The sequence below is a fragment of the Pseudomonas sp. RIT288 genome (genome assembly GCF_000631985.1).
Taxonomy (GTDB): Bacteria; Pseudomonadota; Gammaproteobacteria; order Pseudomonadales; family Pseudomonadaceae; genus Aquipseudomonas.
Genome location: NZ_JFYN01000011.1, coordinates 1 through 57,671 on the forward strand (window position 1 = coordinate 1; position 57,671 = coordinate 57,671).

The following is a 57,671-nucleotide window of genomic DNA, read 5'->3' on the forward strand; positions in this document are numbered from 1 at the left end:
CACCGTACAACCCGGCTTGTTCGGCGGCGGACAATTCGAGCTCAACCCCAACGGATCCACCCACCCCGTCGGACTCGGCACATACCGGTACTGATTCAACCCACCTGCGAGCCTCACCGGATCCGGCGTCAGATACCGTCCCAACCTCGGGTCGTAATACCGATGCCGGTTGTAATGCAGCCCACTTTCCGCGTCGAAATACTGCCCCTGAAAGCGCAGCGGCTGGTCCAGGTAGTCCTCGCCGGCCAGGGTGATCGCCGCGACTTTGCCGTAGGCGTCGTATTGCGCCGACCAGACGATTTCGCCGCTGTAGTCGGTCAGTTCCTGCGGGGTGCCGAGGTGGTCGAGTTGGTAATAAAAGGGGCAGGCCTTTTTCGGGCCTTTGCCGTCGAGCAGCGCCAGCGGGCGGAAGGTGCCGGGTTCGTAGACGTAGCTGCGGTGGTGGGTTTTGCTGCTTTCGGCGACAAGGTGGTCGCCTTGCCAGAAGAATTCGGTGGTCTGGCCGTCGACGGTTTTGCGGATGCGCCGGCCGAAGGCGTCGTATTGGTAGGACGCGGTTTGGCCGTCGGCGCGGGTCAGGCCGATCAGGCGGTGCTGGCAGTCGTAGCGGTATTCGGTGACGAGTTGCTGGTCGCGGCCACGGCGTTCGCGGATCAGGTTGCCGAAGGCGTCGTAGTCGTAGTGTCGGTCGCCCTGCATCAGCAGGCGGTTGCCCTTGATCCGGGTCGGGCCGGTGCGTTCCTGCATCAGCAGGTTGCCGGCCGGGTCGTGAGCGAACGATTCCGGCAGTTCGTCACGCGAGTGGCGCACGCGGATCAAGCGGTCGAGGGCGTCGTAACCGTAGGTGCGCTGGCCGTGGCGGCTGTCGGCGATGTGCTCCAGATTGCCGTTGGCGCTGTAGGCGTAATCGCGGCGATACAGCGATTCGTGCTGATGACCTACAGCGTGGGCGAGTAAACGGCCCTGCTCGTCGTAGGCATAGTCGCTGAGCAGCAGGCCTTGTTGCCGTTGTTGTTCGCGACCCGATTGATAGACGTGGCTGCTCAGCCGCGTGCCATTAAGGTCGATAGCCGTCAGCGCACCGCCCTTGACGTAGTGGAAATCGAGCGTGCTGTTGTCCGGCAGACGCTGGCGCTTGAGCTGGCCGCAGGCGTCATACGCATAACGCAAGGTGCCCCAGCCCTGATGCTCGGTGATCAGCCGATCCTGCAAGTCGTATTCGAAGGCCAGTGGATGTTTCTGACTGTCATCGACCCCGGTCAAACGGCCCAGTCGGTCGTAGGTGTAAGCCACCTCAACCCCGTCGGGCAGGGTCTTGAGCAGCAGACGCCCGGCCGCATCACGCGTGTAAGTGGTGACCAGCGTCGAGCCGTCATCACCGAACTCGGTCTTTTCCAGCAGGTGCCCGTTGCGGTCGTAGGCGTAAGCGGTGCGCCGACCATCGAAGCCGGTTTCCTGTCGGATCAATCCGGTGGACGTGTAGTCCAGTCGGTACTTTTCCCCGGATTCGTTCTCGATTTCCGTCAGCAACAACTGCGCATGGTCGTAGCGATACTGCACCCGCGTGCCGTCGGGGTTGATCTTGCGCGAGACCCGATGCAGGTCGTCGTCATACTCGTAGCGGGTGATGCGCCCGAGCTCGTCGCGCTCGGCAGTGACCTGGCCGTAGGCGCCGTAGCTGTAGGCACGGGTGGCGCCGCCAGGCAACGTCGTCTGCAGCAGCCGGCCAACGGCGTCCCACTGTTGATGGGTGATCGCACCGTGTTCGTCGCAAGTGGTCGTCCGGCGCCCCAGCGCATCGTAGGAAAAGCGCCGCACTCCACCGTCGGGCAGGGTTTCCTCGATCAGTTGGCCGAGGTCGTTCCATGACAACGTGTGCCGGCTGCTGTCCGGGTAGCGGATCGACAGCAACTGCCCGCGTGTGTCGTAGTAGTAATGGGTGACCTGGCCGTCAGGATCGACCGCCTCGGTGACATCCCCCTCGGCGTTACGCCGAAACGTCCAGACCGCTTCACCGCGGGAACGGCTGTGCAGGAAACCGTTGCGGTATTCGTAGGACGTTGGCTCGTCGTCCGGCGGAAGCAGCGCAATCAGCCGTCCGACGTCGTCGTAGCGGTATTCAGTGACCGCGCCCAGCGGGTCCTGCTCGGCGATCAGCCGGCCCTGATCGTCATAAGCCTTGAGATGCTCACCGCCATCGGCCTCGACCTTGCGCACCAGCCGTGCGCTGTCATCGTGGACGTAGGTTTCTTCGCTGCCATCGACGTAGTGCACCGCGACGCTGCCGTCATCGGCCCAGACGTAACGCGTGTCCATCTGCGCGAACGACGCCCAGTGCCGCACGCAACGCGCCGCCTTGCCCGAGCGCTGCCACTCCCAGAAAAAGCTCGAACCACCGGTCAGTTGCCGCTGCAGGATGACGTGCTGGTCGTCGTAGTCGTAACGTTCGCTGTCACCGACGGCGTTGGTCGCGGCCAACAAACGCTGACGGGCGTCGTAGCAATAACTGACCAGCGTTTGCTCGGTGCGCCAGTCGCTGTCGCGCCAAACCTGATAATCAACGCCGATCAGATGCGCCCGGTCGTAGCGCAACAGCAGCGAGCGCCCCGCGCCATTGTCCAGCCGGAAAATCCGCTGCTGATGATCGCGAGAAACGGTCAGACGATTGCCATACGCATCACTGACCGCCACCAACCGCCCGGCGCGAAAGTGATAAAACCGCGCCGCATCCCCCGCTAGCGCAAGGATCAATTCCTCCGGCTCATCGCCGAGAAAAATCGCCGCCCGCGACAGGCTGTTGTGAATCTGCGGCCGCTCAACACTGGGCAACGGAAACCGCGTTCGGCGATTCTCGTGATCGACCCAGATCACCGCATCGCCATCGAACTCCAGCCGATGCGCCAGCGAATGACTCCAGCCAAACCCCAGCCCGACATCGATCTCCACCGCGCTGGTGCGGTACAACCGGGTGAACTCGAACGGAAGGCGCCCATCGAGCGTGCCGTCGGTCAGGGTCAGCAGTTCTTCACCGGTGACCATCGACACCGGGCAACCGTTGGTACAGGTCAGCGGCGCGCAATCGGCGCTGTCGCCGTTGGGGTTTTTCGCCTGGTTCGAAGCGTCGTCGTGAGGTTCGTGACGCTCCATCCGGGTCGTGCCACGGGACTTGTCCCGTGCTATCGGTACCGGATTCGGCACGGACAAAACCACGGCGTCCGTCTGACGAATGTTCAACGGGATCGCCGGCGTCGGCTTCAACGGCACGTCGCGCGCGTGCACCATCAACGGCTTCAACGCACTCGCGTGCTTGCTCAGATCCGCAGTAGAGGGCAGTTCGCTCAGGCGCAGCGCCGACGCTGCCAGCCATTCCCGCGCCCGGGGCGACTTGATCTTGCTCAGCACCTTGCTGCTCAGTCTCACGGGCACGCCAACGCCGCCGGAAACGCGCATCAGCAAAAAGCTGATCAACAGCTCGACCCGAACTTCTGCCACCACTTCCGCCAGGTACTGCGGCGGCAGCATCTTCAACCAACTGCTAAACGCTGTCAGATGGATAAACAGCAACGGCTCGTCACTGAGGATCAGCAAGCCATTGGCGATGGCCTCGCGGGAGGCGTCGAGCAGCGCTTGCAGCTCGACATCGCTCAGGTACTGCAGGAGTTTTTCGCTGTTGGCCTGCAGGTCGGCGAGCAGGCCAAACAGCTGTTTAACGTCATCCCAGATGTCGTGCAGGGCTTTCTCGAAACCGCGCCAATCGGCCTCTTGCAACTGCTGGTAACGATCAGCGAAACCGGCGCCGGAAAACTCCGTCCACAGCGGCTGAAACCCGTGCCACTCCTGACGAAGCCAGACCACCAACCCATCCAGAATCTCTTCATAGGAGGCGTACAGCGCTTGGATATGGTCGGTGGAAACATCAGGAAAGAAGGTGATGCGATAACGCTGGCCCCGGTCGCAGTCGCGCACTTCCAGAATGCCGCTGGGGCCGATGGTATGGCGCAGCGGTTCACCGAAACTCAATACCCCGTCGACTTCGCTGATCACCGGCTCGAGCATCACCGGGGTATTGCCGATCGGTACGAAGCGCGCCGTCTCGAACAGGTGCACCAGGGTCAACGGGCCGCTGGCGGGGCACATGACCACCGAGGTCTGGAGCGGCTGGCGGGATTTGACGGGCGCGCTGAGGTGCACGTCGTCGCCGACCTTGAACACCTGCTCGACCTCCAGCGCCGACCCGGTCCAGAACTGCTCGGCCCAGGCCTCGTAGTTGTTCAGGCTCAGGCGGAACTCGCGGATCAGTGTTTCGAAGTCCGGGTGTTGCGGGTTCAGGGCGGCGACCACCAGCAGGCCGATGCTGTTGTTCAGGGCCAGGAGCCGATCGGTTTGGAACATTTGCAAGCACTCGCGCACGTGAAAGAGGTGCGCGGACTTTGCGGGGGATCAAAACGGAAAGAAGTCGGGAAAGTAGGCGTTATCTGTAGGGTATTTCGCTAATTGTCAGCGAGACATTCCACGGCCCGTAAACATTGCCCGTTGCTCAATGTCCGCTGGCCTCGCTATGCTGCTGAACCCATTAATCAGATCCGCGCAGCGGCGCCGGCTGGGCCGCCCGGGATGTTTTTGATAACGGATCCGATGATGAATGCACCGATGAAGACGTTTGGCCCGATCAAGGCCGTGATTTTCGACATGGACGGTTTGCTGCTGGACACCGAAGGCATTTACACCGAGGTCACCTCGCTCATTGCCGAGCGTTACGGGCGGACCTTCGACTGGAGCGTCAAACAGAACATCATCGGTCGTGGCGCCAATGATCTGGCGAACTACGTGGTGCAGGCGCTGGATCTGCCGATCAGCGCCGAAGAGTTTCTGCTGATCCGCGAACCGCTGATGCGCGAACGCTTTCCCAAGGCCCAGGCGATGCCGGGCGCGGAGGAGCTGATTCGCCACCTCAAGGCGCACAACATTCCGATCGCCGTGGGCACCAGTTCGTCGCGGCAGTCGTTCGGTCAGAAAACCACCTTGCACCGCGACTGGTTTGCGCTGTTCGATTTCATTGTCACCGCCGATGACCCGGAAGTTGGCGCAGCGAAACCGGCGCCGGACATTTTCCTCACCGCCGCCCGGCGTCTGGGCGTCGCGCCTGAGGATTGTCTGGTGTTCGAGGATTCGCCGTTTGGCGTCACCGCCGCGAAAGCGGCGGGGATGACTGCCATTGCGATTCCCGACGCGGCCATGGCTGATGAAAAATACGCTCACGCCGACGGGATTCTGCGCACGCTCAAAGCGTTTACCCCGAGTGCCTGCGGTTTGCCGGCGCTGGAGTGGGCTTGATCTGCCGATAAGCGCCGATAAAAAAAACGCCGCCCTCTGCAAAGAGGCGCGGCGTTTTTTGTTCCCGGGATTCAGCGCAATCAGGCGCCAAAACCACCGTCGATGGTCAGGCTGGCACCGGTGATGTAACCGGCCTCCGGGCCCACCAGATAAGCGACGAAACCGGCAATTTCATCGGCAGTGCCGTAACGGCCCACCGCCATCAGCGGGATCAGGCTCTCGGCGAAATCGCCATGGGCCGGGTTCATGTCAGTGTCGACCGGGCCGGGTTGCACGTTGTTGATGGTGATGCCGCGCGGGCCGAGATCACGGGCCAGACCTTTGGTCAGGCCGACCAGCGCCGATTTGCTCATCGCGTACACCCCGCCACCGCCGAAGGGCATGCGGTCGGCGTTGGTGCTGCCGATGTTGACGATGCGTGAGCCTTCGCCCATGTGCCTGGCGGCTTCCTGAGAGGCGATGAACACGCTGCGTACGTTGATCGCCAGGGTCTGGTCGAAGTCTTCCAGTTTGAAGTCTTCCAGCGGCGCGATGGCCAGGACGCCGGCGTTGTTCACCAGAATATCCAGGCGGCCAAAGGCTTCGACGGTGGCGCTGACGGCATTGCGGATTGCGGCTTCATCGGCGCTGTCGGCCTTGATCGCCAAGGCTTTGCCGCCGCTGGCGGTGATGCTGTTCTGCAACTCTTCGGCCTTGGCGGTGGAGCTGACGTAGGTGAATGCGACAGCGGCGCCTTCGGCGGCCAGACGTTTGACGATGGCGGCACCGATACCACGGGAACCGCCTTGAATCAGAGCGACTTTGCCGCTGAGGTGTTGATTGCTCATGTTCGATCTCCAGAAAATTCAAGGCGGACTGCCTTGTTGTTGGAGCCGAGTATCGGCCTCGCATCGACAACCGTGTAGGCCATGATTGCTATAGTCTGTGTAAACCAGAAGTTTATAGTGGCGATCATGGAAACTTTCAGCAGTATCGAATGCTTCGTGCGCAGCGCCGAAGTCGGCAGCTTTGCCGAAGCCGCCCGGCGCTTGAGCCTGACCCCGGCCGCCGTCGGCAAGAGTGTGGCGAAGCTCGAGGTGCGGCTCGGTGTACGGCTGTTCCAGCGTAGTACACGCAGCCTGACCCTGACCGAGGCCGGTCAGCTGTTTTTGAGTCAGGTCAGTGGCAGTCTGACGACGATTCAGAATGCCGTGGCCAATCTGTCGAGTGTGGAAGGGCTGCCGGCGGGGACGTTGAAAGTCAGCATGGGCACGGTATTCGGGCGTTTGTACATCGTGCCATTGCTGCAAGAATTTTTACGTCGGTTTCCGGCGATCAACCCTGACTGGCATTTTGATAACCGTCAGGTCGATTTGATAGGGCAAGGTTTCGATGCGGCGATTGGCGGGGGCTTTGAATTGCCCCAAGGCGTGGTCGCACGCAAGTTGACACCCGCGCATCGCGTGTTGGTGGCGTCTGCTGACTATCTGCAAAGGCACGAAGCAATCGCCGAACCGGATGACCTGCAACGTCACGATGGCATCCTGATTCGTTCGCCGCAGACCGGTCGAGTGCGCTCCTGGCAGTTGATCAGTGGCCGCAGTCAGCTCTGTCAGCCCTTGACCCTAAAGACGCGAATGACCATGAGCGACTCCGAAGCCGCCTGCGCCACGGCAGCACAGGGGCTGGGGATCGCACTGGTCAGCATGCCGTTTGCCGTGAGTTACCTCGACGCGGGCACTTTGCAACGCGTGCTGCCGGACTGGTACATCGATGACGGCAACATTTCGATCTACTACGCCGAGCATAAATTGTTGCCGGGCAAGACTCGGGCGTTTGTGGATTTTGTGATTGAGCAGTTTGCGGAGCGGGGGTTGGCTCGGCGGTTCAGTGCTGTCTGAGTTTGGCTTTTGACCGAGTTGCGGCCATCGCGAGCAGGCTCACTCCTACAGGAGATTTTTGGACATCATAGATCCAATGTGGGAGTGAGCCTGCTCGCGAAGAACGATAACGCGGTCTACCGGGCAAAACGCTCCGCCCAGCCAATGATCTGCTTCGGCCGTGGCGTCGCATAAGTCCGCACCTTGGACGTCGACAACCCCAGCCGCACCAGCGATTCAGCAATGGTCACCGCCGCCGTCACGCCATCCACCACCGGCACCCCGGTGCGGCGACGAATCTGTTCATCCAGCCCGGCCATGCCGCCGCAACCCAGGCAAATCACTTCGGCCTTGTCCTGAGTCACCGCCAGTTCCGCCTGTTGCACGATGGCTTCCAGCGCGCGCTGTGGTTCGTGCTCCAGTTCCAGCACCGCCAGGCCACTGGCCCGCACTGAGGCGCAGCGATCCCACAGGCCCGAGAGTTTCAGCCGGTCCTCGATCAGCGGCACGGTGCGATCCAGCGTGGTTACCACCGAATAGGCGTGGCCGAGAAACATCGCGGTACTGGCAGCAGCGTCGGTGATGTCCACCACCGGGACGTTGAGCAGTTCCTGCAAACCTTCGCGACCGTGTTCGCCATAACCGGCCTGAATCACCGCGTCGAACGGTTGATCGTAGGACATCACCCGGTCCATCACGGCGATGGCTGCCAGGTAACTTTCGAAATTGCCTTCCACCGAGTCGGCGCCGAAGAACGGCGTCAGGCCGACGATTTCCGTACCGGGGGCGGCGACCGCTTGCGCCGAGCGGGCGATGGCCTGAGTGATGGATTCGGTGGTGTTGACGTTGACCACAAGAATACGCATGAGAAGTCCTTATTGCGGGCAGTTCAGCGGCCCAAACCCGGGCCGCAAGGAAGTTAATGGCTGACGTTGTCGACGGCGATCGATTCGCCGCTGACGTCGGCGTAGTGCGGCTGACGCTTGGCGATGATCAGGTAGAGCATCGCGGCGATGCCGGCGCCCACCAGCCAGGAGAACGGCGAGATGCTGTGGAAGCCCGGCACCAGTGCCAGGACTATGGCGATCAGCGCTGCCGGAATGAACGCCGCCACGGCGCGGAAATTCACTCCACGGCTGTAGTAATAGGCGCCGTCGGGGTCTTCGCTGTACAACTGCGGGACGTTGATCCGGCCTCTGCGGATCAGCCAGTAGTCGACCATGATCACCCCGTAAAGCGGGCCGAGAAGGGCGCCGAGACCTGAGAGGAAATACACGATCACCAGCGGGCTGTTGTAGAGATTCCACGGCAGAATCAGCACGGCGATGGTCGCGCTGATCAGCCCGGCGCGGCGGAAGGTCAGGTACTTCGGCGCCAGGTTACTGAGGACGAAGGCTGGGGCGACGAAGTTGGCCATGATGTTCACCGCCACGGTGACGATCAGGAACGCCAGGCAACCGAGCACCAGAAAGAACGTATTGGGGATCGAAGCGATGACCTCGGTCGGGCTTTCGATGATCCGCCCGTTGATCTGAAATTGCGCACCGCAGAGCAGGACGGTGATGGCGGCGAACACCAGAATGTTCACCGGCAGGCCCCAGAAATTGCCGACCTTGATGGTCTTGCGGCATGGCGAGGAGCGGGCGAAGTCGCAGAAATTCAGGATCAGCGTGCCGTAGATCGCCAGCCAAAGGGCACCGCCGGCAAATATGTTGCGCCACATCTCGCCACCGCTCAGCGGTTCGCGGATCGACCAGGCAATCGTGGCGTTGGCCTGGGTGTACATCCACGCGGCGAGGGCGGCGACGGTCAGCAGAATCACCGGGCCGGCGAACGCTTCGTAGCGGCGAACCATTTCCATGCCGTAGGCGAGGATCGCCAGTTGCACGAACCAGATCGCCACGAAACACACCCAGCCCAGCGTCGACAGGCCGAGGATCGAGTTGTGGTCGTAATCGGCGAAACCGGGATGAATCGCCGTCAGCAGCACTCGAAATACCACTGACGCCAGATACGTCTGAATGCCGAACCAGGCAATGGCGATCACCGCGCGAATCAACGCCGGAATCTGCGCGCCGTGGATGCCGAAACTGATCCGGCTGATCACCGGAAACGGCACCCCGGTTTTCTGTCCCATGTAGCCGGACAGGTTCATGAAAAAGTACACCAGCGCCGCGCCGATCCCCAGCGACAGCAGAATCTGCCAGCCCCCCAGACCCAATGCATACAACCCGATGGCGAACGAGTAGTTGGCGATGTTGTGCACATCGTTGGTCCACAGGGCGAAGATGCTGTATTTGCCCCAGCGCCGACCTTCGGCCCGGGTCGGTGCCAGGTCATTGTTGTGCAGGCGCGGGCTGAGTTGTAACGGTTGAGCCAGCCCCGCGTCGGGCAATGGCTGGTCGAGGGCAGAGGCGGGCAGATTCAGCGCGATGTTGTTGGAGAGACTTGTACGCATTCCGGCAGGCTCCTGATGGGCGGGGCCGCGATGACTGTGCATGAGCTCAGGGCTCGACAAATCTTCGTCGCGGCCAGCAGGCATCACTGGTTACGGGGCATCTGCAGCCTGTACGGGATAGGGCGCTTCAGGCATGCGGATCGAAAGTGTGGATTGATGTTTTGCAGTTTTGTATACAAAACATGTATGCACTAAAGCCAGATCTGTGCCAATCAGCGATCTATGCAGCGCTGCGCTCATTTCGAAAAGTTATCGATGAGCGCTAACTGTTTGAAAAAATGGGGTTATAAATTGACCGATTGAACAGGTATTTATTTTTGCGGGGGATTTTGCGCAGATGGCAAAGCGCAGGGGAGTTCAGCAGGGATGTAACTTTTCAGGGCGCGAAAACAAAAAGTGCACACATAAATGGCACCGATGGTGACGTTCGTGTGTACACATTTTTAAGGTCGCGCAGGTGAAAAATGTGGGAGCGAGCCTGCTCGCGAATGCGTTGGATCAGTCAACGAAGATGTCGACTGAGACTATGCATTCGCGAGCAGGCTCGCTCCCACAGGGGATGTCGCTGGAATTGGAGATCAGGTCTTGCTGATGATATTCCCCGCATGCAGCCCGCACTCTTTCTGCGTCGCTTCTTCCCACCACCAGCGGCCTTCGCGTTCGTGCTGGTTCGGCAGCACCGGGCGGGTGCACGGTTCGCAGCCGATGCTGATGAAGCCGCGTTCATGCAGGCTGTTGTACGGCAGTTCGAGCATGCGGATGTAGCCCCAGATCTCTTCGCTGGTCATCTGCGCCAGCGGGTTGAACTTGTACAGGGTGCGCTCGGGCGTGGAGAACGCGGTGTCGATCTCCAGCACCGCCACGGCGCTGCGGGTGCCCGGGCTCTGGTCGCGGCGCTGGCCGGTGGCCCAGGCTTTGACGCCGGACAGTTTGCGGCGCAGTGGTTCGATCTTGCGGATGCCGCAGCATTCGCCATGGCCGTCCTTGTAGAAACTGAACAAGCCTTTTTCCTTCACGAACGGTTCCAGTTTCGTGTAGTCCGGCGACACCAGTTCGATATCGATCTTGTAGTGCTCGCGCACCTGATCGATGAAGCGATAGGTTTCCGGATGCAAGCGGCCGGTGTCGAGGCTGAACACCTTGACGTTCTTGTTCAGCTTCCAGGCCATGTCCACCAGCACCACATCCTCGGCGCCGCTGAAAGATATCCACAGCTCGTCACCGAACTCGGCGAACGCGAGTTTCAGGATGTCCTGGGCGGATTTGTTGGCATAGGTCGTGGCGAGTTCCACGACATCGAACGTTGGGCTCATCAGGGCGGCTTCCTACAGGTCGGTGGCGCTGGGCGCTCTATATGGCGGCGATGTTAACAAAAAGCGGCGGGATAGGGGGCGTCCGCTGCGTTGCGCGGTCGCGGGGGAGTCGCTAGAGTTCGGGCTCGCTCGACTCAATAATCACTACAAACGGGAGTGTCTTGTGGAAATTGCTTGCCTGGATCTTGAAGGGGTACTGGTGCCGGAAATCTGGATCGCCTTCGCTGAAAAAACCGGAATCGAATCCCTCAAGGCCACCACCCGGGACATTCCCGATTACGACGTGTTGATGCAGCAGCGCCTGCGCATCCTCGACGAGCACGGCCTGAAGCTCTCGGACATTCAGGAAGTGATTGCCACGCTCAAGCCGCTGGATGGGGCGGTGGAGTTCGTCGACTGGTTGCGCGAGCGCTTCCAGGTGGTGATCCTCTCGGACACTTTCTACGAGTTCTCCCAGCCGCTGATGCGTCAGCTGGGCTTTCCGACCTTGCTCTGCCATCGCCTGATCACTGACGACAGCGGGCGGGTGACCAGCTATCAACTGCGCCAGAAAGATCCCAAGCGTCAGTCGGTGCTGGCGTTCAAAAGCCTGTACTACCGGGTGATTGCGGCCGGTGATTCGTATAACGACACGAGCATGCTCGGCGAGGCGGACGCGGGGATTCTGTTCCATGCGCCGGACAACGTGATTCGCGAGTTCCCGCAGTTCCCTGCGGTGCATACGTTTGCCGAGTTGAAGCAGGAATTCCTCAAGGCCTCGAACCGCGACCTGTCCCAGTAAACCCGATTCCTGTAGGAGCTGCCGCAGGCTGCGATCTTTTGATTTTGATTTTTTAAAACAGGATCAAAAGATCGCAACCTGCGGCAGCTCCTACAGGGGTTGTGTCATTCAGAGGCTTTGCAGGGTATCGAGCAGGACTTTGACCTTGGTAATCGACTCCTGATACTCCGCCTGCCAGCCCGAATCAGCAACGATCCCGCCACCACCCCAGCAGCACACCTGCCCATCCTTGACCAACAGACTGCGAATCGCGATGGAGCTGTCCATCTCGCCGCGTACGTCCAGGTACAGCAACGAACCGCAATACAAACCGCGCCGGGTCGGCTCCAGCTCGTCGATGATCTGCATCGCACGGATCTTCGGTGCGCCGGTGATCGAGCCACCGGGGAAGCTGCCGGCGATCAAATCCAGTGCGTCGCGGTCATCCGCCAGTTCACCGGTCACGCTGCTGACCAGGTGATGCACGTTGGGATAGCTTTCCAGGCTGAACAGCTCCGGCACCCGCACCGAGCCGATGCGGCAGGTGCGGCCGAGGTCGTTGCGCAGCAGGTCGACGATCATCAGGTTCTCGGCGCGATCCTTGGGGCTGGCCAGCAGTTCGGCGGCGTTGGCGGCGTCTTCGACAGGCGTCAGGCCGCGCGGGCGGGTGCCTTTGATCGGGCGGGTTTCCACCTGGCGCTGGCTGACTTTGACGAAACGCTCCGGCGACAGGCTCAACACCGCGTCGCCGTCGGGCAGGCTCTGGAAGCCGGAAAACGGCGTCGGGCAGGCCTCGCGCAACGCGCAATAGGCCAGCCACGGATCGCCCTGACACGGTGCGCGGAAACGCTGGGCGAAGTTGACTTGATAGCAGTCGCCGGCCTGGATGTATTGATGAATGCGTTCCAGCGCCCGGCGATAGTCATCGGCCGACAGATCGGCAGTCATCGGCGTGTCCAACTTGAACGGCGTCAGCGTCACTGAAGTCGGTTGGCTGAACAGCGTGATCAGCCGTTGCCGCTCGCTGTCGGCCAATGACGGGTGAAATACCAATTGGCTGGTGGCGGTCTGGTGATCACTGATCAGCGCCCAGTCGTACAGACCGAACCGCGCGTCGGGCAAATGCAGATCGTCCCGGGCCTGGCTCGGCAGGTGTTCCAGATGCCGGCCAAAGTCGTAGCTCAGATAGCCGATCAGGCCGCCGGCGAATGGCAGGTCATATTCGGCAGGCAACTGCGCTTCGCCCAGACGGGTCAGATTATCGCGCAGGCGTTGCAGGAAAACGCTGCCGCTTTCGTCGGGCAACACCGCCAGTTGTTCCAGCGGCCAGGCGCTGAGCAGGTCATAACGGCCACGGTCAGCGCTCGGCCGGCCACTGTCGAGCAGCACGGCGCCGGGCGCATGGCGGATGGCCGCGAAGTAGTCGGCGGGGTTGGCGCGGTAGGGTAGCGGGTGTACAGAACAGGTCAACATGGGCGGGGCAGATCGGCCATCGAGGCGGGGTGGGGATTGTAGTCCTCTGCGGGAGTTGCTCCTAGAGGGGATGTCGGGGATGAGCAGATTGGGGGCAGCGTTGAAACATGCGGTGACCGGAAGTCCGCCTTCGCGAGCAGGCTCGCTCCCACATTGGAACGCATTTTCCTGTAGGAGCGAGCCTGTTCGCGAAGGCCGCGACTCGGTGTGGGATCAGCCCTCGACCGCCGGAATATGCCCAAACATCTCCTGAGTAAACGCCACCCGTTCCTCGACCGACTCGGTCACCCCACGCGCCTTCAGGTCTTCCAGATGCGCCTCGACCGCGTGCGTACGCAGGGTCAGCCCGCAGTCGTTGGCAATCTGGATATTCAGCCCCGGCCGCGCATTCAGCTCGAGAATCAGCGGGCCTTTCTCCTGATCCAGCACCATGTCCACACCGATGTAGCCCAGGCCGCACAGCTCATAGCAACCAGCGGCGAGTTTCATGAAACCGTCCCAGTAGGGCAGTTGCACGCCGTCCACCGCGTTGGTGGTGTCGGGGTGTTTGTTGATGATGTTGTTCAGCCAGGTGCCGCGCAGGGTCAGGCCGGTGGCGAGGTCGACACCGACACCGATGGCACCCTGGTGCAGGTTGGCCTTGCCGCCGGACTGACGGGTCGGCAGGCGCAACATCGCCATCACCGGATAGCCCATCAGCACGATGATGCGGATGTCCGGCACGCCTTCGTAGCTGATGCTTTTGAAGATCTGGTCCGGGGTCACCCGGTACTCGATCAGTGCGCGGTCGCGGTGGCCGCCCAGCGAATACAGACCGGTGAGAATGCTCGAGATGTGGTGCTCGAGTTCTTCGTGGGCGAGGATCTTGCCCGAGACCGTACGGTAGCGGCCCTCGAAGCGGTCGGCGATCACAATGATGCCGTCACCGCCGGCGCCCTGGGCCGGTTTGATCACGAAGTCGTTACGCCCGCCGATGATCGCGTCGAGCTTGTCGATTTCCTTCTCCGTGGAGATCACGCCGTACAGTTCCGGCACGTGAATGCCGGCAGCGATGGCGCGCTCCTTGGTGATGATCTTGTCATCGACGATCGGGTACAGGCTGCGCTTGTTGTACTTGAGCACGTAGTCGGCGTTACGCCGATTGATGCCCATGATGCCCCGCGCCTCCAGAGCTTTCCAGGTCTTCCAGAAACCGAACATCAGGCGTCAGCCTTCTTCAGGAAAGCCTTGAAACGCACCAGCTCGGTCAGGCGGTAGCCGCGATAACGCCCCATCGCCAGCATGAAACCGACCAGAATCAGCAGGATCGCCGGGAAGGTGAACACGAAGTACACCAGTTCCGGCACGGTCATGATCAGGTGTGCCAGCGAGGCGGCGAACAGGGTGCCGATCGCCACTTTCATGGCATGGCTGGCGCCGCGTTCTTCCCAGGTGATCGACAGGCGTTCGATGGTCATGGTCAGAATCACCATCGGGAACAGCGCCACCGACAGACCGCGCTCCAGACCAAGCTTGTGACTGAACAGGCTGATGGCGGCAATCAGCACCACCACGAAGGTCAACACCACCGACAGACGCGGCAGCATCTGCAGCTTCAGGTGTTCCAGGTACGAACGTAACGACAGGCCCAGCGCGGTGATCACGGTAAACAGCAGGATGCCGAAGCCCAGTTGCGTTTCGCGGAAGGCCAGGGCGATCAGTACCGGGGTAAAGGTCCCGAGGGTCTGCAAGCCGATCAGGTTGCGCAGGATCAGGATCACCAGCACCCCGATCGGGATCATTACCATGATCATGAACGTCTGCTGGGTCTGCAGCGGCAGGCCGTAGAGCGAGTATTCGAGGAAGTTGGCGTCGGTGTTTTCGTCGGTCAGCTTGGCCAGACGAATCGCGTTCATCTCGCTGTTGTTCAGGCTGAAGGTCACGTTGGCTTTTTTCGCGCCCTCGATGGTGATCAGGTTCTCATCACCGGTCCACCACAGTAGACGGTCGGTCGGCAGGCCTTGCTCGCCGGTTTCCGGGTTGAAGTACAGCCAGTCGTTGCCATTGAAGCTGCGCAGCCACAGCTCCGGGGTTTGCGGCTGGTCGGCGACGAGGCGGATGGTGTGGACTTTTTCCACCGGCACGTGGGCGATGGACAGCAGCAGTTCGACGATCTTCGCCTTGTGCGGCGTCGACGGGTCGCCTGCCAGCAGCAGTTTGACGTTGTCGTCGTTGGCGTTGTTGACGCGTTTGATCGCTTCGCCGATGAAGGTTTCGACGTCGGCCGAGTGCTGGCGGATCGGCGCGAGCAGGGCTTCGGCGGCGATTTTTTCCGGGCCTTCGATGGCAATGCTGTCGCGGAAGGTCGGGCCTTTGATCTTGGATTTTTCCGCGGTGTAGCGTTTGGTCAGCACCAGGCGGTAATAAAGGGTCTGGTTGCCCTTGGCCCGGCGCGCCGACCAGGTGACCTTGCGGTTGCCGTCGACGCGGTTGACCGCCACACCGTAGTTATTGGAGATAAAGCTTTCGTTGAGGCTGACGTAATCGCGGCTCAGCGGCGGCACGAACATCTGGACTTTCACCGGATCCTTGGTGCTGGCGACGAACTCGACTTTGGCGTCGATGTTCCACAGGTCGTCGGTGGCGTCTTCGGTCACCGGGATGCCGAGCACGAAAATCTGATAGGCCGTAACCGAAACGCCCAGGAGCACCAGAATGGTGATCAGGATTTTCAGGTGGAAGGTTAGAGAACGCATGGAAATTACTCGGCGGTATGAGCGGCGATGGTGCAGGCGGGTTTGCCGGCAGCGTATTTAAGACTGGGGTCGACCAGCGCGTCGAAGCGTTTCAAGGCTTCGGAGCCGATCAAAAGCGGATATTGGAACGCACTTCGGTCGGTCAGGTTCACTTCGATGCTGCGCAGCGCCGTGCCCATGCAGATATCCAGCTCGATCACCGGGCGCGCAGTGTACTTTTTACCTTCTTCCGGGTCGTAGTCGCCGGCGCGGCGCTTGATCTTGCTGACCCGGGCCAGCGGCCTTTCGATCGGGTGCGAATGCGCAGCGTCGATCGCCAGGTAGAAACGCACCCAGGACTCGCCGTTGCGTTTGAAGCGTTTGATGTCGCGGGCACTCAGCGAGGCGGTTTTGGCGCCAGTGTCGAGTTTGGCCGCGACCTGCAGATTGATGCCGTCAAGCGATGCATATTCGTTGAGGCCGTACACGGTTTTTTCCCCCGCCGCGGCGAGGCCGGGCAGGCAAAACAGCGCAAAAAATGTGGGGAAGGGCTTGAGTCTCATAAATCCTGGTGCGCAGCGTTCCGTTTTCGGTTCAGGTTCCTGGCAATACTGCGCAATCCCCTTCGTGTGCCTATCAGCTTTTTATGACAAGCCGTACAAATGGCCAGCAAATGCGGGCGGCATTCTAGCACGGTGGTTTTATGGCGCCAGCGCTGGGGCCGGTCTATAAAAGATCAAAAGATCGCAGCCTGCGGCAGCTCCTACAGGGGGTACGCGAATCCAATGTAGGAGCTGCCGAAGGCTGCGATCTTTTCGGCTTATTAGACGATTGTCGACAATGTCTATTTTTCCTTTGACTGATGCGGGCTAATTGACTACTTTTTGCCGCATTGGATTTAAAGGTGTCGACAATCATGCTGGATCAACTCGATCCCCCGGTCATCAGCGGCGACGATTCCGAGACGCTCTCGGAAAACGTCTTCCGGCGTATCCAGGCAGCCATCGTCAAAGGCGAGATCGCCCCGGGCAGCAAGATCTCCGAGCCCGAGCTGGCGCGCACCTACGGCATCAGCCGCGGGCCGCTGCGCGAAGCCATTCATCGGCTTGAAGGCCAGCGCCTGCTGGTGCGCGTACCGCATGTCGGCGCGCGGGTGGTCTCGCTCAGTCACGCCGAATTGCTCGAACTCTACGAAATTCGCGAATCCCTTGAAGGCATGGCCTGTCGGCTGGCGGCTGAGCGCATGAGCGTCGAAGAAATCGACGAACTGCGCCGGGTGCTGGAAACGCACGAGCGCGACGCGGCGTTTCAGGCCGGGGTCGGCTACTACCAGCAGGAAGGCGATTTCGACTTTCATTACCGGATCATCCAGGGCAGCGGCAATCGCACCCTGACCCAGATGCTCTGCGGCGAGCTGTATCAACTGGTGCGCATGTACCGCATCCAGTTTTCCACCACGCCCAACCGGCCACGCCAGGCCTTCGCCGAACACCACCGGATTCTCGATGCCATCGCCGACCGTGACGGCGAACTCGCGGAATTGTTGATGCGCCGCCACATCGGCGCCTCGAAACGCAACATCGCCCGTCATTACCAGGACGGCGCCGACAATAAGACAGCCACTGAACGAGGTGAGTCATGAGTTCCAAGCAGAACACTCCAGGCCAGCGTTTCCGCGATGCGGTCGCCAGCGAGCATCCTTTGCAGGTGGTCGGCGCGATCAACGCCAACCACGCGCTGCTGGCCAAGCGTGCCGGTTTCAAGGCGATCTACCTGTCCGGTGGCGGGGTGGCCGCAGGCTCGCTCGGCGTGCCGGACTTGGGTATCACCGGCCTGGATGACGTGCTGACCGACGTGCGGCGCATCACTGACGTCTGCGATCTGCCGCTGCTGGTGGACGTTGATACTGGTTTCGGCGCCTCGGCGTTCAACGTGGCGCGCACCGTGAAGTCGATGATCAAATTCGGCGCCGCGGCCATTCACATCGAAGACCAGGTCGGCGCCAAGCGCTGCGGCCACCGTCCGAACAAGGAAATCGTCACCCAGCAGGAAATGGTCGATCGCATCAAGGCCGCGGTCGATGCCCGTACCGACGACAGCTTCGTGATCATGGCGCGTACTGACGCGCTGGCGGTTGAAGGTCTGGAATCGGCTCTGGATCGCGCCGCCGCGTGCATCGAGGCCGGCGCCGACATGATCTTCCCGGAAGCCATCACCGAGCTTGAGATGTACAAGCTGTTCGCCAACCGGGTGAAGGCGCCGATCCTCGCCAACATCACCGAGTTCGGCTCGACGCCGCTGTACACCACCGAGCAACTGGCCGGCGCCGACGTGTCGCTGGTGCTGTACCCGCTGTCGGCGTTCCGCGCGATGAACAAGGCCGCGGAAAACGTCTACACCGCGATCCGTCGCGACGGCACCCAGCAGAATGTCATCGACACCATGCAGACGCGCATGGAGCTTTACGACCGTATCGACTACCACACCTTCGAGCAGAAGCTCGATGCGTTGTTTGCACAAAAGAAAGGCTGAACAAGATCCCCTGTGGGAGCGAGCCTGCTCGCGAAAGCGGTGAGTCAGGCAATAACAAAGTGACTGGCACGACGCTTTCGCGAGCAGGCTCGCTCCCACACGTTTCCCATACAAATTCAAGAAAACTGGAGACAGCAATGGCCGAAGCAAAAATACTCAGTGGCGCCGGGCTCCGGGGCCAGGTTGCCGGGCAAACCGCACTGTCCACCGTGGGCCAGGCCGGTGCCGGGCTGACCTATCGCGGCTACGACGTGCGTGAACTGGCAGCAGACGCGCAGTTCGAAGAAGTCGCGTACCTGTTGCTGTACGGCGAACTGCCGACCCAGGCGCAACTCGACGCTTACCAGCAAAAGCTGAGCAAGCTGCGCGACCTGCCGCAGGCACTGAAAGAAGTGCTGGAACGCATCCCCGCCGACGCCCACCCGATGGACGTGATGCGCACCGGTTGCTCGTTCCTCGGCAACCTCGAACCGGAGAAAGACTTCTCCGAACAACGCGACAAGACCGACCGTCTGCTCGCCGCGTTCCCGGCGATCATGTGCTACTGGTATCGCTTCAGCCACGACGGCAAACGCATCAACTGCGTCAGCGACGAGCGGTCGATCGGCGGCCACTTCCTGCACCTGCTGCACGACAGGAAACCGAGCGAACTGCACGTCAAAGTGATGAACGTATCGCTGATTCTTTACGCCGAACACGAATTCAACGCCTCGACCTTCACCGCTCGCGTTTGCGCATCGACCCTGTCGGACCTGTATTCCTGCGTCACCGCCGCCATCGGTTCGCTGCGTGGCCCGCTGCATGGCGGTGCCAACGAAGCGGCGATGGAAATGATCGAGCGCTTCTCGTCGCCGGAAGAGGCGATCAAAGGCACCCTCGGCATGCTCGAACGCAAAGACAAGATCATGGGCTTCGGTCACGCGATCTATAAGGACAGCGATCCGCGCAACGAGGTGATCAAGGGCTGGTCGAAAAAACTTGCCGACGAAGTCGGTGACAAGGTGCTGTTCGCGGTTTCCGAAGCCATCGACAAAACCATGTGGGAGCAGAAAAAACTGTTCCCCAACGCCGACTTCTACCATGCCTCGGCGTACCACTTCATGGGCATCCCGACCAAGCTGTTCACGCCGATCTTCGTCTGCTCGCGCCTGACCGGCTGGGCCGCGCACGTCTTCGAACAGCGCGCCAACAACCGCATCATCCGTCCAAGCGCCGAGTACGTCGGCGTCGAACAGCGCAAGTTCGTGCCAATCGAACGTCGCTGAATGGTGAGGGCCAGCCACAAAGCGTAACCCCTGTAGGAGCTGCCGAAGGCTGCGATCTTTTGATTTTGTTTTTCAAGATCAAGATCAAGATAAAAAGATCGCAGCCTTCGGCAGCTCCTACAGGGGATCGGTGTGGAGGCCCCACCCTTTGAAACTACCGTGACCCGAGTCCTGACCCGATGAACACAGAATTCCGCAAAAACCTGCCCGGCAGTTCCCTGGATTATTTCGACGTCCGTGCGGCGGTCGAGGCGATTCAGCCCGGCAGCTACGACACCTTGCCGTACACCTCCCGCGTGCTGGCGGAAAATCTCGTGCGTCGCTGTGACCCGGCCACGCTCACCGATTCCCTGAAACAACTGATCGAGCGCAAACGCGACCTCGACTTCCCGTGGTTCCCGGCGCGTGTGGTGTGCCACGACATTCTCGGCCAGACCGCACTGGTCGACCTCGCCGGCCTGCGTGACGCGATTGCCCAGCAGGGTGGCGACCCGGCGCAGGTCAACCCGGTGGTGCCGACGCAACTGATCGTCGACCATTCGCTGGCGGTGGAAGCGGGCGGTTTCGACAAGCAGGCGTTCGAGAAGAACCGCGCCATCGAAGACCGGCGCAACGAAGACCGTTTCCACTTCATCAACTGGACCAAAAAGGCCTTCAAGAACGTCGACGTGATCCCGCCGGGCAACGGCATCATGCACCAGATCAACCTGGAGAAAATGTCCCCGGTGATCCAGGTGCGCGACGGCGTGGCGTTCCCCGACACCTGCGTCGGCACTGACAGCCACACCCCGCACGTCGATGCGCTGGGCGTGATCGCCATCGGCGTCGGTGGTCTGGAAGCCGAGAGCGTGATGCTCGGCCGCGCCTCGTGGATGCGCCTGCCGGAAAGCGTGGGCGTCGAACTGACCGGCAAGTTGCAACCGGGCATCACCGCCACCGACATGGTGCTGGCGCTGACCGAATACCTGCGCAAACAGAAAGTCGTCGGCGCCTGGCTGGAGTTCTTCGGCGAAGGCGCCTCCGCGCTGACCCTCGGCGACCGCGCGACCATCTCCAACATGGCCCCGGAATACGGCGCCACCGCAGCGATGTTCTACATCGACCAGCAGACCATCGACTATCTGAAACTCACCGGACGCGAAGACCAGCAAGTGCAGCTCGTCGAGCAGTACGCCAGACTCAACGGCCTGTGGGCCGACAGCCTGAAAGGCGCGCAATACGAGCGTGGCCTGAGCTTCGATCTGTCGTCGGTGGTGCGCAACATGGCCGGCCCGAGCAACCCGCACGCCCGTGTGGCGGTAGCGGATCTGGCGGCCAAAGGCATCTCCGGGCAGTGGGATGACGTGCCGGGGCAAATGCCCGACGGCGCGGTGATCATCGCCGCCATCACCAGTTGCACCAACACCAGCAACCCGCGCAACGTGATCGCCGCCGGTCTGTTGGCGCGCAACGCTAACAAACTTGGTCTGACCCGCAAGCCCTGGGTCAAATCCTCGCTGGCACCGGGTTCGAAAACCGTGGCGCTGTACCTCGACGAAGCGGGGCTGACCACGGAGCTGGAACAACTCGGTTTCGGCGTCGTCGCGTTTGCCTGCACCACGTGCAACGGCATGTCCGGCGCCCTCGATCCGGTGATTCAGCAAGAGATCATCGACCGCGATCTGTATGCGACTGCCGTGCTCTCCGGCAACCGCAACTTCGACGGCCGCATTCACCCGTACGCCAAACAGGCGTTCCTCGCTTCGCCGCCACTGGTGGTCGCGTACGCCATCGCCGGGACCATCCGTTTCGACATCGAGAAAGATGTGCTGGGCGTGGTCGACGGCAAGGAAATCCGCCTGAAAGACATCTGGCCGAGCGACGAAGAAATCGACGCCGTGGTGAAGTCGTCGGTGAAGCCGGAGCAGTTCCGTCAGGTCTACATTCCGATGTTCGCCGTCCACGAAGACACCGGCCCGAAAGTCGCGCCGCTGTACGACTGGCGCGAGATGAGCACCTACATCCGTCGTCCGCCGTACTGGGAAGGCGCACTGGCCGGCGCGCGTCCGCTGAAGGGCATGCGCCCGCTGGCGGTGCTGCCGGACAACATCACCACCGATCACCTGTCGCCCTCCAACGCGATCATGCTCGACAGCGCCGCCGGCGAATACCTGGCGAAAATGGGCCTGCCGGAAGAGGACTTCAACTCGTACGCCACGCACCGCGGCGACCACCTGACCGCGCAGCGCGCAACCTTCGCCAACCCGAAACTGTTCAACGAAATGGTCCAGGAAAACGGCAAGGTCAAACAGGGTTCGCTGGCCCGCGTCGAGCCGGAAGGCAAGGTGATGCGCATGTGGGAAGCCATCGAAACCTACATGCAGCGCAAGCAGCCGTTGATCATCATTGCCGGTGCCGACTACGGTCAGGGTTCGTCCCGCGACTGGGCGGCGAAGGGCGTGCGTCTGGCGGGCGTGGAAGCGATCGTCGCCGAAGGTTTCGAACGCATCCACCGCACCAACCTGGTGGGCATGGGCGTGTTGCCGCTGGAATTCAAACCGGGCACCGACCGTCACACGCTGACCATCGACGGCAGCGAAACCTACGACGTGATCGGCGCCCGAACCCCGCGCGCCGACCTGACGCTGGTGATCCACCGCAACAACGGCGAGCGTGTTGAAGTGCCGGTGACCTGCCGTCTGGACACCGCTGAAGAGGTGTCGATCTACGAGGCCGGCGGCGTGTTGCAGCGCTTCGCCCAAGACTTCCTCGAAGAGTCGGCGGTTGCCGTTTAAAACAAGTTAAGCGTCCAGGGGATGATGAGTCCCTTGGGCCTTTGAGGAGCAACCATGGCTCACGCACCACAAATCAAAATCCCCGCCACCTACATGCGCGGCGGCACCAGCAAAGGCGTGTTCTTCAGCCTCAAGGATCTGCCTGAAGCGGCGCAGATTCCTGGCCCGGCCCGCGATGCCTTGCTGTTGCGGGTGATCGGCAGTCCCGACCCGTATGACAAGCAGATCGACGGCATGGGCGGCGCCACCTCGAGCACCAGCAAAACCGTGATCCTGTCGAAAAGCATCAAGGCTGATCACGACGTCGATTACCTGTTTGGTCAGGTCTCCATCGACAAACCGTTCGTCGACTGGAGCGGCAACTGCGGCAATCTCTCGGCAGCGGTCGGTTCGTTCGCCATCAGCAACGGTCTGGTGGACGCCAGCCGCATTCCGCACAACGGTGTCGCGGTGGTGCGCGTGTGGCAGGCCAACATCGGCAAGACCATCATCGCCCACGTGCCGATCACCAACGGCGAAGTGCAGGAAACCGGTGATTTCGAACTCGACGGCGTGACCTTTCCGGCGGCCGAAGTGCAGGTCGAATTCATCGATCCGGCGGCGGAAGAAGAGGGCGGCGGCGGTTCGATGTTCCCCACCGGCAACCTGATCGATCAACTGGAAGTGCCGGGTGTCGGCACGTTCCAGGCGACCATGATCAACGCCGGGATCCCGACGATTTTCGTCAACGCCGCAGACATCGGCTACACCGGCACCGAGCTGCAAAGCGCGATCAACAGCGACCCGAAAGCCCTGCAGATGTTCGAAACCATCCGCGCCTACGGTGCGTTGCGCATGGGCCTGATTTCGAATCTGGACGACGCGGCCAAGCGACAGCACACGCCGAAAGTCGCGTTTGTCGCCAAGCCTGCGGATTACATCGCGTCCAGCGGCAAGGCGATTGCCGCCGCTGATGTCGATCTGCTGGTGCGTGCGTTGTCGATGGGCAAGTTGCACCACGCGATGATGGGTACGGCAGCGGTGGCGATTGGCACGGCGGCGGCGATTTCCGGGACTCTGGTGAATCTCGCAGCAGGCGGTGTCGAGCGCAACGCTGTGCGCTTCGGCCATCCCTCCGGAACCTTGCGCGTGGGTGCCGAGGCCAGTCTGGAAAACGGTGAGTGGGTGGTGAAAAAAGCCATCATGAGCCGCAGTGCACGGGTGTTGATGGAAGGCTACGTGCGCATCCCCGGCGACGCCTTCTGACCCTGCACATAACCCTGTAGGAGCTGCCGAAGGCTGCGATCTTTTGATTTTGATTGTTTAAAAACAAGATCAAAGGATCGCAGCCTGCGGCAGCTCCTACAGGGATTGCATTTCAAAAATAAAAATCCAGCGCCTGAACCGAGGTCCCCTCAACGAACCACTGCCAGAGTGAATCGAACATGAGCGCCAACGTCGACCTGAACAACCGCCCCGACTACGACCGTGTCCTGCAGGACATCGCCGATTACGTCCTCACCTTCAACGTCGAATCTGCCGAAGCCCTCGACACCGCCCGCAACTGCCTGATGGATACCCTCGGCTGTGGCCTGCTGGCGTTGCGTTTTCCCGAGTGCACCAAACACCTTGGCCCAATCGTCGAGGGCACCGTCGTGCCGTTAGGGGCGCGAGTGCCGGGTACTTCCTATCGCCTCGACCCGGTAAAAGCCGCTTGGGACATCGGCTGCATCGTGCGCTGGCTCGATTACAACGACACTTGGCTTGCCGCCGAATGGGGGCATCCGTCGGACAACCTCGGCGGGATTCTCGCGGTGGCCGATCATCTGTCGCAGAAGCGTGTCGCCAACGGCGAAGCACCGCTGACAGTGCGCGACGTGCTTGAAGCGATGATCATGGCCCACGAGATTCAAGGCGTGATCGCTCTGGAAAACTCGTTCAACCGCGTCGGCCTCGACCACGTTCTACTGGTGAAAGTCGCTTCGACCGCCGTCACCGCCAAACTGATGGGCGCCAATCGCGAGCAACTGCTGTCGGCGTTGTCCCATGCCTTCGCCGATGGTCAGGCGCTGCGCACCTATCGTCATGCGCCGAACGCCGGGTCGCGCAAATCCTGGGCGGCGGGGGATGCGACCAGTCGCGGCGTGCGTCTGGCCGACATTGCTCTGCGTGGCGAGATGGGTATTCCCGGGGTGTTGACGGCCAAACAGTGGGGCTTTTACGACGTCTCGTTCAGCCACACCAACAACGATCTGGCGCTCAAGCCCGAAGGCAAACGCGCCTTCAGTTTCTCGCGGCCCTACGGCAGCTACGTCATGGAAAACGTGCTGTTCAAGATCAGCTTCCCCGCCGAGTTCCATGCGCAGACTGCCTGCGAAGCGGCGGTGACCTTGCATCCGTTGGTGCGCAACCGCTTGCATGAAATCGATCGTATCGTCATCACCACCCATGAGTCGGCGATTCGCATCATTTCCAAGGTCGGGCCGCTGGCCAACGCCGCCGACCGCGATCACTGCCTCCAGTACATGACCGCCGTGCCGCTGGCGTTCGGCAATCTGCTGGCCGAGCAGTACGAGGACGCTTTCCACGCCGCGCATCCGATCATCGATGTGCTGCGCGAAAAGATGGTCATCGTCGAAGATCCGCGATTCACCCGCGAGTATCTGGAGGCCGACAAGCGTTCGATTGCCAACGCGGTGCAGGTGTTTTTCAAGGACGGATCGAGCACCGAAAGCGTCGTGGTCGAATACCCGATCGGCCACCGTCGCCGCCGCGCCGATGGCATCCCGTTGCTGGAGGACAAGTTCAAGGCCAACCTGGCGACGCGTTTCACCGGCCAGCGCAGCAACGAGATCTTCACATTGTGCAAGGATCAGGCGCGGCTTGAATCGACTCCCGTAAATCGCTTCATCGACCTGTTCGTCATTTGACGCCAAACGCTGTCGGAGCTGCTGCAGGCTGCGATCTTTTGATTTTTCGAGATCACATCAAAAGATCGCAGCCTGCGGCAGCTTCTACACGGATGGTTTTCGCCTTTTTTCGATGGGCAATTTGGTGATCGCAAAGCCGCTCAACAAAATCGCCGAATAGATCATCAACTCGCGGGACAAGGTCTGCCCCTCGTACCAGGCGCCGATGATCACGGCGAACACCGGAAAAATGATAAACACGAACGACAGAATGATCGGGCTCAGGCGTTTGAGCAGTAAAAAGTAAACGATGAATCCGCCGACCGATGCCACCAGTCCGAGGTAGAACAGTGCGCCCCAGGACCGCGCGGTGACGTCCTTGAAAACCGGTGTTTCTACATTCAATCCGACAATAAATAACATCAGCCCGGCGATGCCGATCGGCAGGGTGTTGTAGGTGATCACGCTGATCGCACGGCCGTGTTTCTTGGTCACCACGTAGCACAGCGCATGCAGGATCGCCGCGCACAGAATGGCCAGTACGCCGAGCCACTCCGCCTGATCCAGATGCAGGCCCTGGCTGCGGATGATCATGAACAGACTGGCGAAACCGATGGCGATACCGAGCATCTGCGTGGGGAGGATTTTCTCGCGCAGAAACAGCGCGGAAAACATCAGGATAAACACCGGCATGCAGCTGAACAGCAGCGCGGTCAGGCCTGACGAAACGTGCAATTCACCGTAGTTGAGCAAGTAATACGGCAGGCTGAAATACGACAGGGTGACGAACACGAAGAACCAGTGACTCTGCCGTGGGAACAGCAGTGGCTCCTTGCGCAGCACGGCGAAGCTCAGGAACAGCGGAAAGGCGATCAGGAAGCGCAGACCCGCGGCAGTCAGCGGCGGCACGCTTTCCACGGCAATCTTGATCCCCAGCCATGTGGTGCCCCAACTCAGGCAGACGATCAGAAACAACGTGCTGGTGAGCAGCCGGGCGAGCCATGGTTTGCTGGCGTTCAACGGTGCGCTGATGGCAGTCGACATGCTGGGTGCTCCGCATTGACCTGGTTATTGAAAAGGGCTATCCCTGATTGAACCTGTTTTCAGCACGCTATTCGGGGCGACAATGACTGTCAAAGTAAGTATTGCCATGGTGTCAATCCTGCGCGACGGCCTCGCCAACGGGGTCGGCGTGAAATACAAGCGTCTGGCGGATGCGGTGCAGCAGGCCATCGCCGAGGGCGTGATTGCGGCGGGAGCGAAATTGCCGCCGCACCGGTTGTTGGCCGACAGCCTGGGCGTGACCATCGGCACTATCAGTCGCGCCTATGGCGAGCTGGAACGGGTAGGTCTGGTCGTGGCGCGGGTCGGCGATGGCACCTACGTGCGTGAGCGCGGGATGGAGCGGCCGCAGGACAAGGGTTTTCGCAATGTCAGCGATGAGCCGCGCGCCTGTTTCGACATGAGCCGCAATCAGCCGATCCCCGGGCAGGAGGCGCTATTCATGAGCCAGACGATGCAAAGTCTGGCCAGCGATCCGCGTGGCTTGCAACAGTTGACCGGCTACACCGTCGAAAGCGGTTTGCTGCGGCACCGGCAGGCGGGGGCACGCTGGTTGAGCCATGGTGCGTTTCAACCGCAGGCCGATCAGGTGTTGTGCGTCAACGGCGGCCAGCATGGCTTGCTGTGCGCCTTGATGGGCCTGCTCAAGGCCGGCGACACGCTGGTCACCGAGCATCTGACCTACCCGGGACTGATCAGCGTTGCCCGCCAGTTGGGGATCAAACTCATCGGGGTCGCAATGGATGACGAGGGTTTGCTGCCGGCGGCACTGGAAGAGGTCTGTCGTCAGCATCGCGTCTCGGCGTTGTACTGCACGCCGACCATTCAGAACCCGACCGCCGCGGTCATGTCGGTGCCTCGGCGTGAGGCGATTGCCGACCTCTGTCGCCAACACAATCTGCTGATTTTCGAAGACGACGCGCATGCGGTGCTGGCCCGCGAGCGGCCGTTGCCGCTGAGTCATTTCGCCGCCGAGCGAGCGGTGTTGATCGGCAGTCTGAGCAAGGCGGTTTCAGCCGGCCTGCGGGTCGGTTACCTGCAGGCACCGCAAGCGCTGATCGGGCGCCTGAGCGCGGCCATTCGCGGCACCTGCTGGATGGCCAATCCGTTGGCGATGGAGCTGGCGAGCCGCTGGATCGACAACGGCATGGCCGAGCGTTTGCTGGATGAGCAGATCAGCGAGATCGGCCGGCGCAAGGCCTTGGTCGCGCCGGTGTTGGCGGGGCTGAATGACAAGGCGGATGCGCACAGTCCGCACTTCTGGATCGAGGTACCGCAGTTGTGGCGAGCATCGCAGATTGCTGCAGAGCTCAAGGAAAACAATTACCTGGTCGCCACCGCCGAGGCCTTTGCGGTCGGGCATGCGGCGGTGCCGCAGTTCATTCGGGCGAGTGTCTGCAATGCGGTGGGGGATGATCGGTTGTTGCTGGGCGGGTTCGAGGCCCTGGCACGGGCTTTAACGGAAACCGTGTAATCGTTCTTCGCGAGCAGGTTCACTCCTGCAGGGGAATGCACTTCAAATGGTAGGAGTGAGCCTGCTCGCGATAGCGATGTTGCAGACACCGAGAAGCTATTTGAAGCGCCGCTCCACACCTTTCTCCACCAGAATCTTCGCCGAAATCTCTTCCACCGAAAAATGCGTGGAGTTGATGTGCGGGATGTTCTCGCGGCGGAACAGGTTTTCCACTTCGCGCACTTCGAATTCGCACTGGGCGTAGCTCGAATAGCGGCTGTTGGGCTTGCGCTCGTTGCGGATCGCGGTGAGGCGGTCCGGGTCGATGGTCAGGCCAAACAGCTTGTGCTGATGGGTGCGCAGGGCGGTCGGCAGGGTCAGGCGCTCCATGTCGTCTTCGGTCAGCGGGTAGTTGGCCGCGCGGATGCCGAACTGCATCGCCATGTACAGACACGTCGGCGTCTTACCACAACGCGACACGCCCACTAGTATCAGATCGGCCTTGTCGTAATAGTGGGTGCGCGCGCCGTCATCGTTGTCGAGGGCGAAGTTCACCGCTTCGATGCGCTCCATGTAATTGGAGTTGTGGCCGATCGAGTGGGACTTGCCGACGGTGTAGGAAGAGTGCTCGGTCAGTTCCTGCTCGAGCGGGGCGAGGAACGTCGAGAAAATGTCGATCATGAAACCATTGGACGTTGCGAGAATCTCACGGATGTCCTGATTGACGATGGTGTCGAAGATGATCGGGCGGAAGCCGTCGGTTTCAGCGGCTTTGTTGATTTGTTGTACCATGGCCCGCGCTTTGTCCGCGTTGTCGATATACGGCCGCGTGAGCTTGGTGAAGGTAATGTTTTCGAACTGCGCCAGAAGGCTTTGACCCAGGGTTTCGGCGGTAATGCCGGTGCCATCGGAGATAAAGAAAGCAGATCGTTTCATTTGCACCTTGGGCCTTAAGCTAAAGAGTATTTCTGGATATGATAGGCGCGATTTGCCGGCCGCCATTGGCCCGCATTCTCACTTATTTTCCAGGTCCAGGCCATACAGCCGGCCAACGCTCCCCCGAGCTGCCGGTTTCTGAGCTTTTCCAACACAGTTAGTGGAGAGATCACCTTGGTAGAGTACGTAGTTTCCCTCGATAAGCTCGGCAAACACGATGTTGAGCATGTGGGGGGCAAGAACGCATCCCTGGGCGAGATGATCAGCAACCTGGCGGGTGCCGGTGTGTCGGTCCCCGGCGGCTTTGCCACCACCGCGCAGGCCTATCGCGACTTTCTCGAACTGAGCGGCCTCAACGATCAGATCCACAAGGCTCTCGACGCCCTGGACGTCGATGACGTCAACGCGCTGGCCAGGACCGGTGCGCAGATTCGTCAATGGATCATGGACGCCGAATTTCCTGAAAAACTCAATGCCGAGATCCGCACCGCGTTCGCCGCGTTGTCGGCCGGTAACCCTGACGTGGCCGTGGCCGTGCGTTCTTCCGCCACCGCCGAAGACTTGCCGGACGCATCGTTCGCTGGTCAGCAGGAAACGTTCCTGAACATCCGTGGCGTGGAAAACGTTATCCGTGCCGCCAAAGAGGTGTTCGCATCGCTGTTCAACGACCGGGCGATTTCCTACCGCGTGCACCAGGGCTTCGACCACAAACTGGTCGCCCTGTCGGCTGGCGTGCAGCGCATGGTGCGTTCGGAAACCGGCACCGCCGGCGTGATGTTTACCCTCGATACCGAATCCGGTTTCCGTGACGTGGTGTTCATCACCGGCGCCTATGGCCTGGGCGAAACCGTCGTACAAGGCGCGGTCAACCCGGACGAATTCTACGTACACAAAGGCACCCTGGAAGCCGGTCGTCCGGCAATCCTGCGCCGCAACCTCGGCAGCAAAGCGATCAAGATGATCTACGGCGACGAGGCCAAGGCCGGTCGTTCGGTGAAGACTGTTGATGTCGACAAGGCCGAACGCGCGCGTTTCTGCCTGACCGACGCTGAAGTCAGCGAGCTGGCCAAGCAGGCGATGATCATCGAGAAGCACTACGGCTGCCCGATGGATATCGAGTGGGCCAAGGACGGTGACGACGGCAAGCTGTACATCGTGCAGGCCCGTCCGGAAACCGTGAAAAGCCGCACCCAGGCCAACGTCATGGAACGTTACCTGTTGAAAGAAACCGGCACTGTGCTGGTGGAAGGTCGTGCCATCGGCCAGCGCATCGGTGCGGGCAAGGTACGGATCATCAAGGACGTCTCGGAAATGGACAAAGTCCAGGCCGGCGACGTGCTGGTCTCCGACATGACCGACCCGGACTGGGAACCGGTGATGAAACGTGCCAGCGCCATCGTCACCAACCGTGGCGGGCGTACCTGCCACGCGGCGATCATCGCCCGTGAACTGGGGATTCCAGCGGTTGTGGGCTGCGGCAACGCCACCCAACTGCTGAAAGATGGCCAAGGTGTGACCGTGTCCTGCGCCGAAGGCGACACCGGTTACATTTTCGAGGGCGAGCTGGGCTTCGACGTCAAGAAGAACTCCGTTGACGCCATGCCGGAGCTGCCGTTCAAAATCATGATGAACGTCGGCAACCCGGACCGTGCCTTCGACTTCGCGCAACTGCCGAACGCCGGTGTCGGCTTGGCCCGCCTGGAGTTCATCATCAACCGCATGATCGGCGTACACCCGAAAGCGCTGTTGAACTACGACGGCCTGCCGCAGGAAATCAAGGACAGCGTCGACAAACGCATCGCCGGTTACAACGATCCGGTCGGCTTCTACGTCGAAAAACTGGTGGAAGGCATCAGCACCCTCGCTGCAGCGTTCTGGCCGAAGAAGGTTATCGTCCGTCTGTCGGACTTCAAGTCCAACGAATACGCCAACCTGATCGGCGGCAAGCTGTACGAGCCGGAAGAAGAAAACCCGATGCTCGGCTTCCGTGGTGCTTCGCGTTACATCAGCGAATCGTTCCGTGACTGCTTCGAACTCGAATGCCGCGCACTGAAACGCGTGCGCAACGAGATGGGCCTGACCAACGTCGAAATCATGGTGCCGTTCGTCCGTACCCTCGGCGAAGCCAGCCAGGTGGTCGATCTGCTCGCCGAAAACGGCCTGGCCCGTGGCGACAACGGTCTGCGCGTGATCATGATGTGCGAACTGCCATCCAACGCGATTCTCGCTGAAGAGTTCCTCGAATTCTTCGACGGCTTCTCGATCGGTTCCAACGACCTGACCCAGTTGACCCTGGGCCTGGACCGTGACTCCGGGATCATTGCGCACCTGTTCGACGAGCGTAATCCGGCGGTCAAGAAGCTGCTGGCCAACGCGATTGCCGCGTGCAACAAGGCCGGCAAGTACATCGGCATCTGCGGCCAGGGCCCTTCGGACCACCCGGATCTGGCCAAGTGGCTGATGGAGCAGGGTATCGAAAGCGTGTCGCTGAACCCGGACTCCGTACTGGAAACCTGGTTCTTCCTCGCCGAAGGTCAGGCCCAGGCTTGATACCTATGTGAACGGCCCGTTCCCCTTGTGGGAGCGAGCCTGCTCCGGGCGGCGTTCCGACGAAGACGGAGCAACATTCAGCAGTGATGTTGGCTGATACTCCGCTTTCGTCGGAACGCCGCCCGGAGCAGGCTCGCTCCCACAGGAGGCGGGTTTGAGATTTGAGTAGGGCGGGCTCCTGTAGATGCCGCCCTTTTTTGTGCAAGAGCATTATGCAAAGCAGCAGCAACCTGTTTCCTGTCGCCCTGATCAGCGCCGAACGTCGTGGTGATCTGAGCGAAGATGTGTATCGACTCAAACCCGGCAACAGTCCCGACTGGTCCGTGGAAATCGCCGTGACCCGCCTGGGCATGGCCGACGACACGGCACCACGCGGCGTGCCGGTGATTTTGCTGCACGGCAGCTTTTCCAACCGGCGCTTCTGGTTTTCCCCGAAGGGTCTGGGGCTGGGCGCGTACCTGACGCGTCTGGGCTTCGACGTGTGGATCCCGGAGATGCGCGGTCACGGCCTGTCGCAGCGCAATGAGGACTACCGGCGCAACCGCGTGGCCGACTACGCCCGTTACGATCTGCCGGCGATTGCCGCGTTCGTTCGCGAGCAGAGTGGGCAGGTGCCGCACTGGATCGGCCATTCGCTGGGTGGCATCACCTTGGCAGCAGCGCTGGGTGGCGAATACCTCGGCGAGCCCGCCGTGGCCTCGGCGGCGTTTTTCGGCACGCAGGTCAGCCGCACGTACTGGCCGCTGAAGATTCCACCGGTGGAGTGGAGCGGGCGCTTTATTCTCAAGCGTTTCGCGCAATTGTCCGGCTCGCGCCTCAAGCGCGGTCCGGAAGACGAGCCGATCGGTCTGGCGCTGGAAAGCATGCGCTGGTACGGCCTGTTCGGGCGTTTTGGCGACAAGGACAAGGACTGGTGGGCAGGGCTTGCCGAGGTTCAGGTGCCGGTGTTGGCCGTGACCGCGGCGGGCGATCATCAGGATCCGGCATGGGCCTGTCGCAAACTGTTCGAGCAGATCGGCTCCGAGCACAAACAGTTCGTCAATCTGGGGCGCGAGCAGGGCTTCAGCGACAACTTCGGGCATGTCGAGATGTTGGTAAGCAAAGCGGCGCAGGCCGAAGTCTGGCCACTGGTGGCACGCTGGCTGAACGATCAGCAGACGTCGTTGCTTGGCGGCAAGCCCGATCTGGCCGCTGCGGTCTGAGCCGGGTGCTCTGAAAAGGGCATTTCGTTCAGGTCTGCTTGCGGCTAAGATATGACGCATTGTGCGATTCTGGTCATATTTAGTGGCTGTTTAGTTATTACGTTTCAGCGTTTGTTCAGGTTCACTCAGCGACCATTGCATGAACTAAGGTAAACAGCGACTGCCGGAGCTCGTTTCAAAAGAGTGCGACATCCTTGATCGTCTTCCTTTTTACAGGAGTTTTTCGATGAACCATTACCTCACGCCTGATTTGTGCGACGCCTATCCGGAGCTGGTGCAGGTGCTGGAACCGATGTTCAGCAATTTCGGCGGCCGTGATTCTTTCGGCGGCGAAATCGTCACCATCAAATGTTTCGAAGATAACTCGCTGGTCAAAGAGCAAGCCGAACTCAAGGGTAACGGCAAGGTGCTGGTGGTCGATGGCGGCGGTTCGCTGCGGCGCGCGCTGCTCGGTGACATGATCGCCGAGAAAGCCGCGAAAAACGGCTGGGAAGGGCTGGTGATCTACGGTTGCATCCGTGACGTCGACGTCATCGCCCAGACCGATCTGGGTGTCCAGGCCCTGGCCAGCCATCCGATGAAGACCGAAAAACGTGGCATCGGCGATCTCAACGTACCAGTGACTTTCGCCGGCGTGACGTTCCACCCGGGCCACTACATCTATGCGGACAACAACGGCGTGATCGTTTCGCCGAGCCCGCTGCAGATGCCTGAATAAATCGCGGTACCGACAGGGGTGAGGATGTTCGAGGAAGAAAACGCGCAGTGGGGGCTGGTGCACGCCCTGGTGCTGGACGGAAAAGGCGGCGCGCGTTCGATTGCCCGGACTGAACTCGACGATCTTCAGTTGCAGGCCCATGAGAGCCTGTGGCTGCATTGGGATCGCAGTCATCCGCAAACCCAGACCTGGCTGCGCAAATCCAGCGGCCTGAATGAATTCGCCTGCGACCTGTTGCTGGAAGAAAACACCCGGCCGCGCCTGTTGCCGTTGCCGGATGCCGAACTGCTGCTGTTTTTGCGCGGGGTCAATCTGAACCCCGGTGCCGAGCCGGAAGACATGGTCTCGGTGCGGATTTTCGCCTCGGCGCAACGGGTCATCTCCCTGCGCTTGCGTCCGCTGCGCGCCACCGATGAACTGTTGGCGCTGCTGAGCGAGGGCAAGGGCCCGAAAACCTCCTCCGAACTGATCCTGTATCTGGCGCAATTCCTCACCAACAAGGTGCAGGATCTGGTCACGTGCCTGTCGGAACTGGTCGATGAAGAGGAAGAAAAACTGGATGCCGACGAACGGTATACCCCCGAACATGGCTCGATTTTGCACATCCGCCGCCGGGCTGCCGGACTGAAGCGTTTTCTGGCACCGCAGCGGGATATTTTCGGGCAGCTGACACGGATAAAACTGCCGTGGTTTGTCGACGATGACGCCGACTACTGGAACGAATTGAACAACAGCCTGACGCGCTATCTTGAAGAGCTGGAATTGACCCGAGAGCGCATGGGGCTTGTGCTGGAGGCTGAGGACCGGCGTTTGAACGTGCGCATGAATCGCACGATGTACCGCTTCGGCATCATCACCTGCATCTTTTTGCCGATGAGTTTTCTCACCGGCCTGCTGGGCATAAACGTGGGCGGCATTCCGTTCTCGAGCAGCCCCTATGGTTTCCTGATTGCCTGTCTGACGGTGCTGGCGATGGCCTTCGGTCAATGGTGGTTATTCCGCCGTTTGCGCTGGGTGTGAATATGCAACATGTGACCCGACCAAATTTGCCCGCGTCTTTCACAGACATCACGAGAGGTGCGTATGCACGATCCGTTTGAACAGTCTTTGCGCGACATGCTCAACGCCTCGCCGTCCAGCCGTGACGACGACGCATGCCTGGGGCGCGTACTCAAAACCGCCAACCGCCAGGTTGGCGCCGGTGATCTGTTCAGCCTGCTGGGCCGCTGGCTGCCCGCGCTGATGATCGCCCTGAATAACGGATCGGCCCATGTTTCGCCGGTTTCCCGTCTTCGTAAAACTACTGCACGCACTGCTGATAAGGCTGATTGAATATGGAACTTGATCTCTGGACTCAGAGCCTCGTCACTGCAATGACTGCGTTGTGGACCAAAGTCGCTAATTTCATTCCGAACCTGTTCGGCGCACTGGTTGTGCTGCTGTTGGGTTTCGTGGTCGCCAAGCTGCTCGATACCTTGCTGTCCAAATTGCTCGCCAAACTGGGACTTGATCGCCTGATGGGCGGCACCGGTCTGACCAAGTTGATGTCGCGTGCCGGCCTGCAAGTGCCGATCTCGACCTTGATCGGCAAGATCGTCTATTGGTTCGTTCTGCTGATTTTTCTGGTTTCTGCAGCAGAGTCCCTTGGACTTGAGCGAGTTTCAGCTACGCTGGACATGCTGGCGTTGTATTTGCCGAAAGTTTTCGGCGCCGCGCTGGTGTTGCTGGTGGGTGTATTGCTCGCGCAATTGGCCAATGGCCTGGTGCGCGGGGCGGCGGAAGGCGTAGGGCTGGACTACGCTTCGGGTTTGGGCCGAATCGCCCAGGGGCTGGTGATCATCATCAGCATCTCGGTCGCGATCAGTCAGCTCGAGGTCAAGACCGACCTGCTGAACCATGTGATTGTCATCGTATTGATTACCGTTGGTCTGGCCGTTGCGCTGGCCATGGGTTTGGGAAGCCGGGAAATTGCCGGTCAGATTCTTGCGGGAATCTATGTGCGTGAGTTGTATCAGGTTGGGCAACAAGTGCGTGTTGGCGAGGTCGAAGGCCAGATCGAAGAGATCGGCACGGTTAAAACCACATTGCTGACCGATGAGGGTGAGCTAGTCTCACTTTCCAATCGGATCCTGCTGGAACAGCATGTGAGTAGCCGCTAACCCGGCAAACCCTGCTAATGTATGCCGCCGCAAAATGCCCTGAGAGGGGTGCGGCGGACATTGACCTGACTGTCGGCACGACTTGTTTTGAATAAAGCCCAAACGCTATCCACGCGCTATGACCCCCGTGAGCTCTCTGATGAGGAGTTGGTCGCGCGCTCGCATACCGAGCTGTTTCACGTGACGCGCGCCTATGAAGAGCTGATGCGGCGTTACCAGCGAACATTATTTAACGTTTGTGCGAGATATCTTGGGAACGATCGCGACGCGGACGATGTCTGTCAGGAAGTGATGCTTAAGGTGTTGTACGGCCTGAAGAACTTCGAGGGGAAATCGAAGTTCAAAACCTGGCTCTACAGCATCACGTATAACGAATGCATCACGCAGTATCGGAAGGAACGGCGAAAGCGTCGCTTGATGGACGCCTTGAGTCTGGACCCGCTGGAAGAAGCGTCGGAAGAAAAGGCGCCGAAACCCGAGGAGAAGGGCGGACTCGATCGCTGGCTGGTGTATGTGAACCCGATTGACCGTGAAATTCTGGTGCTACGATTTGTCGCAGAGCTGGAGTTTCAGGAGATCGCAGACATCATGCACATGGGTTTGAGTGCGACAAAAATGCGGTACAAACGTGCTCTAGACAAATTGCGTGAGAAATTTGCAGGCATTGCTGAAACTTAGTTCAGCGCAAATATCTCTTACGTGTAGGCAAGTTCTGATAGACTTGCCGCCGAGTTGTCCCCCGGTTTGCGGGACTGCTTCACAATCACCAGATGGGGATTTAACGGATGAAACTGAAAAACACCTTGGGCTTGGCCATTGGTTCTTTGATTGCCGCTACTTCGTTCGGCGCACTGGCACAAGGCCAAGGCGCAGTTGAAGGCGAACTGTTCTACAAGAAGCAGTACAACGACAGCATCGATCACGTCGAAGACGGCTTCAACCCAGGCGCCTCTATCGGTTACTTCTTGACCGACGACGTAGCGTTGAACTTCACCTACGACCGTAACAACCACACCCGTTCGAACGACGGTACCGGTAGCCAGAAGCTGCACGGCGACAACTTCGGTCTGATCGCTCAGTACCACTTCAACAACGCTGGCGACGCTCTGCGTCCTTACATCGCTGGTGGTGTTAAGCACGGTAGCCTGACCAACGTTGAAGCTGACGGCCACAGCGGTCGCGATCAGTCGACTTACCTGAACGCCGGCGCTGGCGTTAAGTACTACTTCGCTGAAAACTTCTACGCCCGTGCTGGTGTAGACGCTGACTACAAACTGGACAACGGTCGCTGGAACTACGCTCCAGTTGTTGGCCTGGGTGTGAACTTCGGTGGCGGCAACAAGCCTGCTGCTGCTCCAGTTCCAGCTCCGGCTGAAGTCTGCTCCGACAGCGACAACGATGGCGTTTGCGACAACGTTGACAAGTGCCCGGACACCCCAGCCAACGTAACTGTTGACGCTGATGGCTGCCCAGCAGTTGCTGAAGTTGTTCGTGTTGAGCTGGACGTCAAGTTCGACTTCGACAAGTCGGTCGTCAAGCCAAACAGCTACGCTGACATCAAGAACCTGGCTGACTTCATGAAGCAGTACCCAGCCACTCACACCACTGTTGAAGGTCACACTGACTCCGTCGGTCCTGACGCTTACAACCAGAAACTGTCCGAGCGTCGTGCAAACGCCGTTAAGCAGGTTCTGACCAACCAGTACGGTGTTGAGTCGTCCCGCGTTCAGTCGATCGGCTACGGCGAATCCCGCCCAGTTGCTGACAACAAAACTGAAGCTGGCCGTGCTGTTAACCGTCGCGTAGAAGCGCAGGTTGAAGCTCAAGCTAAGTAATTAGCTGCCGCTACGAGAAAAGCCCGGCTCAGGCCGGGCTTTTCTTTGTTTGCGATTTGGCGTTGACGCTCTAAAGATCGCAGCCTGCGGCAGCTCCTACACGGTATCCGCACACATCCTGTAGGAGCTGCCGAAGGCTGCAATCCTTTGATTTTCTGCGACAGCCGCAACAACCCCAATCACCAGAATCGCCGGACTCTTCAAGCCAAACCCCACCGCATCCTCTTCCATGGCCAACAGATTACTGCGGCATTCGCGCTGCTGTGGTAGCGATGCATTCTCGATCATCGCCACTGGCATATCCGCCGCCATCCCGCCCGCCAATAGCTGTTCGCGAATTTCGCCCAGTTTGGCCACTCCCATGTAGATCACCAGCGTCGTCCCGCCCTGCGCCAGGGCCTGCCAATTCAACTGGCTGTCGTCCTGAGTGTGTGCGGTCACCAGCGTTACGCCGCGCGCCACACCGCGCAGCGTCAGGGGAATATCGCACTGTGTCGCGCCGGCGAGTCCGGCGGTAATGCCGTTGACCAACTCGACCTCAACCCCACGTTCGCGCATCCACTGTGCCTCTTCGCCACCACGGCCGAAAATGCACGGGTCACCGCCCTTGAGTCGCACCACGCATTTGCCTTGGCGTGCATAACGCAACATCAGCCGATGGATGAACGCCTGCGGTGTCGAGCGACAGCCGCCGCGCTTGCCCACGGCAATGATTTGCGCCGTGGGACAATGTTCCAGCACTGCGGCATTGACCAGATCGTCAATCAACACCACGTCCGCTTCGCGCAACGCACGTACCGCCTTGAGCGTCAGCAACTCGGGGTCACCGGGGCCTGCACCCACCAGCCAGACTTTTGCACTCATGGTGTTTTCCTTTTCAGATGACCGCTACCGGCTGCACATCGGCCGCCAGCAAGCGCTTGATTTCGGGGACACACGAACCGCACTGCGTGCCGCATCCCAGTTGTTGTTTGAGGCCTTGCAGATCGAGACCCTGGCGAATTCCGGCACACACCGCGCTATGGCTGACGTTTTGGCAGTTGCACAGGGTTTTGTCGGCTGCGGTCCGGACTCCGGCGCTGCCCGGCGGCGCGCTCATCGGCGCCAGCAGCCAGCGTCGCAGTTGTTCATCGGCGCGGCCCTCCAGCCACAGCCCCTGCAGCCAATGCTGGGCCAGGGTTTCGCCGGCCAGGCGGATCGCGGTGATGCGGCCGTTTTCGATGCGCACCCGTTTGCCGATGGCGCGACGCGGGTCGTCGTAGGCCAGCACCGGGCCGTCGAGCAGTGACAGACACTGGTCGATATCGCGCAGCAGTTGTGGCTCCGGCGCCGTGGCGCTGGCTGCGCGTATCAGCAGCGCGGGCCGTTCACGTCCGGCAAGGCTGAGGCTGACGTAGGAAAACGCCTCACACAGCGGTCGTAGCGTCTCGAAATGCCGTTGAACATCGCCTTCGATGAGTGCGAAGAGCTGCCATGGCAGCTTCACAGGCTCCAGGCGCACGCCGCTGTGCTTGAGTTCGGGCTGCTTCGACAGCGGGTCGAAGGCCGCCACGGTCAGGCTGTTTACTCCGCCCTTGAGAAAGCGCTCGCCCCAGTGCATTGGCAAAAAGGCCTGGCCCGGACGCACGCCGTCATCGCTGCCGACCGCCACAATCACCGCACCGCGCCGACTCTTCAGGTTGACCAGATCCCCCGGCTGCAAGCGTTGTCGGCGTAATTCGTCCGGGTGCAGGCTTAACAGCGCTTCGCCGACGTGACCGAACAACTGCGCCGCGGTGCCGGTGCGGCTCATGCCGTGCCATTGATCGCGCAGGCGGCCGGTGATCAGGGTCAGCGGAAACCGTGCATCGCGTTGTTCTTTGGCCGCGCAATAAGGATCGGCAACAAACTGCGCACGACCGTTGGCCGTGGGAAAAATCCCGTCGCCATACAGGCGTGCCGTACCTTGCCGGGCGCCGGCGGGGAAGGGCCATTGCTGCGGCCCCAGTTCATCGATCAATTGATGGCTGATGCCCGACAGGTCCAGATCGCGTCCATGGGTCAGTTGTTTGTATTCGTCGAACAACTGCGCCGGGTGTTGGAAAGCAAACAGGCTCGGCTGATGCGGGCGCAGACGTTGCTCCAGCCGTTGTGCGAAATCCACGGTGATCGCCCAGTCCGGCCGCGCTTCACCGGGTGGGAGAATGGCCTGGCGCACGTGGGAAATGCGCCGTTCGGAGTTGGTCACCGAGCCTTCCTTTTCGCCCCAACTGGCAGCAGGCAACAGCAGGTCGGCGAAGGGGGCGGTTTCGGTGGTGCGGAAGGCTTCCTGCAACACCACGAACGGACAGGCCTGCAGCGCCTCGCGAACCGCGTGTTGATCTGGCATGGACTGCGCGGGGTTGGTGCAGGCAATCCACAGCGCCTTGATCTGGCCACTGCGCATCTGCTCAAACAGCTCGATGGCGCTCAGGCCGCTGTTTTCAGGCAGTTGATCGACCCCCCAATAGGCTGCCACTTCGGCGCGGTGCTCGGGGTTGGCTGCCTCACGGTGACCGGGCAGCAAATTGGACAGGCTGCCGGTTTCCCGCCCGCCCATGGCATTTGGCTGACCGGTCAGGGAGAAAGGTCCTGCACCCGGGCGGCCGATTTGGCCGGTGGCCAAGTGCAGATTGATCAACGCGCTGTTTTTTGCACTGCCAGCGGTGGACTGATTCAGGCCCATGCACCATAGCGACAGGAAACTCGGTGAGGTGCCCACCCATTCCGCGCACTGCTGCAGTTGTTCGACACTGATCCCGCACAGTTGCGCAACCATTTGCGGGGTGTAGTCGCGCACCCGATTTTTCAGCTCAGGCAAACCGTCGGTGTGCGCCTTGATGAAGTCGCGGTCGATCCAGTCTTCCCACAGCAGCAGATGCAAAATCCCATGGAACAAAGCGACATCGGTGCCGGGTAGAATCGCCAGATGCAAATCTGCAAGCTCACAGGTGTCGGTGCGCCGGGGATCGATGACGATGACTTTCATTTGCGGCCGGCGCGATTTTGCCTCTTCAAGGCGTCGGAAAAGAACCGGGTGGGCGTAGGCCATGTTACTGCCGGCGATCATCACACAATCGCTCAGCTCCAGATCCTCATAGCTGCACGGCGGCGCATCGGCGCCGAGGCTGCGCTTGTAACCGACCACCGCCGACGACATGCACAGCCGGGAATTGCTGTCGATGTTGTTGGTGCCGACCAGCGCTCGTGCCAATTTGTTGAAGGCGTAATAGTCCTCGGTCAGCAACTGGCCGGAGATGTAGAACGCCACGCTGTCCGGGCCGTGTTCGGCGATGGTCTCGGCAAAGACCTGGGCCGCGTGATCCAGCGCCGTATCCCAGTCACAACGGCTGCGGGCCAGGCTTTTGCCCAGACGCAGCTCCGGGTACAGCGCCCGGGCGGCCAGATCGCCGGTCAGGTGCAGGGTCGAGCCTTTGCTGCACAATTTGCCGAAGTTGGCCGGATGCGCCGGATCGCCGCTGACGCCGAGAATGCGCTCGCCGTCATGCTCGATCAGCACGCCGCAGCCGACGCCGCAGTAGCAGCAGGTCGAGGCGGTCGTCTGCCGGTTCATCAGACCGCATCCCGCAGTGCCAGCTGCACGCGGCCGTTTTCGACTCGGGCCGGATGATGGTGCGCGCAGCCGATGTCCGGAGCCTGGGCCTCGCCGGTTTGCAGGTCGATCTGCCAGTTGTGCAACGGGCAGGCCACGCGTTTGCCGTAGATCAAACCCTGTGACAGCGGCCCGCCCTTGTGCGGGCAGCGATCGTCGAGGGCGAAAACTTCGTCGTCGCTTGTACGAAAAATCGCGATGTCACCTTTCGGCCCGGCAATGATCCGCGAACCGAGGGCGTTGATCTCTTCCAAGGCACAGATATCGAGCCAATTCATGCCGGCACCTCCAGGTTTTTCACAGGGATCACGTCGAATTCTTTCTTCAATTGCGGCTGCGCCAGACGTTCTTTCCACGGGTCCTGTTCGAACGACAGGGAGAATTGCAGGCGCTCATTCAGGGCCTTCCGACGCTCCGGGTCTTCAAGCACGGCTTGCTTGATGTGCTCCATGCCGACCCGTTGCAAGTAGTGCACGGTGCGTTCGAGGTAGAAGGCTTCTTCGCGATATAGCTGCAGAAACGCGCCGTTGTATTCGCGAACTTCCTCGGCGGTTTTCAGCTTGACGAAGAACTCGGCGACTTCGGTCTTGATCCCGCCGTTGCCGCCGATGTACATCTCCCAGCCGGAGTCGACACCGATGATTCCTACGTCCTTGATCCCCGCTTCCGAGCAGTTGCGTGGGCATCCGGAGACAGCGAGTTTCACTTTGTGCGGCGACCACATGTTGAACAGGTCGTGCTCCAGTTCGATGCCCAACTGCGTCGAATTCTGCGTGCCGAAGCGGCAGAACTCGCTGCCGACGCAGGTTTTCACGGTGCGGATGGATTTGCCGTAGGCGTGGCCGGAGGGCATATCGAGGTCCTTCCAGACGCCCGGCAAGTCCTGCTTCTTGATCCCCAGCAGGTCGATGCGCTGACCGCCGGTGACCTTGACCATCGGTACGTTGTACTTGTCGGCCACGTCGGCAATCCGGCGCAATTCCGAGGGGTTGGTCACGCCGCCCCACATCCGTGGCACCACCGAATAGGTGCCGTCCTTCTGAATGTTGGCGTGGGCGCGTTCGTTGATCAGGCGCGATTGCGGATCGTCCTTGGCTTCGCCGGGCCAGGTGGAAATCAGGTAATAGTTCAGCGCCGGACGGCAGGTGGCGCAGCCATTCGGGGTGCGCCAGTTGAGGTAGCTCATGATTCCGGCGATGGTCAGCAGATGTTGTTCGCGGATCGCCTGACGAATCTGCCCGTGGTTGAGGTCGCTGCAACCGCAGATGGCTTTTTCGCTTTTCGGTTTGACGTCCGCCGCGCCGCCGACGGTATTGATCAGGATCTGCTCGACCAGCCCGGCGCAGGAGCCGCAGGAACTGGCAGCCTTGGTGTGCTTCTTCACTTCATCGACGCTGAACAGGCCGTGTTCCTGAATCGCCTTGACGATGGTGCCTTTGCATACGCCGTTGCAGCCGCAGACTTCGGCGGTGTCGGCCATGGACATGGCTTTGTCCTGGCCCTGATGTCCTACATCGCCCAAGGCGTTTTCACCGAACATCAGGTGATCGCGGATCTCGCCGATGGCGTGATTCTCACGAATCTGCCGGAAATACCAACCGCCATCTGCCGTATCGCCGTACAGACAGGCGCCGACCAGCACGTCATCCTTGATCACCAGTTTTTTGTACACACCGCCGATCGGGTCGGAGAGGGTGATGGTTTCGGTACCTTCGCCGCCCATGAAGTCGCCGGCGGAAAACAGGTCGATGCCGGTGACTTTCAATTTGGTCGAGGTCACCGAGCCCTGATAGCGGGCGAAACCCAGTTGCGCAAGGTGGTTCGCGCAGACCTTGGCCTGTTCGAACAGCGGTGCCACCAGGCCATAGGCGATGCCGCGATGGCTGGCGCACTCGCCGATGGCATAGATGCGCGGATCGTAGGTCTGCAGGGTGTCGTTGACCAGAATCCCGCGATTGCAGGGGATGCCGGCCCGTTCTGCCAGTTCGGTGTTGGGGCGGATGCCGGCGGCCATCACCACCAGATCGGCAGGGATGATCTCGCCGTTCTTGAATTGCACCGAGCCGACCCGGCCATTGCCCGCGTCGTGCAGGGCCTGGGTCTGCTCGCACAGACGAAAGTGCAGGCCACGGGCTTCAAGCGCCGTTTGCAGCAGTTGGCCGCTGGTCTTGTCCAGCTGTCGCTCCAGCAGCCATTCGCCGATGTGCACCACGGTGACGTGCATGCCACGCAGCATCAGGCCGTTGGCGGCTTCGAGGCCGAGCAGGCCGCCGCCGATGACCACCGCGTGTTTGTGGGTTTTGGCGGTGTCGATCATCGCCTGAGTGTCGGCGATGTCGCGGTAGCCGATTACGCCCTGCAAGTCATTGCCCGGAATCGGCAGGATGAACGGTGTCGAGCCGGTGGCGATCAGCAGGCGATCATATTCAGCCTCGGTGCCGTCCTCGGCGATCACCCGGCGTTTGACCCGGTCGATCTGCACCACCTTGCGGTTGAGCAGCAACTTGATGTGGTTTTCCAGGTACCAGTCGAGGTCGTTGAGGACGATCTCTTCGAAAGTCTGCTCACCGGCCAGCACCGGCGACAGCAGGATGCGGTTGTAGTTGGTGTGCGGTTCGGCGCCGAAGACCGTGATGTCGTACAGCTCGTTGCTCAGCTTGAGCAGTTCCTCCAGGGTGCGAACCCCGGCCATGCCATTGCCGATCATCACCAGTTTGAGTTTTTTCATCAGGTTCTCCGGGGAGCGGTGGCTGGCCTCTTGTGGGCAGTCAGGCCTTGCTCGACAAATGTTGCGCAAACAAAAAAAGGCGTCCCGCTAGTTGCCTAGCGAGGACGCCTTTGTCCTGGTCCCGTTCTCTCGGGAAGCCCGGCCTTCGTCGTTGAAGGCTGGGCTTTATGTATGGTGAAACGAGTAATGCAGTGGTTGTGCCAACTGGCTGGAGAGCCGTAATTGCTGGGTTACTTGATTGATTGGAGATGTCTCGCTGCACTTTCTGGAGGCGTGTTGCGCTTTTTTGGAGCGCCGGATCAAAAGATCGCAGCCTTCGGTAGCTCCTACAGGTGTACGCAATTCCCTGTAGGAGTTGCCGAAGGCTGCGATCTTTCAAGGGTGATGAAACAACACAACCAGCAGCACCAGATTCCCCAGCAAGGCCAACAACGCCAGCGTTCGCCAGACCTTCAACGGCTCACGTTCCAGCAAAGGCCTGGGTCGCACACTCAAACTGCGCCGCTCACCTTGTTCAAGCACCAGCAACCATTCCTCAGCCGTTTCAAAGCGCTGTTGCGGATCCGCCGCCACGCCACGCTCCAGACTTTGCGCAATCCATTCCGGCACGTCCGGGCGGTAGCGAGCGGCACTTACCGGCAGGCCAAATCGCGGCCGTTGAAAGGCTTCGACTTCGCCATAGGGAAAGTGCCCGGTCAGCAGGAAAAACAGGGTCACGCCCACTGCGTACAAATCCTGTTGCGCACTCGGTGGCTCGCCGCGAAAGGCTTCCGGGGCGATGAAGCTGGGCGTTCCCGGCAGTGTTGACGGTGCGTCTTCGGACAGACCGGGGCAGTACGCCAGACCGAAATCCAGCAGCCGCAACTCTCCATCGTCACCCAGATGCAGATTCTCTGGCTTGATGTCGCGGTGCAGAATTTGCCGTCGATGCAGCAGGCCCACCGCCCGCAGCAGACGCTCGGCAATGTCCTGCCATTGCGCCAGCGGTAATGGCTGGTGGTGTTGAAACAGTTGCGCCAGGGTCATCCCGGAATATTCGCGCATCACGTAGTACAAATGCTGACGCTGAGTGCCGGCATGGACTTCAGGAAAATGCCGACCGGCGACACGCTTGAGAAACCATTCTTCCGACAGCAAGGCTTGCCCGGCCAGAGGATCATCGGCCAGTCGCGCCGGCAATGTTTTCAACAACCAGCCTCGACCTTGGCCATCGATCACTCGATACAGCAGCGATTGCTGGCTCTGAGCGACAACGCCCTGCACCTGCCAGCCGTCGAACATCTGCCCGGTTTTCAGCGCTGGCGGCAGCGGCCATTGCTGTAAGTGAATCAGCGCATCGCCGATGTTCGCTTCGCCGAGCGCATCGACCCGCACCAGCAGCGCACTGGCATTGTCCTGACTGCCGGCCAGATGCGCGGCATTGACCAGCGTGTGTGCGGCGCTGTCGAGATCCGTTTGATCGCGCAGAATCGCCGCAATCGCGGTATCGCCCAAGGTCGACCACACGCCATCGCTGAGCAGCACGAAACATTCGCCCTCGCGTAATTCACCGTCGAGGAAATCCAGCACCAGATGCTGATCCAGCCCCAGCGCGCGTTTTAGCACGTGCTGCATGCCCGGCTGCTCCCAGACATGATCCTGCGAGATCCGCTGCAAACCGTCGGCCTGCCAGCGATAGACCCGGCAATCACCGACGTGGGCCAGGGTGAAACGCCGACCGCGCAGGACCAGCGCGCTGACCGTGGTCAGCAGCGGTTGCCCGCCGCCATTGGCCTGTAACCAGCGATTTTGTGCGAGCAGCAGGCGATCCAGCGCCTGGGCCACGCTCCAGGTTTGCGGCGTGGCGTAGTAGTCCAGCGCCAGTGCTTGCAGGGTCGAGCGTGCAGCCACGCCGCCGTCGGCGCATTGGCTTACGCCGTCGGCGATGGCGACCAGATAGCCTTTGCTCGCGGCCAGCGCCGGGGCGGGCGTCACCAGGCGCAGGGCGTCCTGGTTTTCCGCGCGCGGGCCGGTGGCGCTGGCTTGGGCAAAGCTCAGTTGCAGGGGCATCGACGCCTCAGACTCGCGCAGCGGTAACCGCCGCCGAACCCCAGGTGGTTCTCCAGCGGCGCTTGACCCCATGCAGACCGAACCACGCCAACACGCCGAGGCTGGCGAACAACCACAGCGCCAGTTGATAGCTGCCGGTGCTTTGCTTGATCGCGCCCATGCCGGCCGCCAGGGCAAAACCGCCAATGCCCCCGGCCATGCCGATCAGCCCGGTCATCACCCCGATCTCCAGGCGGAAACGTTGCGGCACCAATTGGAACACCGCGCCGTTGCCGGCACCGAGACCGAGCATGGTGCAGACGAACAACGCCAGTGCGGCGTAGGAACTGGGCAGGTTGAAACCGACGACGGCGATGCAGATTGCCGCTACGGTGTACATCGCCAACAAGGTGCGGATGCCACCAAAGCGATCCGCCAACGCGCCGCCCAGTGGACGCATCAGGCTGCCACCAAACACACAGGCAGCGGTGTAGTAACCGGCGGTCACCGGGCTCAGGCCGTATTGGTCATTGAAATAGCCGGGCAGGGCGCTGGCCAGACCAATGAAGCCGCCGAAGGTGACGCTGTAGAAAAACATGAACCACCAACTGTCGCGGTCGCCGAGGGCCTTGAAGTAGTCGGCCATGGCTTTGGCCTTGGGCCGCTGAGGTGCGTTTTTTGCCAGCCAGGCGAACAGCACCAGCGTCAGGATCAAGGGAATCAGGGCGAAACCGAAGACGTTGCTCCAGCCGAACGCCGCAGCCAGCACCGGGGCAATCAGTGCGGCAAACACGGTGCCGGAGTTACCGGCGCCGGCGATGCCCATGGCCTTGCCCTGATGCTGCGGCGGATACCACTGCGAAGCCAGTGGCAGCGCGACGGCAAACGAGGCACCAGCCATGCCGAGGAACAGTCCCAGAATCAGCGCCTGTTCATAACTATGGATACCGAGTTTCCACGCGCCGAACAGTGCGCAGATCACGATCACCTGACCGATCAGGCCGGCGGTTTTCGGCGACAGACGATCCGCCAGCATGCCCATGACAAAGCGCAGCACCGCACCCGCCAGAATCGGCGTCGCCACCACCAGACCACGTTGTTGCGTAGTCAGGTGCAGGTCGGCGGCGATCTGCACCGCCAACGGGCCGAGCAGGTACCAGACCATGAAACTCAGGTCGAAATACAGAAAGGCTGCGAACAGGGTCGGGGTGTGGCCGGATTTCCAGAAGCTTGAATTCATCGCGCACCTCAGCTGAAAAGAGTCTCGAAAGGAGTCACAGCAGGTGGAGCGCCGCCACGGCCGCACCACCGGCCCCGAGCTGTGGGGCCAAAACGCAAAAACGCCGCTACCTGATACGCCGGTGGGGCGAACGGGTGAGCGACGTCTTTGTCGTGGGTGGGCAACCGCCGTTGGTTACCTGTGCTGAATGCCTAGCCAGATTTGTGCCAAGGATCAAAAGATCGCAGCCTTCGGCAGCTCCTACAGGAAATTGAGTGCCTCTGTAGAAGCTGCCGAAGGCTGCGATCTTTTGCTCTTCAATCAGCCGAGCAGCTCACTCATGGCAATGATCTGCTCCGCCACCTGAATCAGTTTCTGCTGGCGGCTCATGGCCTGGCGGCGCATCAGGGTGTAGGCCTCTTCTTCGTTGCAGTCCTTCATCTTCATCAGCAGCCCTTTGGCCAGTTCGATGCGTTTGCGCTCGGCCAGTTGCTGGTCGCGGGCCACTAGTTGCGCGCGCAACGCCTGATCGCTTTCGAAGCGCGCCATCGCCACATCGAGAATCGGCTGCAAGCGCTGAGCGTGGATGCCTTCGACGATGTAGGCACTGACTCCGGACTTGATCGCCTGACGCATCACCCCCGGGTCATGTTCGTCGGTGAACATCACGATCGGCCGGGGCTGGTCGCGGCTGACCAGCACCACTTGCTCCATGACATCGCGGCTCGGTGACTCGGTATCGATCAGAATCACGTCCGGGCGCACCGTTTCGACGCGCGCCGGCAGGTCGATGGTCAGGCCGGACTCATCGATGACCTCGAAACCGGCCTCGGTCAGCGCGGCCTTCAAGCGGCCGACTTTTTTCGCGGTGTCGTTGATCAGCAGAATGCGCAGCATATTGGCGGTCTCCTGTCAGCGGCGGGCGAGAAGGGCAGCGCTGTCGCTCATGGCGTGCAGCTTGAAACTGCGAGCGTAAGCGGCGGGATCGCTGCCGTCCCAGACTTTGCCATCGAGCAACTGGCTGCTGCGCATTTCCTTGCCCCAGGCCGCGACACCGACGGCGGTGGCCGCTTCGCGGTAGATGTCCAGTTGCTGAACCTGACGCGCAACGGCGAGGTAGTCGGGATCCTCGCGCAACAGGCCCCAGCGGCGGAATTGGGTCATGAACCACATGCCGTCGGACAGGTACGGCAGATTTACCTCGCCGTTGCCGTGGAAGCGCAGGGCGTGCGGATCCTGCCAGCGATTGCCGAGGCCATCGGCGTAATCACCGAGAAAACGCGGCTCGATGCAGGACAGCGGGGCATCGAGGTATTCCGGGGCGCTCAGCAACTGCGCGGTGCTGCGGCGGTTTTCCGGGTTTTGCTCGATGAAACGGCTGGCCTCGAGGATCGCCATCACCAGCGCCCGTGCGGTGTTGGGGTATTGCTCGACGAACGCGCGGGTGCAGCCGAGGACCTTTTCCGGGTGGTCGGGCCAGATGCTCTGGCTGGTGGCGAGGGTGAATCCCAGATCCTGTTGCACGGCGCTGGCCGCCCACGGCTCACCGACGCAGAAGCCATCGATACGCCCGGCTTGCAGGTGCGCAACCATTTGCGGCGGCGGTACCACCACGCTGTCGACGTCCTGCAACGGATGAATGCCCTGACTTGCCAGCCAATAATAAAGCCACATCGCATGGGTGCCGGTGGGGAAGGTCTGGGCGAAGGTCAGTTTTGCGCGGGTTTGGTGCGCGTGCCGATCCAGCGCCTCAGGACTGGTCATGCCCAGTTGCTGCAAACCGTGGGAGAGGTTGAGGCTCTGGCCGTTCTGGTTCAGCCCCATCAGCACCGCCATGTCGCTCGGCGCTACGCCGCCGATGCCCAGATGCACCGCGTAAATCAGCCCGTACAGGCTATGGGCGACATCCAGTTCACCGCTGACCAGTTTGTCGCGCAACGTCGCCCAGGACGCCTGCCGCTTGAGGTTGATCGTCAGGCCGTAGGGCTGGGTAAAGTCTTGCGTGGCGGCCACGACCACCGATGCGCAATCGCTCAGGGCCATGAAACCAAGGTTGATCACACTCTTTTCCGGGGCATCACTGCCATGGACCCAGGCCAGCGGCCCGACGGACGAATCACTCATATAAAGCCACCTTCAAAAAAAACGCCGTCCCAGGCTTTGCTCAGGCAAAACCTGCGAACGACGCCATTGTCCGTGCCCTCACGCCGTCATTGGCCGGTGGGCTGATAACCCTGAAAGTGCAAGGCATATGCCAGTCAGTCTGATTTGCCTGTGCGCCTCGCGCCGGGGGGCGATGCCCGGCTATAATCGCCGCCTCTTTTCGCCGCCCGAGTCATCGCCGCCCATGTACACCCTGGCCCGTCAGCTGTTGTTCAAACTTTCCCCGGAAACCTCCCACGACCTGTCGCTGGATCTGATCGGCGCGGGTGGACGTTTGGGCCTCAACGGCATGTTGTGCAAGAAGCCGGCGAATGTGCCGGTGACGGTCATGGGCCTGGACTTCCCGAACCCGGTGGGTCTGGCGGCCGGTCTGGACAAGAACGGCGCGGCCATCGACGGTTTCTCGCAACTGGGTTTCGGTTTTGTCGAAATCGGCACCGTGACCCCGCGTCCGCAGCCGGGCAACCCGAAACCACGGATCTTCCGCCTGCCGGAGGCCGAGGCGATCATCAACCGCATGGGCTTCAACAACCTCGGTGTGGATAACCTGCTGGCGCGGGTCGCGGCGGCCAAATACAAGGGCGTGCTGGGGATCAACATCGGCAAGAACTTCGACACTCCGGTCGAGCGCGCCGTTGATGACTACCTGATTTGCCTGGACAAGGTGTATGCCCACGCCAGCTATGTCACGGTCAACGTCAGCTCGCCGAACACCCCGGGCCTGCGCAGCCTGCAGTTCGGTGATTCGCTCAAGCAGTTGCTGGCGGATCTGGCCACGCGCCGCGCCGAACTGGCCCTGCGCCACGGCAAGCACGTACCGCTGGCGATCAAGATCGCTCCGGACATGACCGACGAAGAAACGGTGCAGGTGGCTCAGGCACTGATCGAAACCGGGATGGACGCGGTAATCGCCACCAACACCACCCTGAGTCGCGTCGGCGTCGAGGGAATGGAGCACGGTGACGAGGCGGGCGGTCTGTCCGGCGCCCCGGTTCGTGACAAGAGCACGCATACCGTGAAGGTGTTGGCGGGTGAGCTGGGTGGTCGGTTGCCGATCATCGCGGCCGGTGGCATCACCGAGGGCAAGCATGCGGCCGAGAAGATCACGGCGGGTGCGAGTCTGGTGCAGATTTACTCGGGCTTCATCTATAAGGGCCCGGCGCTGATTCGTGAATCGGTAGACGCGATCGCTGCCCTGCGCTGATCCCCTTGTGGGAGCGAGCCTGCTCGCGAAGGCGTCCGTTCAGCTAACACTTCACTAAATGACACGTCGCTTTCGCGAGCAGGCTCGCTCCCACAGGTTTTGTGTTCCTGCACAAATAAATAGTGTGTCAGGCATAAAAAAGGGCTCCTCGAAGGAGCCCCTGGGCCGCAGCCCGCCGTCCGGGAAGGACGTGCATGGTAAGTCGCTACAAATTCAGATTGTCGTGTTGCAATAAGTGCCCTGTGTCAGCCGACGGCGTGAAGTTCGTTGAGTCTGTGGATCCCCGCAGTGCCGGTCATACCGTCCCAGTTGTCGCCGCGTCCTTCTCGCCAGCCGTTGATCCAGGCTTGGCGTACCGACGGTAGAGTAAATGGGCAAAGCTCGCGGGATTTGCCACCAACGCCATATTGATATCCGCGCAAAAATGCTCTTTCCAACGGATCACGCTTAAGTCTTCTCATAGGGTGTTTCCCTCACTTGTTGACTGTTTTCGTCGCGTTGACCTCAATCGAGGTCTGGCAGAAAAAACTCTGCCGTTGGGCGGCTCGCTGCCGGCGTGGCGAGCCAAGGTGTTGACGCCGTTGCGACGTCAACCTGTGGTCAGTTCTAACCAATGAGTCACACCGAGGGAATGATCGTTTTGTCATAAGGACGTAACGAAAATAGTGCTACAGCCATAAGTAACGACCGGTTTCATGAACGTTTTTTCAGCAAACCCCGGTATGATCGGCCCCGCGCTGGATGATGGGGTTAATCCTTTAGTGAGAATGACCCACGTTTACGCTCGGTTACTAAGCGACGAAGGGTCGCTTTAAGACTTTTTGTTTCATCAACTATTTTCTCTGTCCCGGCATCTAAGCTCTTTTAACCCGAGCAGCGGGGATGGAACGGCACACCTTCGTGCCACGCGGGCGCTCTTTTAGAAAAGCGCCTGATTGAAAACCGGATCGGCAATGCGTTGCCGGTTCACTAGCCAAAGGCTCTGGAAATACCATGTCCGACCGTTTCGAACTCTTCCTCACTTGCCCCAAAGGCCTTGAAGGCCTGCTCATCGAGGAAGCCGTCGGGCTTGGCCTTGAAGAAGCCCGCGAGCACACCTCCGCCGTGCGTGGCATGGCGACCATGGAAACCGCTTATCGCCTGTGCCTGTGGTCGCGTCTGGCCAACCGGGTGTTGCTGGTGCTCAAGCGCTTCCCGATGAAAGACGCCGAAGACTTGTACCACGGCGTGCTAGACGTCGAGTGGCAGGATCACATGCTCTCCGACGGCACTCTGGCCGTCGAATTCAGCGGCCACGGCTCGGGCATCGACAACACCCACTTCGGCGCGCTGAAAGTCAAAGACGCCATCGTCGACAAGCTGCGTACTCCGCAGGGCGACCGTCCGTCGATCGACAAGCTCAACCCGGACCTGCGCATTCACCTGCGCCTGGATCGCGGCGAAGCGATCCTGTCCCTCGACCTTTCCGGCCATAGCCTGCACCAGCGCGGTTACCGCCTGCAGCAGGGCGCGGCACCGCTGAAGGAAAACCTCGCGGCAGCGATCCTGATCCGTTCCGGCTGGCCGCGCATTGCGGCCGAAGGCGGCGCACTGGCTGACCCGATGTGCGGTGTCGGTACGTTCCTCGTCGAAGCGGGGATGATCGCCGCCGACATGGCGCCGAACCTGCGCCGCGAGCAGTGGGGCTTCACCGCATGGCTCGGCCACGTTCCGGCGCTGTGGAAAAAACTCCATGAAGAAGCGGTCGAACGTGCCGCTGCCGGTCTGGCCAAGCCGCCGCTGTGGATTCGCGGTTACGAAGCCGACCCGCGCCTGATTCAACCGGGCCGCAACAACGTCGAGCGCGCCGGTCTGAGCGAGTGGATCAAGATCTATCAGGGCGAAGTCGCGACCTTCGAGCCGCGTCCGGACCAGAACCAGAAAGGTCTGGTGATCTGCAACCCGCCATACGGCGAGCGTCTGGGCGACGAAGCCAGCCTGCTTTACCTCTACCAGAACCTCGGCGAGCGTCTGCGTCAGGCCTGCCTGAACTGGGAAGCGGCGGTGTTCACCGGCGCTCCGGATCTGGGCAAGCGCATGGGCATTCGCAGCCACAAGCAGTATTCGTTCTGGAACGGCGCGCTGCCGTGCAAGCTGCTGTTGATCAAGGTGCTGCCGGACCAGTTCGTTACCGGCGAGCGGCGGACTCCGGAACAGCGTCAGGCCGAGCGCGAGCAAGCGGCCTACGATCAAACCCCGAACGAGCCGCAAGAGCGCAAGTTCAACAAGAACGGCAACCCGATCAAACCGACGCCAGCCCCGGCCCCGGTAATCGAGCAGCCACGCCTGAGCGAAGGCGGGCAGATGTTTGCCAACCGCCTGCAGAAAAATCTCAAGGCGATGAGCAAGTGGGTCAAGCGCGAGGGCATCGACTGCTACCGCGTCTACGATGCCGACATGCCGGAATACGCCATGGCCATCGACCTGTATCACGACTGGGTGCACGTGCAGGAATACGCCGCACCGAAGTCGATCGATCCGGAAAAAGCCTCGGCACGCATGTTCGACGCCTTGGCGGCGATCCCGCAGGCGCTGAACGTCGACAAGAGCCGCGTGGTGGTCAAACGCCGCGAGCGTCAGAGCGGCACCAAGCAATACGAGCGTCAGGCGGCGCAGGGCAAGTTCAATGAGGTCAGCGAAGGCGGCGTCAAGCTGCTGGTGAACCTCACCGACTACCTCGACACCGGGCTGTTCCTCGATCACCGGCCAATGCGCATGCGCATTCAGAAAGAGGCCGCCGGCAAGCGCTTCCTCAATCTGTTTTGCTACACCGCGACCGCCAGTGTGCACGCGGCCAAGGGCGGTGCGCGCAGCACCACCAGCGTCGACCTGTCGAAGACTTATCTTGACTGGGCGCGGCGCAACCTGTCGCTGAACGGTTTCTCTGACAAGAACCGCCTGGAGCAGGGCGACGTGATGGCGTGGCTGGAAAGCAGCCGCGACGAGTACGACCTGATCTTCATCGACCCGCCGACCTTCTCCAACTCCAAGCGCATGGAAGGTATCTTCGACGTGCAGCGTGATCAGGTGCAGTTGATCGACCTGGCCATGGCACGTCTGGCCCCGGGTGGCGTGCTGTACTTCTCCAACAACTTCCGCAAGTTCCAGTTGGAGGAAAACCTCGCCGAGCGTTACGCGGTCGAAGAAATCAGCGCACAGACCATCGATCCGGATTTTGCGCGTAACACCAAGATCCACCGCGCCTGGAAAATCACGGCTCGTTGACGCTCGGGCTGGTTGGATCCACAGAGCCTTGATTTTTAAAGGCTCTTGGATCCGATCAGCGCTAGCCAAATTAATGGCTAATAGCTATAACTCAACGCATGGCCAATGGTTTTTTCCCCGAAACAATGGCGTCGTGAGTTGCCCCTATGTCGTTGCACCCCGTGCGCCCGAAGATTCTGGGTTTTATCAGCGAAGACGTCTCGGCCTGGCTGGTCGCGCTGCTGGTATTGCTCGCCGGCGGGATTCTCACGGGGCTGCTCGCCTGGGCCACCCTCAATCAGTTTCACCATCAACTGCGCCAACGCTTCCAGCTGTTGGCCAATGAGCGTTACAGCCGCATCGAAGAACGTTTCCAGGATCAGGAACAACGTCTCGACGGCCTGCGCCGTTTCTTCGCCAACTCCGACTCGGTCTCGCGTAGCGAATTCGATGGCTATGCCAAGCCGCTTTTATTACGCACCCAGGCCTATTCCTATGCGCCGCGGATCAGCCGTGCCGAACGTCCGGCGGTCGAACAGGCCGTGCGTAACGAAGGCTTCAGCACCTTCACCTTTCGTGAGCTGACCGCTGACAATCAGTTGCAGACCGCCGCTGATCGCCCCGAATACGTACCGGTGATCTACACCCAGAGCCTCAGCCGCTTGCCCACGCCGCTGGGTTACGACTTGCTGGCGCAACCGCTGCGCCGGGCGACGCTGGAACGCGCCGACCGCACCGGGCACATGGTGGTGTCGCAGCCATTGCATCTGGTGGGGATTGATCCGGCGTATGCCCGGGGCGTCTTGCTGCTGGCGCCGGTCACCCGTGAAGGAGGGGCACCGAAAGGGCCGCCGCAAGGCTATGTGATGGCGGTGATCAGCATGCAGCAGTTGCTGGCCGACGGACTGCCGGAGGAGCACCAGGACTTCCTCACCGTGCGTATTCTCGACCTGTCCACCGATGATCAGCATGAAGTGCTCTACGAGTCCGCCAACCAGGCCGGGGCCAGTGATCTGTCCGCCACACGTTTGGTACGAATGGCCGACCATGACTATCAAGTGGACATGCAGCCCAGCGAAGCGTTTCTGCAGGCCAACCATTCGTCGATCAGCAGCCTGATGGTGCTGGGAGCGCTGCTGAGCCTGTTGCTCAGCGCATTGCTCTACGTGCTGGTCAGTCAACGCCAGCGCGCCTTGCGCATGGTCGAACTGCGCACGCAGGAACTGCACGCCCGCGAGCAGGAATTGCGCGGCACCCACGGTCAGTTGCGCGGCGTGCTGAATGCCGCGACCCAGGTGGCAATCATCGCCACCGACCTGCGCGGGGTGATCAACACCTTCAACCCCGGCGCCGAACAGATGCTCGGCTACAGCAGCGCCGATGTGGTCGGCCACATGACCCTGGAAAACCTGCATCTGCCGCGAGAACTGGCGGCGCGTTCGGCGGAATTGAGTGCACGTTACGGCAAGAGCATTCCGACCTGCCACGCGATGTTGGTCGAGGGCGGCGAGGTCGGCGGCCATGAGGCACGGGAGTGGACGCTGGTGCGCAGCGACGGCAGTCATCTGCCGGTGAACATGCTCGCCACCCCGGTGCTCGATGAGCAGGGTTTGTGGGTCGGGCATCTGGCGATCTGCATCGACATCACCGAGCGCAAGCGCGTGCACGAAGCGCTGGCGGCGCGGGATGTATTGCTGAAAAAACTCAGCGCGCACGTGCCCGGCGGCATCTACCAGTTCAAGATGGAATTCGACGGGCGCTTCAGCGTGATCTACGCCAGCGATGGCATCCGCGAGATCTACGAGCTGGAGCCGGACGTGCTGCTACTGAATGCCGAGGCGATTTTCACCCGCATCCATCCACAAGATGTCTCGCGAGTGCGCACCTCGATCCGTGCCTCGGCGGACAACCTCAGCCCATGGCGCGAGGAATACCGTGTGCAATTGCCCGAGCGCGGCCTGCGCTGGGTGCGCGGCGAGGCGACGCCAGAAGAGCTGCCGGGCGGCGGCGTGCTGTGGCACGGTTACATCTCGGACATTTCCGACTTGAAACGGGTGGAAGAGGAATTACGGGCGCTGTCGGTCACCGACTCGCTGACCGGCATCCACAACCGCCGCTACTTCCAGGAACGCCTGACCACCGAAATGGCCCGGGTCGAGCGCGGCGGTGGTGAGCTGTCGGTGATCATGCTCGACATCGACCACTTCAAACGCATCAACGACCAGTACGGCCATGCCGTGGGCGACCGGGTGCTGCAAGCGGTGTGCGAGCGCATCGGCCATCGTTTGCGGCGTACCGACGTGTTCTGTCGTCTCGGTGGTGAAGAGTTCATGGTGCTGTGCCCGGACATCGACGGCGAGCATGCGTACATGCTGGCGGTGGAGTTGTGGCAAGGCCTGCGCAGTGCGCCGGTGGATGTGGTCGGGGTGGTGACGGCCAGCTTCGGCATCGCCAGCTGGCGCCCGGGGGAGGGCGCGGATGCGCTGCTGCTGCGGGCGGATTCGGGGGTGTATGCGGCGAAGCAGGGCGGGCGCGATCGAGTGGAGCAGATGAGCTAAGCCGTTACGCCAATCCTGCAGAAGATCAAAAGATCGCAGCCTGCGGCAGCTCCTACAGGGTGTACATCATTCCCATGTAGGAGCTGCCGCAGGCTGCGATCTTTTGTTTTTTATTACAGGGCCGCAGCGGTCTGCGGCAAGCGCGGCTGCTTGTACAGATCCAGCAGCACCTGATCCAGCACCGACGACGCGCCGAACGGCGCCTTGTCGTTGAGGATCGCCACCACCGCCCAGGTGTTGCCGTTGACGTCACGGCTGAAGCCGGCAATCGCCCGCACGGTGTTCAGGGTGCCGGTCTTGACGTGGGCTTCACCGCGCATCGCGGTGGTCTTCAGGCGTTTGCGCATGGTGCCGTCGGTGCCGGCAATCGGCAGCGAGCTGATGTACTCGGCGGCGTACGGGCTGTGCCAGGCCGCTTGCAGCATGTTGGCCATTTCGCGGGCGCTGACGCGTTCGGCGCGCGACAGCCCCGAACCGTTCTCCATCACCAGATGCGGCGCGGTGATGCCTTTCTTCGCCAGCCACTGGCGGACTACCCGTTGTGCAGCCTTGGCGTCGTCACCGTCGGCTTCATTGCGATACCTCTGGCCGAGGCTCAGGAACAGCTGCTGGGCCATGGTGTTGTTACTGTATTTGTTGATGTCGCGGATGATTTCCGCCAGATCCGGCGAATAGGCGCGGGCCAGCAGCTTGGCGCTGCTCGGGGTCGCGGCGAGGCGATCCTTGCCCTGGATGCTGCCGCCCAGTTCTTTCCAGATCGCGCGCACGGCACCGGCAGTGTAGGTCGCGTGGTCGAGCAGCGACAGATAAGTCTGCGAGCTGCAGCCTTCGCCCAATTGACCGGCGACGGTCACGGTCACGCTGCCGTCCGCCTGGGTCACCGGGTTGTAGCGCACGCCACCGGTGCATTGCTTGGAGTTGAGCGCCTTGACCGTGTTTTCGATGCGCACGCTGGCAATCGGCGGCTCCACCGAGATCAGCACCCGGCCCCCGTCATTGCGCGCGACGAAGCGCAGGGCCTTGAGGTTGACCAGCAGCGAGTCGGGTTTGACCAGGAACGGCTTGTTCTCGTCATTGCCGTCGTCGTTGAACTCGGGCAGTTGCGGCTGGATGAAAAAGCTGCGGTCGAGGATCAGGTCGCCGGTGACCTGGGTCACGCCGTTGGCGCGCAGGTCGCGCATCAGCAGCCAGAGTTTTTCCATGTTCAGCTTCGGATCGCCGCCACCCTTGAGGTACAGGTTGCCGTTGAGGATACCGCCGCTCAGATCGCCGTCGGTGTAGAACTCGGTTTTCCACTGATGGTTGGGGCCGAGCATTTCCAGCGAGGCGTAGGTGGTCACCAATTTCATGGTCGAGGCCGGGTTGACCGAGACGTCGGCGTTGTACACGGTCGGATTGCCCGGGCCATCGAGCGGAATCATCACCAGCGACAGCGCGGTCGGTTGCAGTTTGCTGGCCTTGAGGGCTTTTTCGACGTTAGGGGTGAGGGCGGTATTGATAGTGGCCGCAGAAACCGGCAGGGCCAGGGGCAGAAGAAGGCCGGCAAGAAACAGTGGACGCAACGATTTGATCATATGAAATAAAACCCTGCAGAAGAGGGGGAAATAACGAG

At 61.0% G+C, this 57,671-nt stretch carries 42 protein-coding genes; 21 read left to right on the forward strand and 21 right to left on the reverse strand.

What is annotated here, in order from left to right:
- Window positions 1–4,392, reverse strand: a 4,392-nt coding sequence (locus tag BW33_RS30420; RefSeq protein ID WP_047599025.1) for an RHS repeat-associated core domain-containing protein, incomplete at its 3' end; no start/stop codon positions are given.
- A 246-nt stretch (window positions 4,393–4,638) separates the two neighbouring features.
- On the opposite strand from BW33_RS30420, the gene BW33_RS11200 reads away from it, so the two are divergent.
- On the forward strand, window positions 4,639–5,334 hold the full coding sequence (locus BW33_RS11200) for an HAD-IA family hydrolase (protein WP_027613306.1): 696 nt from the start codon (window positions 4,639–4,641) through the stop codon (window positions 5,332–5,334).
- 80 nt (window positions 5,335–5,414) lie between these two features.
- Here BW33_RS11200 and BW33_RS11205 read toward each other — a convergent pair whose 3' ends face one another.
- Window positions 5,415–6,161 (reverse strand): 3-oxoacyl-ACP reductase family protein, encoded by a 747-nt coding sequence (locus BW33_RS11205; protein WP_047599026.1) that lies wholly within the window; start codon window positions 6,159–6,161, stop codon window positions 5,415–5,417.
- Window positions 6,162–6,287: 126 nt separating this feature from the next.
- On the opposite strand from BW33_RS11205, the gene BW33_RS11210 reads away from it, so the two are divergent.
- Window positions 6,288–7,214, forward strand: a complete 927-nt coding sequence (locus BW33_RS11210) for a LysR family transcriptional regulator (RefSeq protein WP_047599118.1) — start codon at window positions 6,288–6,290, stop codon at window positions 7,212–7,214.
- Window positions 7,215–7,330: 116 nt separating this feature from the next.
- Here the strand turns inward: BW33_RS11210 and BW33_RS11215 are convergent, their stop codons facing one another.
- From BW33_RS11215 to BW33_RS11225, 3 genes are all read right to left on the reverse strand, one after another.
- Entirely contained in the window at window positions 7,331–8,059 is a 729-nt protein-coding gene (locus tag BW33_RS11215) for an aspartate/glutamate racemase family protein (protein WP_047292982.1), read from the reverse strand.
- Between the two features lie 53 nt (window positions 8,060–8,112).
- Window positions 8,113–9,651, reverse strand: a complete 1,539-nt coding sequence (locus tag BW33_RS11220; RefSeq protein ID WP_047599027.1) for an NCS1 family nucleobase:cation symporter-1 — start codon at window positions 9,649–9,651, stop codon at window positions 8,113–8,115.
- A gap of 578 nt (window positions 9,652–10,229) precedes the next feature.
- Window positions 10,230–10,964, reverse strand: a complete 735-nt coding sequence (locus tag BW33_RS11225; protein ID WP_047599028.1) for a phosphoadenylyl-sulfate reductase — start codon at window positions 10,962–10,964, stop codon at window positions 10,230–10,232.
- Window positions 10,965–11,127: 163 nt separating this feature from the next.
- Here BW33_RS11225 and thrH point away from each other — a divergent pair, with 163 nt between their 5' ends.
- Window positions 11,128–11,745, forward strand: coding sequence for a bifunctional phosphoserine phosphatase/homoserine phosphotransferase ThrH (gene thrH / locus BW33_RS11230; protein ID WP_047599029.1), 618 nt, complete (start codon window positions 11,128–11,130; stop codon window positions 11,743–11,745).
- Window positions 11,746–11,853: 108 nt separating this feature from the next.
- Here thrH and pabB read toward each other — a convergent pair whose 3' ends face one another.
- The 4 genes from pabB to rloA form a co-directional block, all read right to left on the reverse strand.
- Window positions 11,854–13,197, reverse strand: coding sequence for an aminodeoxychorismate synthase component I (pabB, locus tag BW33_RS11235; protein WP_047599030.1), 1,344 nt, complete (start codon window positions 13,195–13,197; stop codon window positions 11,854–11,856).
- A gap of 213 nt (window positions 13,198–13,410) precedes the next feature.
- Window positions 13,411–14,397: an alpha-L-glutamate ligase-like protein gene (locus tag BW33_RS11240; RefSeq protein WP_047599031.1), complete on the reverse strand. Its 987-nt coding sequence runs from the start codon at window positions 14,395–14,397 to the stop codon at window positions 13,411–13,413.
- Entirely contained in the window at window positions 14,397–15,932 is a 1,536-nt protein-coding gene (rloB, locus tag BW33_RS11245) for an osmotic stress tolerance membrane protein RloB (RefSeq protein ID WP_007960894.1), read from the reverse strand. The genes BW33_RS11240 and rloB overlap by 1 nt, the downstream gene beginning before the upstream one ends.
- Before the next feature lie 5 nt (window positions 15,933–15,937).
- Window positions 15,938–16,474 carry a retropepsin-like aspartic peptidase RloA gene (gene rloA / locus BW33_RS11250; protein ID WP_025110318.1) on the reverse strand — a complete coding sequence of 179 codons (537 nt, stop codon included), beginning with the start codon at window positions 16,472–16,474 and terminating at the stop codon, window positions 15,938–15,940.
- Window positions 16,475–16,830: 356 nt separating this feature from the next.
- Between rloA and BW33_RS11255 the strand changes: the two genes are divergently transcribed.
- The 6 genes from BW33_RS11255 (at window position 16,831) to prpD (ending at window position 25,391) form a co-directional block, all read left to right on the forward strand.
- Window positions 16,831–17,553, forward strand: coding sequence for a GntR family transcriptional regulator (locus BW33_RS11255; protein ID WP_169432611.1), 723 nt, complete (start codon window positions 16,831–16,833; stop codon window positions 17,551–17,553).
- Window positions 17,550–18,443 carry a methylisocitrate lyase gene (gene prpB / locus BW33_RS11260; RefSeq protein ID WP_003223269.1) on the forward strand — a complete coding sequence of 298 codons (894 nt, stop codon included), beginning with the start codon at window positions 17,550–17,552 and terminating at the stop codon, window positions 18,441–18,443. The genes BW33_RS11255 and prpB overlap by 4 nt, the downstream gene beginning before the upstream one ends.
- Window positions 18,444–18,580: 137 nt before the next feature.
- A complete protein-coding gene (gene prpC / locus BW33_RS11265; RefSeq protein ID WP_047599033.1) occupies window positions 18,581–19,708 on the forward strand; it encodes a bifunctional 2-methylcitrate synthase/citrate synthase in 1,128 nt (375 codons plus the stop codon).
- 179 nt (window positions 19,709–19,887) lie between these two features.
- Complete coding sequence (gene acnD / locus BW33_RS11270) at window positions 19,888–22,482, forward strand: Fe/S-dependent 2-methylisocitrate dehydratase AcnD (RefSeq protein WP_047599034.1); 2,595 nt, start codon at window positions 19,888–19,890, stop codon at window positions 22,480–22,482.
- Between the two features lie 54 nt (window positions 22,483–22,536).
- A complete protein-coding gene (gene prpF / locus BW33_RS11275) occupies window positions 22,537–23,727 on the forward strand; it encodes a 2-methylaconitate cis-trans isomerase PrpF (RefSeq protein ID WP_047599035.1) in 1,191 nt (396 codons plus the stop codon).
- Window positions 23,728–23,906: 179 nt separating this feature from the next.
- Window positions 23,907–25,391 carry a 2-methylcitrate dehydratase gene (gene prpD, locus BW33_RS11280; RefSeq protein ID WP_047599036.1) on the forward strand — a complete coding sequence of 495 codons (1,485 nt, stop codon included), beginning with the start codon at window positions 23,907–23,909 and terminating at the stop codon, window positions 25,389–25,391.
- 84 nt (window positions 25,392–25,475) lie between these two features.
- On the opposite strand, the gene BW33_RS11285 is transcribed toward prpD, so the two are convergent.
- Window positions 25,476–26,414, reverse strand: a complete 939-nt coding sequence (locus BW33_RS11285; RefSeq protein WP_047599037.1) for a DMT family transporter — start codon at window positions 26,412–26,414, stop codon at window positions 25,476–25,478.
- Between the two features lie 82 nt (window positions 26,415–26,496).
- Here BW33_RS11285 and BW33_RS11290 point away from each other — a divergent pair, with 82 nt between their 5' ends.
- The gene (locus BW33_RS11290; RefSeq protein WP_052032709.1) at window positions 26,497–27,906 is read left to right on the forward strand and encodes an aminotransferase-like domain-containing protein; all 1,410 of its coding nucleotides are present in this window, start codon (window positions 26,497–26,499) and stop codon (window positions 27,904–27,906) included.
- A 96-nt stretch (window positions 27,907–28,002) separates the two neighbouring features.
- Here BW33_RS11290 and ppsR read toward each other — a convergent pair whose 3' ends face one another.
- Entirely contained in the window at window positions 28,003–28,821 is an 819-nt protein-coding gene (ppsR, locus tag BW33_RS11295; protein ID WP_047599038.1) for a posphoenolpyruvate synthetase regulatory kinase/phosphorylase PpsR, read from the reverse strand.
- 174 nt (window positions 28,822–28,995) lie between these two features.
- Between ppsR and ppsA the strand changes: the two genes are divergently transcribed.
- The 8 genes from ppsA (at window position 28,996) to BW33_RS11335 (ending at window position 37,285) form a co-directional block, all read left to right on the forward strand.
- Window positions 28,996–31,371: a phosphoenolpyruvate synthase gene (ppsA, locus tag BW33_RS11300; RefSeq protein WP_047599039.1), complete on the forward strand. Its 2,376-nt coding sequence runs from the start codon at window positions 28,996–28,998 to the stop codon at window positions 31,369–31,371.
- Between the two features lie 212 nt (window positions 31,372–31,583).
- Entirely contained in the window at window positions 31,584–32,573 is a 990-nt protein-coding gene (locus BW33_RS11305) for an alpha/beta fold hydrolase (RefSeq protein ID WP_047599041.1), read from the forward strand.
- Between the two features lie 226 nt (window positions 32,574–32,799).
- Window positions 32,800–33,291: a ribonuclease E activity regulator RraA gene (rraA, locus tag BW33_RS11310; protein WP_047599043.1), complete on the forward strand. Its 492-nt coding sequence runs from the start codon at window positions 32,800–32,802 to the stop codon at window positions 33,289–33,291.
- A gap of 24 nt (window positions 33,292–33,315) precedes the next feature.
- Window positions 33,316–34,311, forward strand: coding sequence for a zinc transporter ZntB (locus tag BW33_RS11315; RefSeq protein ID WP_027613291.1), 996 nt, complete (start codon window positions 33,316–33,318; stop codon window positions 34,309–34,311).
- A gap of 63 nt (window positions 34,312–34,374) precedes the next feature.
- The gene (locus tag BW33_RS11320) at window positions 34,375–34,623 is read left to right on the forward strand and encodes a hypothetical protein (protein ID WP_003223293.1); all 249 of its coding nucleotides are present in this window, start codon (window positions 34,375–34,377) and stop codon (window positions 34,621–34,623) included.
- Window positions 34,624–34,625: 2 nt separating this feature from the next.
- On the forward strand, window positions 34,626–35,450 hold the full coding sequence (locus BW33_RS11325; protein ID WP_007916401.1) for a mechanosensitive ion channel family protein: 825 nt from the start codon (window positions 34,626–34,628) through the stop codon (window positions 35,448–35,450).
- Window positions 35,451–35,537: 87 nt separating this feature from the next.
- Window positions 35,538–36,128, forward strand: a complete 591-nt coding sequence (sigX, locus tag BW33_RS11330; RefSeq protein ID WP_011333251.1) for an RNA polymerase sigma factor SigX — start codon at window positions 35,538–35,540, stop codon at window positions 36,126–36,128.
- A 107-nt stretch (window positions 36,129–36,235) separates the two neighbouring features.
- Entirely contained in the window at window positions 36,236–37,285 is a 1,050-nt protein-coding gene (locus BW33_RS11335; protein WP_047599045.1) for an OmpA family protein, read from the forward strand.
- A 96-nt stretch (window positions 37,286–37,381) separates the two neighbouring features.
- Here the strand turns inward: BW33_RS11335 and cobA are convergent, their stop codons facing one another.
- The 8 genes from cobA to BW33_RS11375 all read right to left on the reverse strand — a co-directional run bounded on the left by cobA (window position 37,382) and on the right by BW33_RS11375 (window position 49,015).
- Window positions 37,382–38,149 (reverse strand): uroporphyrinogen-III C-methyltransferase, encoded by a 768-nt coding sequence (gene cobA / locus BW33_RS11340; protein WP_047599046.1) that lies wholly within the window; start codon window positions 38,147–38,149, stop codon window positions 37,382–37,384.
- 13 nt (window positions 38,150–38,162) lie between these two features.
- Window positions 38,163–40,877 carry a nitrate reductase gene (locus tag BW33_RS11345; RefSeq protein WP_047599047.1) on the reverse strand — a complete coding sequence of 905 codons (2,715 nt, stop codon included), beginning with the start codon at window positions 40,875–40,877 and terminating at the stop codon, window positions 38,163–38,165.
- Window positions 40,877–41,194, reverse strand: coding sequence for a nitrite reductase small subunit NirD (gene nirD / locus BW33_RS11350; RefSeq protein WP_027613287.1), 318 nt, complete (start codon window positions 41,192–41,194; stop codon window positions 40,877–40,879). The genes BW33_RS11345 and nirD overlap by 1 nt, the downstream gene beginning before the upstream one ends.
- Entirely contained in the window at window positions 41,191–43,644 is a 2,454-nt protein-coding gene (gene nirB, locus BW33_RS11355) for a nitrite reductase large subunit NirB (protein ID WP_047599048.1), read from the reverse strand. Before nirB ends, nirD begins: the two co-directional genes overlap by 4 nt.
- A 375-nt stretch (window positions 43,645–44,019) precedes the next feature.
- Window positions 44,020–45,693: a bifunctional protein-serine/threonine kinase/phosphatase gene (locus BW33_RS11360; RefSeq protein ID WP_047599050.1), complete on the reverse strand. Its 1,674-nt coding sequence runs from the start codon at window positions 45,691–45,693 to the stop codon at window positions 44,020–44,022.
- 7 nt (window positions 45,694–45,700) lie between these two features.
- Window positions 45,701–46,912: a nitrate/nitrite transporter gene (locus tag BW33_RS11365; protein WP_047599052.1), complete on the reverse strand. Its 1,212-nt coding sequence runs from the start codon at window positions 46,910–46,912 to the stop codon at window positions 45,701–45,703.
- A 300-nt stretch (window positions 46,913–47,212) separates the two neighbouring features.
- A complete protein-coding gene (locus BW33_RS11370) occupies window positions 47,213–47,788 on the reverse strand; it encodes an ANTAR domain-containing response regulator (RefSeq protein WP_047599053.1) in 576 nt (191 codons plus the stop codon).
- Between the two features lie 15 nt (window positions 47,789–47,803).
- Window positions 47,804–49,015: a CmpA/NrtA family ABC transporter substrate-binding protein gene (locus tag BW33_RS11375; RefSeq protein WP_047599054.1), complete on the reverse strand. Its 1,212-nt coding sequence runs from the start codon at window positions 49,013–49,015 to the stop codon at window positions 47,804–47,806.
- 223 nt (window positions 49,016–49,238) lie between these two features.
- Here BW33_RS11375 and BW33_RS11380 point away from each other — a divergent pair, with 223 nt between their 5' ends.
- Window positions 49,239–50,258 carry a quinone-dependent dihydroorotate dehydrogenase gene (locus BW33_RS11380; RefSeq protein WP_047599056.1) on the forward strand — a complete coding sequence of 340 codons (1,020 nt, stop codon included), beginning with the start codon at window positions 49,239–49,241 and terminating at the stop codon, window positions 50,256–50,258.
- Between the two features lie 245 nt (window positions 50,259–50,503).
- Here BW33_RS11380 and rmf read toward each other — a convergent pair whose 3' ends face one another.
- Window positions 50,504–50,719 (reverse strand): ribosome modulation factor, encoded by a 216-nt coding sequence (gene rmf, locus BW33_RS28440; protein WP_003223300.1) that lies wholly within the window; start codon window positions 50,717–50,719, stop codon window positions 50,504–50,506.
- Window positions 50,720–51,251: 532 nt separating this feature from the next.
- Between rmf and rlmKL the strand changes: the two genes are divergently transcribed.
- Together rlmKL and BW33_RS11390 are read left to right on the forward strand one after the other, a co-directional pair.
- Window positions 51,252–53,522 carry a bifunctional 23S rRNA (guanine(2069)-N(7))-methyltransferase RlmK/23S rRNA (guanine(2445)-N(2))-methyltransferase RlmL gene (gene rlmKL / locus BW33_RS11385; RefSeq protein ID WP_047599058.1) on the forward strand — a complete coding sequence of 757 codons (2,271 nt, stop codon included), beginning with the start codon at window positions 51,252–51,254 and terminating at the stop codon, window positions 53,520–53,522.
- A gap of 146 nt (window positions 53,523–53,668) precedes the next feature.
- On the forward strand, window positions 53,669–56,059 hold the full coding sequence (locus BW33_RS11390; RefSeq protein ID WP_047599059.1) for a sensor domain-containing diguanylate cyclase: 2,391 nt from the start codon (window positions 53,669–53,671) through the stop codon (window positions 56,057–56,059).
- Window positions 56,060–56,172: 113 nt separating this feature from the next.
- On the opposite strand, the gene dacB is transcribed toward BW33_RS11390, so the two are convergent.
- Window positions 56,173–57,633 carry a D-alanyl-D-alanine carboxypeptidase/D-alanyl-D-alanine endopeptidase gene (gene dacB, locus BW33_RS11395; protein WP_047599061.1) on the reverse strand — a complete coding sequence of 487 codons (1,461 nt, stop codon included), beginning with the start codon at window positions 57,631–57,633 and terminating at the stop codon, window positions 56,173–56,175.
- Window positions 57,634–57,671: the final 38 nt, after the last annotated feature.

Bases quoted from the DNA above. Each gene is read 5' to 3' on its own strand.
- BW33_RS11290 (WP_052032709.1), top strand. From the start codon at position 26,497: ATGACTGTCAAAGTAAGTATTGCCATGGTGTCAATCCTGCGCGACGGC.
- acnD (WP_047599034.1), top strand. From the start codon at position 19,888: ATGAACACAGAATTCCGCAAAAACCTGCCCGGCAGTTCCCTGGATTAT.
- BW33_RS11285 (WP_047599037.1), bottom strand. From the start codon at position 26,414: ATGTCGACTGCCATCAGCGCACCGTTGAACGCCAGCAAACCATGGCTC.
- BW33_RS11360 (WP_047599050.1), bottom strand. From the start codon at position 45,693: ATGCCCCTGCAACTGAGCTTTGCCCAAGCCAGCGCCACCGGCCCGCGC.
- BW33_RS11200 (WP_027613306.1), top strand. From the start codon at position 4,639: ATGAATGCACCGATGAAGACGTTTGGCCCGATCAAGGCCGTGATTTTC.
- cobA (WP_047599046.1), bottom strand. From the start codon at position 38,149: ATGAGTGCAAAAGTCTGGCTGGTGGGTGCAGGCCCCGGTGACCCCGAG.
- prpB (WP_003223269.1), top strand. From the start codon at position 17,550: ATGAGTTCCAAGCAGAACACTCCAGGCCAGCGTTTCCGCGATGCGGTC.
- BW33_RS11225 (WP_047599028.1), bottom strand. From the start codon at position 10,964: ATGAGCCCAACGTTCGATGTCGTGGAACTCGCCACGACCTATGCCAAC.
- BW33_RS11320 (WP_003223293.1), top strand. From the start codon at position 34,375: ATGCACGATCCGTTTGAACAGTCTTTGCGCGACATGCTCAACGCCTCG.
- BW33_RS11215 (WP_047292982.1), bottom strand. From the start codon at position 8,059: ATGCGTATTCTTGTGGTCAACGTCAACACCACCGAATCCATCACTCAG.
- ppsR (WP_047599038.1), bottom strand. From the start codon at position 28,821: ATGAAACGATCTGCTTTCTTTATCTCCGATGGCACCGGCATTACCGCC.
- BW33_RS11375 (WP_047599054.1), bottom strand. From the start codon at position 49,015: ATGAGTGATTCGTCCGTCGGGCCGCTGGCCTGGGTCCATGGCAGTGAT.
- BW33_RS11220 (WP_047599027.1), bottom strand. From the start codon at position 9,651: ATGCGTACAAGTCTCTCCAACAACATCGCGCTGAATCTGCCCGCCTCT.
- BW33_RS11240 (WP_047599031.1), bottom strand. From the start codon at position 14,397: ATGTTCGGTTTCTGGAAGACCTGGAAAGCTCTGGAGGCGCGGGGCATC.
- BW33_RS11345 (WP_047599047.1), bottom strand. From the start codon at position 40,877: ATGAACCGGCAGACGACCGCCTCGACCTGCTGCTACTGCGGCGTCGGC.
- rlmKL (WP_047599058.1), top strand. From the start codon at position 51,252: ATGTCCGACCGTTTCGAACTCTTCCTCACTTGCCCCAAAGGCCTTGAA.
- dacB (WP_047599061.1), bottom strand. From the start codon at position 57,633: ATGATCAAATCGTTGCGTCCACTGTTTCTTGCCGGCCTTCTTCTGCCC.
- BW33_RS11335 (WP_047599045.1), top strand. From the start codon at position 36,236: ATGAAACTGAAAAACACCTTGGGCTTGGCCATTGGTTCTTTGATTGCC.
- BW33_RS11370 (WP_047599053.1), bottom strand. From the start codon at position 47,788: ATGCTGCGCATTCTGCTGATCAACGACACCGCGAAAAAAGTCGGCCGC.
- rmf (WP_003223300.1), bottom strand. From the start codon at position 50,719: ATGAGAAGACTTAAGCGTGATCCGTTGGAAAGAGCATTTTTGCGCGGA.
- rraA (WP_047599043.1), top strand. From the start codon at position 32,800: ATGAACCATTACCTCACGCCTGATTTGTGCGACGCCTATCCGGAGCTG.
- rloB (WP_007960894.1), bottom strand. From the start codon at position 15,932: ATGCGTTCTCTAACCTTCCACCTGAAAATCCTGATCACCATTCTGGTG.
- prpD (WP_047599036.1), top strand. From the start codon at position 23,907: ATGAGCGCCAACGTCGACCTGAACAACCGCCCCGACTACGACCGTGTC.
- BW33_RS11390 (WP_047599059.1), top strand. From the start codon at position 53,669: ATGTCGTTGCACCCCGTGCGCCCGAAGATTCTGGGTTTTATCAGCGAA.
- BW33_RS11205 (WP_047599026.1), bottom strand. From the start codon at position 6,161: ATGAGCAATCAACACCTCAGCGGCAAAGTCGCTCTGATTCAAGGCGGT.
- prpC (WP_047599033.1), top strand. From the start codon at position 18,581: ATGGCCGAAGCAAAAATACTCAGTGGCGCCGGGCTCCGGGGCCAGGTT.
- BW33_RS11210 (WP_047599118.1), top strand. From the start codon at position 6,288: ATGGAAACTTTCAGCAGTATCGAATGCTTCGTGCGCAGCGCCGAAGTC.
- nirD (WP_027613287.1), bottom strand. From the start codon at position 41,194: ATGAATTGGCTCGATATCTGTGCCTTGGAAGAGATCAACGCCCTCGGT.
- nirB (WP_047599048.1), bottom strand. From the start codon at position 43,644: ATGAAAAAACTCAAACTGGTGATGATCGGCAATGGCATGGCCGGGGTT.
- prpF (WP_047599035.1), top strand. From the start codon at position 22,537: ATGGCTCACGCACCACAAATCAAAATCCCCGCCACCTACATGCGCGGC.
- BW33_RS11305 (WP_047599041.1), top strand. From the start codon at position 31,584: ATGCAAAGCAGCAGCAACCTGTTTCCTGTCGCCCTGATCAGCGCCGAA.
- rloA (WP_025110318.1), bottom strand. From the start codon at position 16,474: ATGAGACTCAAGCCCTTCCCCACATTTTTTGCGCTGTTTTGCCTGCCC.
- BW33_RS11325 (WP_007916401.1), top strand. From the start codon at position 34,626: ATGGAACTTGATCTCTGGACTCAGAGCCTCGTCACTGCAATGACTGCG.
- BW33_RS11315 (WP_027613291.1), top strand. From the start codon at position 33,316: ATGTTCGAGGAAGAAAACGCGCAGTGGGGGCTGGTGCACGCCCTGGTG.
- pabB (WP_047599030.1), bottom strand. From the start codon at position 13,197: ATGTTGACCTGTTCTGTACACCCGCTACCCTACCGCGCCAACCCCGCC.
- BW33_RS11380 (WP_047599056.1), top strand. From the start codon at position 49,239: ATGTACACCCTGGCCCGTCAGCTGTTGTTCAAACTTTCCCCGGAAACC.
- BW33_RS11365 (WP_047599052.1), bottom strand. From the start codon at position 46,912: ATGAATTCAAGCTTCTGGAAATCCGGCCACACCCCGACCCTGTTCGCA.